Annotated in this window: 46 protein-coding genes and 1 tRNA gene (2 of these 47 running past the window's edge); 18 read left to right on the top strand and 29 right to left on the bottom strand. The window is 58.4% G+C overall.

Features of this window, described 5'->3' with window-relative positions; translation table 11 throughout:
• The 7 genes from K3G63_RS01255 to K3G63_RS01225 form a co-directional block, all read right to left on the bottom strand.
• Nucleotides 1-549, bottom strand: the 5' portion of a protein-coding gene (locus tag K3G63_RS01255; protein WP_220612283.1) for a ferritin-like domain-containing protein. The gene continues 402 nt to the left of window position 1, outside the view; only the first 549 of its 951 coding nucleotides appear in the window; the start codon lies at nucleotides 547-549; the stop codon falls past the left edge of the window.
• Nucleotides 550-606: 57 nt separating this feature from the next.
• Nucleotides 607-1,359, bottom strand: a complete 753-nt coding sequence (locus K3G63_RS01250; protein WP_259404226.1) for a ferritin-like domain-containing protein — start codon at nucleotides 1,357-1,359, stop codon at nucleotides 607-609.
• 209 nt (nucleotides 1,360-1,568) lie between these two features.
• Complete coding sequence (locus K3G63_RS01245) at nucleotides 1,569-2,453, bottom strand: RES domain-containing protein (protein ID WP_220612282.1); 885 nt, start codon at nucleotides 2,451-2,453, stop codon at nucleotides 1,569-1,571.
• A gap of 139 nt (nucleotides 2,454-2,592) precedes the next feature.
• Nucleotides 2,593-3,567, bottom strand: coding sequence for an MBL fold metallo-hydrolase (locus tag K3G63_RS01240; protein ID WP_220612281.1), 975 nt, complete (start codon nucleotides 3,565-3,567; stop codon nucleotides 2,593-2,595).
• Nucleotides 3,568-3,606: 39 nt separating this feature from the next.
• Complete coding sequence (locus K3G63_RS01235) at nucleotides 3,607-5,166, bottom strand: HTTM domain-containing protein (protein ID WP_220612280.1); 1,560 nt, start codon at nucleotides 5,164-5,166, stop codon at nucleotides 3,607-3,609.
• Between the two features lie 187 nt (nucleotides 5,167-5,353).
• The gene (locus K3G63_RS01230) at nucleotides 5,354-5,848 is read right to left on the bottom strand and encodes a hypothetical protein (protein ID WP_220612279.1); all 495 of its coding nucleotides are present in this window, start codon (nucleotides 5,846-5,848) and stop codon (nucleotides 5,354-5,356) included.
• A 73-nt stretch (nucleotides 5,849-5,921) separates the two neighbouring features.
• The gene (locus K3G63_RS01225; protein ID WP_220612278.1) at nucleotides 5,922-6,290 is read right to left on the bottom strand and encodes a hypothetical protein; all 369 of its coding nucleotides are present in this window, start codon (nucleotides 6,288-6,290) and stop codon (nucleotides 5,922-5,924) included.
• Nucleotides 6,291-6,659: 369 nt separating this feature from the next.
• On the opposite strand from K3G63_RS01225, the gene K3G63_RS01220 reads away from it, so the two are divergent.
• The gene (locus K3G63_RS01220) at nucleotides 6,660-7,316 is read left to right on the top strand and encodes a response regulator transcription factor (protein WP_220612277.1); all 657 of its coding nucleotides are present in this window, start codon (nucleotides 6,660-6,662) and stop codon (nucleotides 7,314-7,316) included.
• 70 nt (nucleotides 7,317-7,386) lie between these two features.
• Here K3G63_RS01220 and K3G63_RS01215 read toward each other — a convergent pair whose 3' ends face one another.
• The 3 genes from K3G63_RS01215 to K3G63_RS01205 all read right to left on the bottom strand — a co-directional run bounded on the left by K3G63_RS01215 (nucleotide 7,387) and on the right by K3G63_RS01205 (nucleotide 9,288).
• Nucleotides 7,387-8,268 (bottom strand): cyanophycinase, encoded by an 882-nt coding sequence (locus tag K3G63_RS01215; protein WP_220612276.1) that lies wholly within the window; start codon nucleotides 8,266-8,268, stop codon nucleotides 7,387-7,389.
• 98 nt (nucleotides 8,269-8,366) lie between these two features.
• Nucleotides 8,367-8,861: a ferritin-like domain-containing protein gene (locus K3G63_RS01210; RefSeq protein ID WP_220612275.1), complete on the bottom strand. Its 495-nt coding sequence runs from the start codon at nucleotides 8,859-8,861 to the stop codon at nucleotides 8,367-8,369.
• 354 nt (nucleotides 8,862-9,215) lie between these two features.
• Nucleotides 9,216-9,288: transfer RNA gene (locus tag K3G63_RS01205), tRNA-Lys, on the bottom strand.
• A gap of 181 nt (nucleotides 9,289-9,469) precedes the next feature.
• Here K3G63_RS01205 and K3G63_RS01200 point away from each other — a divergent pair.
• Nucleotides 9,470-10,087 carry a hypothetical protein gene (locus K3G63_RS01200; RefSeq protein ID WP_220612274.1) on the top strand — a complete coding sequence of 206 codons (618 nt, stop codon included), beginning with the start codon at nucleotides 9,470-9,472 and terminating at the stop codon, nucleotides 10,085-10,087.
• A gap of 67 nt (nucleotides 10,088-10,154) precedes the next feature.
• On the opposite strand, the gene K3G63_RS01195 is transcribed toward K3G63_RS01200, so the two are convergent.
• The gene (locus tag K3G63_RS01195; protein WP_220612273.1) at nucleotides 10,155-10,961 is read right to left on the bottom strand and encodes an SDR family oxidoreductase; all 807 of its coding nucleotides are present in this window, start codon (nucleotides 10,959-10,961) and stop codon (nucleotides 10,155-10,157) included.
• A gap of 578 nt (nucleotides 10,962-11,539) precedes the next feature.
• Here K3G63_RS01195 and K3G63_RS01190 point away from each other — a divergent pair.
• The 5 genes from K3G63_RS01190 to K3G63_RS01170 all read left to right on the top strand — a co-directional run bounded on the left by K3G63_RS01190 (nucleotide 11,540) and on the right by K3G63_RS01170 (nucleotide 21,354).
• A complete protein-coding gene (locus tag K3G63_RS01190) occupies nucleotides 11,540-16,651 on the top strand; it encodes a gliding motility-associated C-terminal domain-containing protein (protein ID WP_220612272.1) in 5,112 nt (1,703 codons plus the stop codon).
• 133 nt (nucleotides 16,652-16,784) lie between these two features.
• Nucleotides 16,785-18,842, top strand: coding sequence for a WG repeat-containing protein (locus tag K3G63_RS01185; protein WP_220612271.1), 2,058 nt, complete (start codon nucleotides 16,785-16,787; stop codon nucleotides 18,840-18,842).
• A gap of 73 nt (nucleotides 18,843-18,915) precedes the next feature.
• Nucleotides 18,916-20,331 carry a 23S rRNA (uracil(1939)-C(5))-methyltransferase RlmD gene (gene rlmD / locus K3G63_RS01180; protein WP_409070857.1) on the top strand — a complete coding sequence of 472 codons (1,416 nt, stop codon included), beginning with the start codon at nucleotides 18,916-18,918 and terminating at the stop codon, nucleotides 20,329-20,331.
• Between the two features lie 405 nt (nucleotides 20,332-20,736).
• The gene (locus K3G63_RS01175; RefSeq protein WP_110978023.1) at nucleotides 20,737-21,111 is read left to right on the top strand and encodes a hypothetical protein; all 375 of its coding nucleotides are present in this window, start codon (nucleotides 20,737-20,739) and stop codon (nucleotides 21,109-21,111) included.
• A 6-nt stretch (nucleotides 21,112-21,117) separates the two neighbouring features.
• Nucleotides 21,118-21,354, top strand: a complete 237-nt coding sequence (locus K3G63_RS01170; protein ID WP_220612270.1) for a hypothetical protein — start codon at nucleotides 21,118-21,120, stop codon at nucleotides 21,352-21,354.
• A 49-nt stretch (nucleotides 21,355-21,403) separates the two neighbouring features.
• Here K3G63_RS01170 and thiL read toward each other — a convergent pair whose 3' ends face one another.
• On the bottom strand, nucleotides 21,404-22,426 hold the full coding sequence (thiL, locus tag K3G63_RS01165; protein WP_220612269.1) for a thiamine-phosphate kinase: 1,023 nt from the start codon (nucleotides 22,424-22,426) through the stop codon (nucleotides 21,404-21,406).
• A 329-nt stretch (nucleotides 22,427-22,755) separates the two neighbouring features.
• Between thiL and K3G63_RS01160 the strand changes: the two genes are divergently transcribed.
• On the top strand, nucleotides 22,756-23,343 hold the full coding sequence (locus tag K3G63_RS01160) for a hypothetical protein (protein ID WP_220612268.1): 588 nt from the start codon (nucleotides 22,756-22,758) through the stop codon (nucleotides 23,341-23,343).
• Nucleotides 23,344-23,424: 81 nt separating this feature from the next.
• Here the strand turns inward: K3G63_RS01160 and K3G63_RS01155 are convergent, their stop codons facing one another.
• Together K3G63_RS01155 and K3G63_RS01150 are read right to left on the bottom strand one after the other, a co-directional pair.
• Nucleotides 23,425-25,164: a M3 family oligoendopeptidase gene (locus tag K3G63_RS01155; RefSeq protein WP_220612267.1), complete on the bottom strand. Its 1,740-nt coding sequence runs from the start codon at nucleotides 25,162-25,164 to the stop codon at nucleotides 23,425-23,427.
• A gap of 271 nt (nucleotides 25,165-25,435) precedes the next feature.
• Nucleotides 25,436-26,542 carry a ferredoxin--NADP reductase gene (locus K3G63_RS01150; RefSeq protein ID WP_220612266.1) on the bottom strand — a complete coding sequence of 369 codons (1,107 nt, stop codon included), beginning with the start codon at nucleotides 26,540-26,542 and terminating at the stop codon, nucleotides 25,436-25,438.
• A gap of 238 nt (nucleotides 26,543-26,780) precedes the next feature.
• On the opposite strand from K3G63_RS01150, the gene K3G63_RS01145 reads away from it, so the two are divergent.
• A complete protein-coding gene (locus tag K3G63_RS01145; RefSeq protein WP_220612265.1) occupies nucleotides 26,781-27,473 on the top strand; it encodes a peptidoglycan DD-metalloendopeptidase family protein in 693 nt (230 codons plus the stop codon).
• A gap of 335 nt (nucleotides 27,474-27,808) precedes the next feature.
• Here the strand turns inward: K3G63_RS01145 and K3G63_RS01140 are convergent, their stop codons facing one another.
• Entirely contained in the window at nucleotides 27,809-29,023 is a 1,215-nt protein-coding gene (locus tag K3G63_RS01140; protein ID WP_310794546.1) for an FtsX-like permease family protein, read from the bottom strand.
• Between the two features lie 51 nt (nucleotides 29,024-29,074).
• Between K3G63_RS01140 and K3G63_RS01135 the strand changes: the two genes are divergently transcribed.
• From K3G63_RS01135 to K3G63_RS01125, 3 genes are all read left to right on the top strand, one after another.
• Nucleotides 29,075-30,355 (top strand): exo-beta-N-acetylmuramidase NamZ domain-containing protein, encoded by a 1,281-nt coding sequence (locus tag K3G63_RS01135; protein WP_220612263.1) that lies wholly within the window; start codon nucleotides 29,075-29,077, stop codon nucleotides 30,353-30,355.
• Between the two features lie 81 nt (nucleotides 30,356-30,436).
• The gene (gene fmt, locus K3G63_RS01130; protein WP_220612262.1) at nucleotides 30,437-31,381 is read left to right on the top strand and encodes a methionyl-tRNA formyltransferase; all 945 of its coding nucleotides are present in this window, start codon (nucleotides 30,437-30,439) and stop codon (nucleotides 31,379-31,381) included.
• 181 nt (nucleotides 31,382-31,562) lie between these two features.
• Nucleotides 31,563-32,051: a dihydrofolate reductase gene (locus K3G63_RS01125; protein WP_220612261.1), complete on the top strand. Its 489-nt coding sequence runs from the start codon at nucleotides 31,563-31,565 to the stop codon at nucleotides 32,049-32,051.
• Nucleotides 32,052-32,243: 192 nt separating this feature from the next.
• Here the strand turns inward: K3G63_RS01125 and K3G63_RS01120 are convergent, their stop codons facing one another.
• Together K3G63_RS01120 and K3G63_RS01115 are read right to left on the bottom strand one after the other, a co-directional pair.
• Nucleotides 32,244-36,797, bottom strand: a complete 4,554-nt coding sequence (locus K3G63_RS01120; protein WP_220612260.1) for a C25 family cysteine peptidase — start codon at nucleotides 36,795-36,797, stop codon at nucleotides 32,244-32,246.
• Between the two features lie 52 nt (nucleotides 36,798-36,849).
• Nucleotides 36,850-37,947 carry a PorV/PorQ family protein gene (locus K3G63_RS01115; RefSeq protein ID WP_220612259.1) on the bottom strand — a complete coding sequence of 366 codons (1,098 nt, stop codon included), beginning with the start codon at nucleotides 37,945-37,947 and terminating at the stop codon, nucleotides 36,850-36,852.
• Between the two features lie 448 nt (nucleotides 37,948-38,395).
• Between K3G63_RS01115 and K3G63_RS01110 the strand changes: the two genes are divergently transcribed.
• The gene (locus K3G63_RS01110) at nucleotides 38,396-38,761 is read left to right on the top strand and encodes a PadR family transcriptional regulator (protein ID WP_220612258.1); all 366 of its coding nucleotides are present in this window, start codon (nucleotides 38,396-38,398) and stop codon (nucleotides 38,759-38,761) included.
• A gap of 48 nt (nucleotides 38,762-38,809) precedes the next feature.
• Entirely contained in the window at nucleotides 38,810-41,440 is a 2,631-nt protein-coding gene (locus K3G63_RS01105; protein ID WP_220612257.1) for a PspC domain-containing protein, read from the top strand.
• A 524-nt stretch (nucleotides 41,441-41,964) separates the two neighbouring features.
• Here the strand turns inward: K3G63_RS01105 and K3G63_RS01100 are convergent.
• The 3 genes from K3G63_RS01100 to mce are packed head-to-tail and all read right to left on the bottom strand — an operon-like array spanning nucleotide 41,965 to nucleotide 44,419.
• On the bottom strand, nucleotides 41,965-43,380 hold the full coding sequence (locus K3G63_RS01100) for a CCA tRNA nucleotidyltransferase (protein WP_220612256.1): 1,416 nt from the start codon (nucleotides 43,378-43,380) through the stop codon (nucleotides 41,965-41,967).
• 40 nt (nucleotides 43,381-43,420) lie between these two features.
• Nucleotides 43,421-44,002 carry an L-threonylcarbamoyladenylate synthase gene (locus K3G63_RS01095; protein WP_220612255.1) on the bottom strand — a complete coding sequence of 194 codons (582 nt, stop codon included), beginning with the start codon at nucleotides 44,000-44,002 and terminating at the stop codon, nucleotides 43,421-43,423.
• A 15-nt stretch (nucleotides 44,003-44,017) separates the two neighbouring features.
• Complete coding sequence (gene mce, locus K3G63_RS01090; RefSeq protein ID WP_220612254.1) at nucleotides 44,018-44,419, bottom strand: methylmalonyl-CoA epimerase; 402 nt, start codon at nucleotides 44,417-44,419, stop codon at nucleotides 44,018-44,020.
• Nucleotides 44,420-44,571: 152 nt separating this feature from the next.
• Here mce and K3G63_RS01085 point away from each other — a divergent pair, with 152 nt between their 5' ends.
• From K3G63_RS01085 to K3G63_RS01070, 4 genes are all read left to right on the top strand, one after another.
• Nucleotides 44,572-45,786: an IscS subfamily cysteine desulfurase gene (locus K3G63_RS01085; protein WP_220612253.1), complete on the top strand. Its 1,215-nt coding sequence runs from the start codon at nucleotides 44,572-44,574 to the stop codon at nucleotides 45,784-45,786.
• Between the two features lie 96 nt (nucleotides 45,787-45,882).
• Nucleotides 45,883-46,299 (top strand): Fe-S cluster assembly scaffold IscU, encoded by a 417-nt coding sequence (iscU, locus tag K3G63_RS01080; protein WP_188558280.1) that lies wholly within the window; start codon nucleotides 45,883-45,885, stop codon nucleotides 46,297-46,299.
• A gap of 93 nt (nucleotides 46,300-46,392) precedes the next feature.
• Nucleotides 46,393-46,803: a hypothetical protein gene (locus K3G63_RS01075; protein WP_220612252.1), complete on the top strand. Its 411-nt coding sequence runs from the start codon at nucleotides 46,393-46,395 to the stop codon at nucleotides 46,801-46,803.
• Nucleotides 46,804-46,895: 92 nt separating this feature from the next.
• Entirely contained in the window at nucleotides 46,896-47,222 is a 327-nt protein-coding gene (locus K3G63_RS01070) for an iron-sulfur cluster assembly accessory protein (RefSeq protein ID WP_110978003.1), read from the top strand.
• A gap of 91 nt (nucleotides 47,223-47,313) precedes the next feature.
• On the opposite strand, the gene K3G63_RS01065 is transcribed toward K3G63_RS01070, so the two are convergent.
• The 9 genes from K3G63_RS01065 to K3G63_RS01025 form a co-directional block, all read right to left on the bottom strand.
• Nucleotides 47,314-47,583 (bottom strand): hypothetical protein, encoded by a 270-nt coding sequence (locus tag K3G63_RS01065; protein ID WP_220612251.1) that lies wholly within the window; start codon nucleotides 47,581-47,583, stop codon nucleotides 47,314-47,316.
• A gap of 233 nt (nucleotides 47,584-47,816) precedes the next feature.
• The gene (locus K3G63_RS01060; RefSeq protein WP_220612250.1) at nucleotides 47,817-50,429 is read right to left on the bottom strand and encodes a T9SS type A sorting domain-containing protein; all 2,613 of its coding nucleotides are present in this window, start codon (nucleotides 50,427-50,429) and stop codon (nucleotides 47,817-47,819) included.
• A 1,129-nt stretch (nucleotides 50,430-51,558) separates the two neighbouring features.
• Nucleotides 51,559-53,088, bottom strand: a complete 1,530-nt coding sequence (locus tag K3G63_RS01055) for a carboxypeptidase regulatory-like domain-containing protein (RefSeq protein WP_220612249.1) — start codon at nucleotides 53,086-53,088, stop codon at nucleotides 51,559-51,561.
• 73 nt (nucleotides 53,089-53,161) lie between these two features.
• Nucleotides 53,162-53,494, bottom strand: a complete 333-nt coding sequence (gene csgH / locus K3G63_RS01050) for a curli-like amyloid fiber formation chaperone CsgH (protein WP_220612248.1) — start codon at nucleotides 53,492-53,494, stop codon at nucleotides 53,162-53,164.
• Between the two features lie 122 nt (nucleotides 53,495-53,616).
• Nucleotides 53,617-54,210 carry a hypothetical protein gene (locus K3G63_RS01045; protein ID WP_220612247.1) on the bottom strand — a complete coding sequence of 198 codons (594 nt, stop codon included), beginning with the start codon at nucleotides 54,208-54,210 and terminating at the stop codon, nucleotides 53,617-53,619.
• 327 nt (nucleotides 54,211-54,537) lie between these two features.
• A complete protein-coding gene (locus K3G63_RS01040) occupies nucleotides 54,538-55,482 on the bottom strand; it encodes a hypothetical protein (protein WP_220612246.1) in 945 nt (314 codons plus the stop codon).
• A 193-nt stretch (nucleotides 55,483-55,675) separates the two neighbouring features.
• Nucleotides 55,676-57,100, bottom strand: coding sequence for a CsgG/HfaB family protein (locus tag K3G63_RS01035; RefSeq protein WP_220612245.1), 1,425 nt, complete (start codon nucleotides 57,098-57,100; stop codon nucleotides 55,676-55,678).
• A gap of 23 nt (nucleotides 57,101-57,123) precedes the next feature.
• On the bottom strand, nucleotides 57,124-57,570 hold the full coding sequence (locus tag K3G63_RS01030; protein ID WP_220612244.1) for a curli production assembly/transport component CsgF: 447 nt from the start codon (nucleotides 57,568-57,570) through the stop codon (nucleotides 57,124-57,126).
• Between the two features lie 30 nt (nucleotides 57,571-57,600).
• Nucleotides 57,601-57,671: the end of a curli production assembly/transport protein CsgE gene (locus K3G63_RS01025; protein ID WP_220612243.1), read on the bottom strand. Its footprint extends 538 nt past the window's final position; the window shows 71 of its 609 coding nt (coding positions 539-609); its start codon lies off the right edge, out of view; it ends in the stop codon at nucleotides 57,601-57,603.

The following is a 57,671-nucleotide window of genomic DNA, read 5'->3' as shown; positions in this document are numbered from 1 at the left end:
GATGTCTTTGTTTGGCATCAGCACGGGAGCACCGCCTTTATAAGCGCGTACCCCAGTATCCACGAAGGATTGTGCTACCCCCAAGAAAATTTTGTAGTCAGTGAATACCGTGGCGAAAGGCCCGGGAAGCAAACCTTTACCACCTGTGTAGTCGAAGGCGTCACGGGTGGGGTCAGCAATGGCAGCAGTGCCAAGCACCTCACGCAGTACTTTGATGTGGCCGGACTCATCGTTGCGGATAGTTTCGAAAGCCGGGCGGTCCGTTGCTGGAATCAGGTTGCTGGCTTTCAAGCCGCTGTCGTAGAAGTAGAACTCCAGATACTCCAGGCTAAGAGCCAAGTTCAGCACCTGGGTAATTTCGGGGGTCAGGGAAGTAGTCTGACCATAGGCGCGCTGGAAAATGCCGCTTACCAAACCAGGCAGCATGGCGGCAGTTACAGCCTTGCCAGCTAGGCCAAAGTGCTTGAACACCCGACGGCGAGGATCCAAACGCTCGTAAACCTCTGGGTCAACTTTCTCGATGTCGGAAATCAGTTTAAATAAATCCATGATGGAAGGAATGTCAATTGTAGGGGGATAAACAGGGGTAGCCGGAGGCGAAAAAGGTTAGCTGAAGCTGGTAGCACTCAGCTTAGAGCCGCTTTTTAGGAACTGGTTAGCCGTAGCCAGCACTTCCTGCGGGCGCTTCGACTTTTCTTTGCCCGTGCCTGATCCTGCACCGGGAGCCGATGTAGCCGAAGTGGGGGTGAAAACGTCTACCACATCAGAAGCTACAAAGCTGTTGTACTGGCGCAGATCACGGATTAGAGCGGCGTGACGGGCTTCTACGGACACGATTTTACCTGCCAGGGCCAGGTTAGTGGGCGAAGCGATAAAGCGGCCGGCACCATTATAGGCGGCTACCCCCAGATCTTCAAAAGCCTGGGCATTGGTCAGCACGCTACCCTTGTCGTTGAAGTTGATTTGGCTAAAATCGGGCTCCAGCTCTTTAATGGCTTTGTTGCCGAGCGCAGCCTTGAAGAAGTTAACGTGGGCCTGCTCGTGCAGGGCCAAATCATCAAGGATTTGCTTCTCGGCGCTGTTGGCTGGTAAGCCTTTGTAGTAGGTGCCATTCTTGATCTGTGCGTAAAAGGCCGCCTCTAATTGCTCCAGGGCGTACGCGTAATTCAGAATGCCCTCATCCCCCGTGCCAACGTCCAACAGGTTGGCATCAACATCATCACTATCGTCGTCGCAGCCAGCCAGAAGCAGACCAGTTAATGCCACGCTGGCTCCGGTGTAGCGAAGAAAAGCACGACGGGGTACGCCGGCTGGGGTACCGGCTGCCGCAGGGTTTTGGGAAGCGGAATTTGTCATCATAGAGGGAAGATGGTAACTAGTGGAACACTGCCCGTTGTACGCTAGTGGGCATAAAAACACCTTTCTATTAGATAAAAAACCGTATTTATCCCCGTTAAACACGTACTTATACGTATACGAAGCTTAGGAAAATATTAGTATTGGACTATGCTTCTAACCGCTTGGCAATCTGACTGCTCGCTATTTACTGGCTCATTGCGTGGTCCCATTCACGAATTCCACTTGCCAGTGGGCTGACGATAGTAGATGGTGCTATGACCAGCCTCCCGCAGCACCCAGTTACCGGGCTGGTTCAGCCATTGCAAGCGCCCCTGCTTATCAAACCGGTTTGCAAAGTTTAAGGAGCATACGTCTAATTCGTCAATCCCTACGCGATTTACCCGCAGTTGCTCTACGTATTGTAACTCTAGCTTTCCGGTATCGAGGCAGCTGGGATGCAAGGCTAAATTGTGGGCGGGGGAGGTCATGGCAGCGGATGGGTAGAGTATTCCATCGAAGGCACTGCCCAACTCACAGGCTTCGGCTACAGCAATAGACAAGCGGTAGTGATGAGCGTTCTGCTGCGACACGGGCCGGATAAATACCCGCGTGAGGAAAGCAGATACCAGGCGGGCGGGCTCGGGTAGCGCCGCCCAGGCCTGCCCAAACAACTGGTTACGGTCGGAGTGCGGATCGTCGGCACACTGATCCGGTTCGTGGAAGCTTACCAGCCGCAATGGGGCCCGACTTATCCAGCGGCTAATCAAGATCTGGTCATCGGGCTGCACGCCGGCTTCGAAAAAGGGGGGGTGCCAAGTGGCACTGGCGTAGAACATGGGCTGCCCAGCCCGGTTCATCCGCTGATCGTAATGTACCCGCTCGGGGGGCGGATAGGATACCTCTGACCAGTAGGTAGGAGGTTGTTCACGGGCTACTCCGCGGTACACGAGCACCCCAGCCGGTAACTCAATGCAGCGAACGGGGTGCCCGGTAAGCAGGCGGCGAACCCGGGCGGCCAGCTCCGAAATGGAGTGGCGCCGCAAACTCAAGTGGCGCAAGGCCCTGAGCTGGCGCTGAACCCGTACTACGTCCGGGGGAAAAGAAGAGGGTCTCATATGGGCACACCTAAGAGTATAGTCTGCCGGCCCACCAACTAATGGCAGGATAAACAGGACCTTGCTTGGTTGACTAACACATAGCCCTTGCCCGGGCCAGCAGCGCGAAGCAGATGCTGGCCCGGGCAAAGGGACCGTCCTATCGTCGGGACCGGCTTTGTAGCCAGTAGAGACCGGCTACCAGGACTACCCCCGCTCCCACTGTCCAGAGCGGAACGCGCCGGCCGGGAGCTGGGGGCACATAAGTAACGCCGGTTTCATCGGCAGAGGCGGAGCGCCCGACATAGCGGCCGTGGGCAGGCACGGCTATTTCCTCGAACTCGCGGGCCAGTTGGCGCAACTCCTGCTGCAGCGCCTCACCCCGCATCGGGATGCCGTGCCCAGTGGCTGCAACGGCCGGTTGCAACTCAGCTAGCAGCAGCACAGAATCGTGCGCCGTAGGCCAATCGGGGGTGAAGTAGGCTGGAGGGCCGTGCACCTCCTGCCGCTGCTGAAGCACCGCCAGAGCCGACTCCTGCTTTGTCGTAACAAAGGCGTCGCCGGCCAGCAGGGTGCGGTCATGCTCCCGGAAAAGAGATACGTGGCCGGGCGTATGACCTGGGGTAGCCACCCAGCGCCAGCCTGGCATGTGGGGCACAGAGCCATCGGCCGGCAGAGGCTGTACCCGCGCGCCTAAGTCTAGCGGGGCTTTGGGGTACAGAAACGACAGTGCCGCCATGGCGCCCCCCCCCACCGTAGGATCGGGTGGTGGGTAAGAGGAGAGCCCCGTGAGGTAGGGCAACTCAAGCGGGTGGGCATACACCGTCACATTCGGCCACACTTTCAGCAAGTGGGGCAAGGCGCCTACGTGGTCAAAATGGCCGTGCGTCAGGATGATAGCGGCGGGGGGAATACCTGCCCCAAACAGATACTCGGCGGTGTGCTGCACCTTGGAGCCCGCACCCGGCAGTCCGGCATCAACCAGTACCCAGCTGGCCGTAGGCTGTTCCTGGGCCCGGACATAGTACAAGTTAACGAACACGTTGCGCTGCCCTCGAATATCCGGTACTACCGGAAACAGAGCAGGCGTGGTTGCGCGCGAGGCGGTGGGTTCAGCGGGAGTTGTTTTAGACATCGGAGCGGAAAGATTGATGTGAGAGAGTTATTCCCCAGGCTAGGGCTGCGCGGGTGGTGCGGGTGGTGCGGGTGGTGCGGGTGGAGCACAGCTACATAGCACCTCCCGAGTAGGCCTTGCTACTTGGTAATTCGGCAGCGACACCTCTTTCATATAGATTACGTCGAGTTGGCGCAGAGGCGGGTGCGCCGGGTCTTCGTGCCAGATGCGCAATAGATAATTACAGTAGTAAGGCCGCATGTAGGCGTTATCGACGAACAGGTAGTTCTCGGAATACTTGCGCCACCGGTCATTAGGAAACAGCGCCACTACCGAGGCCGGCTTAGCATACGTGGTTGGCCGGCCCCGGCGGTTTAAATCGAGGTGGCGCCCATCAGTAGTGGTACCATCCAGAATATACCAGCCATCATCTTTAAATACGGAAGGCGCGAACATTCCCCAGTGCTGATCGGTGCGGAAGAGGTAGCCTACCCAGCGTAACGGCTCGCGCATGGTCCACTCGGGCCGCACAATGCTGTCGAGGTTCCACCAGCACACGTAGAGCAGCAGCCCCAGCACCAGCCCTTCCCGCACGGCACGCAGTAAGCGGCGGGTTCCGCTGGGTAATACTACGGCAGTTTCTACCCGTACCTGTACGCGCGTCTCCCATCCGGCTAGCCGATTGGCCCAGGGACGGACCAGCCGTTCCTGAACCTGAGGCCCCAGACGCTGGTAGACTGGCACCAAGCGACGCTCCAGCCAATCCATGACTGCGCCGGGCAGCAGCCCTAGCACGGAGGCCATATTGATCAGAAAAAACAGACCAACGAACAGAGTCAGGCTAATACCCAAGTGAAAGGCATACATCAGGCCCACAAATAGCAGCCGCCACCACGGCACTCGCCACGGAATAAAAAGCACGAAGGGCAGCAGCAGCTCCGTGTAGAAAGTAACCCACGTGAGTACCTGGAGCAGCTTAGGAAACGGGTAAAGCAGCCGCCCACCCGGCATAAGTACTTGGTCTAGACTAAGGGCATAGTAGAGGGCAGTGCCTTCCTGACGCCACTCCGGGCTGTTCTTTAGCAGAGCCGTACACCAATACACGAGGGCGAGCTGCACGATATAGGCCAGAGTGGTTGCACTGGCGTACACCATACTTTCGGGGCGGGCTTGATGGCGCGCATCAAAGGAATACATCCGGCCCCAGGGCAGGAAAAACCCCCAAAACAACAGCATCCGCAGCAGGTCGTCGCCGCCTTGCAGAATCAGCGGGTTGCGGTTCTGCACCGATACGAGCAGCACCCAGCAGATTGCCGTCATCAGGCGGGTGCGGTAGCCCAACAGCAGAGCCAGGGCGGCGGCCGCTGCCAGCACAAACAAAAGCATCTGGACCTGCCAGAGGCCACTGCTGGCGTGCAGCGAAAACTGGTACGGGTTCCAGTTGTGCTCCAACAGCACGGATAACGGCAGTACTCCCAGATTAGAGTAGAAAACTTCCGCGTCGGAGCTGCGAATGCCAATATCGAAGAGCAGGACTACTGCCACGGCGGCCCGTAAAAGTGCCAAGGCACGCAAGTCTACTTCGAAAGGGCGGCGCAACACCGTGTATAAAGCTGGCATTCCGTATCCGGACAGAGGGGGTAAAGCGGGCGAGAAGTACCGGCATGGCAGTGCCGGGCGAGAAGTGGGGCTAGCCTATATCATACCGAGCCTAACAAGAAATCTGAGGGCAGCCACTGGCACGTGGCCAGTAGCTTCAGATTCCCTGTCAGGCTCGGCCTGAAGGACGGGCAAACAGCCTCAGTGGCTAGTAAGTGGTGCTACCGCTGGTAGAACCCGAGGTGGAGCTACCGCTGGTAGAGCGACCCGACGTAGTGCGGGTAGAGGATGATTTCTTCTTGTTGGTCGTACGACCTGAGGTAGAGCGCCCTGAGGTAGTAGAGCCCGAAGTCATGGAACCCGAGGTTGACGAACCGGAGGTGCTACCGCTAGTAGAGCCACTTGTAGTCGAGCCTGAGGTCATCGAGCCCGAAGTCGTTGTGCCCGAAGTGCTGCCGGTAGTTGAACCTGCGGTAGTCCCCGACGTCATGGAGCCGCTAGTGGAGCCTGAGGTAGTACCGGAAGTGGTACCTGAGGTAGAGCCCGCGGTGGTAGTACCACTGGTGCTGCCGCCGCCGGTGCCGCCCGTGGTGGTGCCCTGGTCCAGAGTGGAGTTAGCAGAAGCAGAAGACACTGCTACGCCAGCCGTAGCGAAGAATGCAGCAATAAGAGCAGTACCGAGGAAAACTGATGCTTTTTTCATAGCGCAGAAAGAGTAGTTTGGAAAAGAAGGGTGAAGTTGTGAAAGGAAAGCTGCTGGTTGGCTGGGAGCCTACTTATTGCCCTCCCGTGGTAGAACCCGTGGTGCCGCCCGTAGTAGAACCACTACTGCCCGAAGCGCCGCTGGTACTACCCCCGGTAGCCGGCGCAGTAGCATCTACTGTGCCGCCGCCCATGGTAGCATCTGATCTGGACTGAGAACTGGTAGTGGAGCCCCCCAGCGACTCTTGCCCGCCACCAATAGAATCGGAGGTTGCATCCGGGTAGCCGTTGATGTCGGCACTGCCGTTGCTGTCCATGTCGCCGCTCTCGGCAGTGCTGGTGTCAGTATTAGCGTCCCGGCCTTTGTCGCCGTTGCAAGACCCTAAGCTTAGGGCACCTCCTAACAACACAATAGACAACCAGGGCAAACGAACTCTGTACATACAAGCTGAAAACAAGGGTGAGAACTAAGCCGCCCACGAAGGCGCGGCCCCAGCAATTCTTATGAAGGACTATACGAGCATTCTTTTCTCAACGCTGAATATTTGGCAAAAGAATTAATACGGTTTTTACTAGTAATAAAAACGGATACCCTGTGTACGGGCGCGTTTAATTTTGCTGTCCCCCGTATAATGCAGTACTTTACCAGGGAACTCTCCGGCTAGTTTTCGCTTTCTATCAGCGCTTGCTCTCAAGAGCCATAGCCCTGCCTGTTCTGCCGAGCGCATGTTGCGCCTCAGACCACGCTGCTTCAGTGCCCCTGCTACCTCCTGCGGCACTATCCTTCAGCCCTTCTCTCTTTCTACTTTAGTATGATCCGCATTTTTCTGGTTGACGACCACACTATTGTACGTGAGGGCCTGCGGGCGGCACTGGTTTCGGAACCGACCCTGGAAGTGGTGGGTGAGGCAGGCAATGGACAAGAGTTGCTAGATCAGCTGCCCTCCACTCCCACCGATGTAGTGATGCTGGACCTGAATATGCCCGTGCTTGATGGCTTGGCCACTACCAGACGGCTACAGGAGGAATATCCTACCCTGCGGATACTGGTGCTTTCGATGATTCACCACGAGCGCAATATTGGACAACTCCTGGATGCCGGCGCCCACGGCTACGTGCTGAAAAACGTAGCCAAAGATGAAATTGTGGCCGCTATCCACGCAGTAGCGTCGGGCCGGCAGTTTCTGTGTAGCGAAATAGGCTTGCATATGCTGCGCAAGGTGCTCAACCAGTCGAGCGCCGCCCCGGATGGCTCCATCAAGAAGCCAAACGACTTATCAAATCGGGAGCGGGAAGTACTACAGCTCATTGCGGAGGGACTCACGACCAATGAAATAGCTGAGAAGCTATTCACCAGTAAGCGGACCATTGAAACCCACCGTCAGAACATCATCGAGAAAACCCAAGTAAAAAACACAGCGGCTCTGATCAAGCACGCTATGGAGCAGGGCCTGATTAACAAAGCCTGAGCTGTTGCAAGGGGGTTTCTGGCTACTCCTGCCGTTCTAGGTCCCGCAAGCAGGAGGGGCTAAAAAGAGCTTAGGCGTACAAGCGCGGCTGAATTGGCAACGTGTACTGTTCGCCGGCGGCCAGCAGGTGCAAATCAATACCGCGCATGGTAAACGGCGTGTTGGGGGCTATTTCGTGAATATTGGTGGAGCTACAGGAGCGGGCATCCAGAATAACTACCAGGCCGCTACCCAGCACTTCCAATTCCCGCCCTTCCGTGACCAGTACCGCCGTATCTTCCTCCAGCCCTAACCCTAAGCAGGCAGGATTGGTAGCCAGAATCTGCGCCATCCGGATAATGCGGCCCCGCGCCACAAAGTGCGTATCGACGGCTACGTCGTGAAGCAGCTCCAGTCCGGTGGTGATATGAATTTCTCCTTTAAGCATTCCCGCATCATTACGCCCCTGATAGATCATGGGGGTACTCATGGCGGTAGCGCCGGCGCTGGTACCAGCTACGATAAAGTCGTCATTGGAATACCGGCGGTGCAGGCAGCGCTGTAGATCCGTTCCTCCAAGCAGAGCCGTCAGGCGCAGTTGGTCGCCACCGGTGAAGAGTACTCCGCCCGCTTCCTCCAACACCCGCAAGCGCGCAGAATCGTTGGCTTCCGTTCGGGATTTAATATTCAATACTTCTACGGGAGGCCCGTTCAATCGGTGGAACGCGCGCACGTAGTCTTGCCCCGCTTCTTCTGCCTCTTCCGAAGCCGTAGGAATTACTACCAGTGGCCCCCGATTACCAATTTCCTCGGCTAGGCGCCGCAAAATAGCTTCCGGAGCAAAGTTAACGTTACGAGCAGCCTGCTCGTCTTCCTCCAGGGTGTCGCCCTTGTGCTCGTGGCCGCCAATCAGTAGGAGTTTGCCCTTAGGAACAGGGCACGCAGAAGGAGAGGGTTGTTTTTTGGTGGGCATATAACAGGGTAGCAAGTGAGCAATTCGCCCCAAAAAACACTTGCCGAAACAAGCATTTTTTGGGGCAAGAGGTTACGGAGCAGGAAGGAGGCGAAAAACTACTCAGCTTTGGCGTTGATGTAGTTCTTGGCCAGCTCGTTGAGCTTCGTGTCGGTGTGTTGCTCTTCGTTCAGGGTTTGCTGAAGCAGAGTAGCAATTTCCTGGTGCCCCAGGCGCTCAGCAAAGTGAGCAGCCGTACCGTAACCCGAAATTTCGTAGTGCTCAATGCGCTGGGCAGCGGCAATCAGAGCGGCATCCATTACTTCATCAGTAGCCCGCTCCGACATAGTTTCCTGTCCTTCCGCAATCAGGCCTTCCATAGCCTTACAGGTGTGTCCGCTCAGGCTGATGCCCAACGTTTCCCCGATTTGCTCCAGACGGTCTACTTGTTTTTCAGTTTCACGCAGGTGGGTTTCAAACCCCTGGCGCAGGCGGCCATCTTTTGCCTTGCTGGCCATTTGGGGCAATGCCTTCACCAGTTGGTTTTCGGCGCTGTACAGGTCTTTGAGCTGCATTTCCAGCAGGTCATCGAGGGTTTCTAGTTTGTCGAACATAGTAGTGGGATAAAAAGAACAGATGTTTTCAGCCGAATGGCCTGCCCTTCATACGATGCTACTGAATTCGTGTTAAGGTCGAGGTAAGATATTGATGCTCCTCATCCAAAAAATAAGCTGCTGTTTCTCAGATTTTTACCAGCTCTACCTCGCCTTCCGCTTATTTTGCAGCTCCACTATTTACGGCTTATACGGAAGTAAAAAACCGTATTTATACCTACCCCCGCCCGCGAGTGCTCAGCGCTACCTAGTGGCAGCGGAGAGCTACATTGGTTAGCTGTACTATTATTTGCTGTCCTTACTGGCCTCGGGGCACAAAAAAACCCCAACTGCAAAATGCAATTGGGGTTTTCGTGATTCCGCTGGGATTCGAACCCAGGACCCATACATTAAAAGTGTATTGCTCTACCAGCTGAGCTACAGAATCATTTGTTTTCTTTGTAACCGGCGAGCTTTTCTCGCTGATTGTGGCACAAAAGTAGAGGCCCAAACTTAATCGTGCAACTGTTTTGCTAAAAAAAGCCCTTCTTTTTTTCCTTTTCTGCGCCCTGTTTTTTCAAGCGACTCAGGCCCAAAAAGTTACTCCGCAGCTTCTACGCGCAGATTCTTTGTTTGCTACGGGTCAGGTGGAGCAGGCTTATCCCCTCTACCGCCGGGTGCGGGAGCAGGAAGGGTTGCAGTCGGGCCGGCAGCTACTGCGCATGGCTTACGTGCAAGAGGGGCAGGGGCACTACCCCGCCGCGCTATATTACCTGAGCCTGGCCCACGCGTGGCAGCCACGGTACACTACCTGGGAGAAAATGGTAACCCTGGCGCAGGAGCATCGCCTAACAGGCTACCCCAACTCGTGGCGGCAAAACCTAGCTATTACTGTGCAGCGCTACTACTACCGCTTGGTGCAGATGCTACTGGCGGGAGCTGTAATAGGGGGCACGCTGCTGCTGGTGCGCCGCCGCACAGCCGACCGGGCCTGGTGGGCCACCTACACAGTATACCTGCTGCTGGTAGGCTTGTTCTTGAATCTGCTGGGACCAGGGCGCGTCGGGCTAGTGGCCCGGCCCCGCGCTCCGCTGATGACCGGGCCTAGCGCCGGATCGGCTTGGCTGACCACCGCCGCGGCCGGCGACCGGTTTGAGGTGCGGGGTCAACAGGATATCTGGTACCGGGTGCAGTGGCAGGGGCGTGACGCCTACATCCGGCGGCCCGACTTACTGCTAGTAGAGTAGGCTGGTTCTGACAGCACAACGGCCTGATCCACCAAGTGAACCAGGCCGTTGTGCTGTCAGAACCAGCTTACAGGACAAAGTCAGGCTCCTCCTTGCGGAAGTGATTTAACACCAGCTTATCAGCCAAGCCAGGCAGCCATTTATTAAGGAATACTGTAAGCTTGCCCTGCCCGGTTAGTACCAAGTCGCGGCGGCGCTGCTGGACGGCTTGTAGCAGGTGCTGGGCCACCTCCTCACTGCTCATCATCTGCTGCTCATTGCGGGGCGACTCGCCCTGGGCCGAGCCATCGGCGGCCAGAGCCACGTTGCGGATGTTGGACGCCGTAAAGCCTGGGCAGGCGAGCAGCACGTGTACACCCTGGGGAAGCAGCTCGGTCCGCAGCGCCTCCAGAAACCCGTGCATGGCGAACTTGGAGGCCGAGTAGCCTGTACGCCCCGGCAGACCACGGTAACCGGCAATGCTGCTAATGCCCACAATAGAGCCTTTAGCCTGGGTAACGTGGGGAAGAGCAAACTTGGTGGTGTACACGGTGCCAAAGAAGTTGGTTTGCATCAGCCTCCGAATAACGTCTAGGTCGGCGTCGCGGAACAGGGCGCGCATGCTAATACCAGCGTTGTTGATGAGCACATCCAAACGGCCGAAGGCAGCCACTGTTTCCTGCACTGCCCGCTCCGAGTCCGCCTCTACCCCCACATCGGCCCGGATAGCCAAGTGCGGCACTCCTAGCCGCTCCAGCTCACGGGCAGTATCCTGCAGGCGGGCCTCATCGCGCCCGGTAATAGCGACGCGGGCACCGGCCCGGCCAAAAGCCAGGGCGGTAGCCCGGCCAATCCCGGAAGTGCCCCCGGTAATAAGCACTACGTTGTTTTTCATGGGGAAAGAAATAGCCTATGCTTCCCAGGCAGGAAGCCCGCAAAACTACGCCTATTTCTTCCGCTTCCGGCAGGCTGCTCCCCTACCCTATCAAGCACGGAAAGTAAGCCGGCTTGCCAGCAGCCTTATAAATTGTATTTTATCACGGTCTTATAAGTATATTCGAGCGTAAGTATTCTCGTTTGTACTTTGCTTTGCTTCCTGCAATCTGCCCGATACTTTTGCGGCGAATACGCGCTGCGCTATACTGCTTGTTAAGGGGCCGTTACGCCCGTGTTGCTACTTCTCTGTATCCACTATGCCTTCCGCGTTTTAGTTCATCATCAAGCCGGCAAGGCCAGCCAGTTCTGAGGGGCAGGCCTGCCCCTGCTCCTGCCCTACCTTTTCCGCACCACACGCCTGATCCGCCGCGCGGATGCGGAAGCTACTGCCGTCGCGTACCCCACCTACGGGGCTCCTACTGAGCCTGACTTGGTGCGGGAAATCAAGCGGCCGGTTACGTGGCCCTGACTTCTTCCTTTTGTTTCTCCCGGAGCTTTTCTGGCTCCTTATTCCGTGTCGCCCTCTTTACGTATTATATGCCAACACGTCTACTGCGCAGTTGTTTCCTGCTTTTTATCTGGCTTGTGATGGGCGCCTTGCCTGCCGCCGCTACCCACTTGCTGGGAGGCGAGATGAACTACAAGTACCTGGACGCCAACGGTCCGGCCAATGCCCCGTTTCGCTACCAGATAACAGTGTTGGTGTACCTGAACAAGGAGCCCGGCTCCGTAGCGCCTGACGGCCGCCCCAGCGTCGACATTACTTTCTATAATAAGTCGCAGGGTGGAGCGCGCATTTCAACGGTAACGGTACCGCGCACCAGCTTTGTGGAGATTACGCCGCCCTCGCCCGGCACCTGTACGCTGCCCAATAGCCGCCCGCCCCGGGTCACGCTCGCTAAGTACGTGACAGTGGTAAGCCTACCCAACTCGTTTGAGGGCTACTACGCCGTGTACACTGACAGCGCCCGTAACATCGACGTGACCAACCTGCTGGATCCGGGCAATACGAACATGACGTTGTACGCGGATATTGCCCCGCCGCTGCTGCCTAACACTTCTCCGGTTTTCTCGGATACTGCCGTAGCCGTTATCTGCCAAGGCGATACTAGCCTTATCCTCAACAACGCCTACGATGCCGACGGCGACCGGCTGACCTACACCTTCGGAACGCCCTACCAAGGTTCGGCTCCGTTTAATACTTTCTCGCCCCCGCCGCCGGTATATTACGCTGCTGGCTACAGCCAGACTCAGCCGTTCGGGCCGGGGCGGGGCAGCTTTGCCAGCCTGAACGCCAGCACCGGCCTAAGCCGCTACGCCTCCCCCATCCAGGGAAAATTTGTAGTAGCCGTGGACGTGCGCGAGTACCGGACCGTAAACGGGCGGGAAATGCTGGTGGGCACCACCCGCCGCGACATTCAGCTGGTATCGAGGGTGTGCCAGCCTAACCAGGCGCCCTTGTTCAGCCCTCCCTCCGTGGCCGTGCGAGATTATACCATTGAGGAAGGCCAGACGGTCAGCTTCAACATCGTCGCCTCCGACCCCGAAAATCAGTCCCTGGTGATGCGGGTGAACAGCGTGCTACTGGACGGTAGCGGCCCCTTTGACGCCAGCCTGAACAACAACCAAGGCACGCTGCCCAGCGGGACACCCATTGGGGGCGCCTCCATCAGCGGGACCAGCCCCGTGACGGGCAGCTTCCGCTTCGCCTCCCGCTGCGGCAATGCCCGCGCTACTCCCTACGATGTAATTGTAACCGTAACGGACAATGCGTGCAGCAGCAAGAGCATTGCCGAGATTTTCCGCATTACTGTTACCCGCGCCAGCGGCCCCAACCGCATTACCGGCGACTCAGTGGTATGCGACCGGGGGCAGGCCCGCACCTACACGGCCCAGGGCCCGGCAACGGGTGCATACCGCTGGACCGTGCGCGGCGGTACCATTCAGGGGGCGGCTACGGGCCGCTCCGTGCAAGTGCTCTGGAACTCAACGGCGGCAGCCGGCTCACTGAAGGTAGAGGGACTATCGGTGCTCAACTGCCCCACGGATTCGGTATCGAAGCCGGTAACGCTGCGCGGTACCAGCAGCCTGACGACCAGCCCAAACACCAGCATCTGCCTAGGAGGCTCGGCCACGCTTACGGCCAGCGGGGCCCAGAGCTACACCTGGACCGGCGGGGGCCAGACCTATACCGGAGCCAGCATTACGGTATCACCCACCCAAACCACTACCTACACCGTGCAAGCCACGGATGGCACCTGCACCTTCTCGCGGCAGGTAACTGTAACCGTCACGCCCACGGCCGTAGCCAATGCTGGCGCCACCCAGACCGTCTGCTCGGGCACGAGCGTGACGCTGGGCACCCCGGCCGTAGCGGGCTACACCTACCAATGGAGCCCGGCCACGGGTTTGAGTAGCGCCACTGCTGCCCAACCAACCGTTACGCTGACCAACACCACCGGCGCAGCCCAGACTAGTACCTATACGCTCACGGCCACCACTACCGGCGGCTGCTTTGCCACCAGTACGGTTCGGGTAGTAGTAAACCCAGCGGCCGTGGCCGATGCCGGCCCCAGCCGCACGGTCTGCTCCGGCCTGCCCGTACCCCTGGGCACGCCCGCCCTACCCGGTGCCACCTACCAGTGGAGCCCGGCTACCGGCCTCAATAGCGCCACGACCGCTCAGCCTACTCTGACCCTGACGAACACCACAGCTACCGCGCAGACCCTGTCGTACTCAGTTACGGTGACCACGGCCCAGGGCTGCACGGCCACCAGCACGGTACAGGTAACTATCAACCCAGCCGCCGTAGCCGATGCGGGCGCTGACCGGGCCGTTTGTTCCGGGGAAACCACTACGCTGGGTACGGCCGCCACCGCCGGCACTACCTACCAGTGGAGCCCAGCTACCGGCCTGAGCAGCAGCACGGCCGCTCAGCCCACGTTTAGCCTCCCGAATCTGGGCACTTCGCCACAGGTGTACACCTACACGCTCACGGCCACTACCGCCGACGGGTGCGTAGAGACCAATACGGTCCGGGTGACGGTTCATCAGGCGGCCGTGGCCAATGCCGGAACTGACCGGGCGGTGTGCTCGGGCGAGGCCACCACGCTGGGTACGGCAGCGGTAGCGGGCACCACTTACCGGTGGAGCCCCGCGGCGGGCCTGAGCAGCCCTACCGCTTCCCAACCCACGCTTACCCTCTCTAACATGGGTGCCAGCGCCCAGGCGTACACCTACACGCTGACGGCCACTACCGCCCAGGGCTGCGTCGCTACAAGTACCGTCCAGGTAACCATTAACCCGGCCGCGGTGGCTACGGCCGGCCCCGACCGCAGCGTGTGCTCTGGCGAAACCACTACGCTGGGCACCGTGGCCCTCCCTGGCACTACCTACCAATGGAGCCCGGCTGCCGGTTTGAGCAGCACCACCACCGCTCAGCCTACCTTTAGCCTAACCAATACGGGTGCTACCCCCCTGGCCTACACGTATACGCTGACGGCTACCACGGCTAACAGCTGCGTAGCAACCAGCACAGTGCGCCTTACGGTGAATCCGGCCGCGGTAGCCAACGCCGGCCCGGCCGTGGCCCTGTGCGACGGACAGCGGATAACACTGGGCACCCCCGCTGTGGCGGGCACCACCTACCAGTGGAGCCCGGCCGCAGGTCTGAGCAGCCCCACCGCCGCCCGCCCCGTGCTGACAGCCATAAACCAGACAGCTAGTCCTCTGATTCAGACGTACACCTTAACGGCTACTACGGCCAACGGCTGTGTGGCGACCAGCGCGGTACAGGTCACTATCAATCCGCGGCCGGCCGCTGACACTATTCAAGGCAGCCGCTCGGTGTGCCCTACCGTGCAGGGCGTGGCCTATAGTATTCGGAACCCGCGGGGCACGGTGTACCAATGGATTGTAAGAGGCGGTACCATCGCCAGCGGCCAGGGCACCAGCGCCATCACCGTCAACTGGGGTGCAGCATCTGCTACGGCCAGTGTGCAGGCCTTCCGGCTGAACTCTTTCGGCTGCTCCTCCGATACAATGGTGCTGCCCGTACGCGTGAATCAGCAGCTGGCCACTGAAAAACCAGCTGGACCGTTGCAGGTGTGTCAGTCGGCGGGCCCATTCACGTACCAGACCCCGTACACCAACGGCTCGGTCTATGCCTGGCAGATTGTAGGCGGCACGCAGGTAAGCACCTCTCAGGGCGCGGTAGAAGTGCGCTTTACCCGCCCGGGCATTGCCAAGCTGGTCGTAACGGAGTCCAGCAATCCGGCCGGGGGCATCTGCCGCGGGGTTAGCGACACGCTTTACGTGAACGTGCTGCCAGCCCCGGCGGCAAACCTAGCCATCAGTGGGCCGAGCCGGGTGTGTGCCAGCACCACTTCCCTCAGCTTCGCACTGCCGGGCGCACCTTCGTCCTCCTACGCTTTCAGCCTGAACGGAGCAGCCCTTCCCGGCAGTGGTAGCACCGTCACGCTACCCACTCCCGCCGCCAGTACTACCCCTTACACCCTCACCGCTCGGGAAACCAACGCCAACGGCTGCGCCGGACCGGTGTACACCACCACCTTCAGCGTGGTAGCGCCGCTGGCTATTACGGGGCCGGCCAGCTACTGCCCCGAAGCGCGCACCGGCTTGGCCTACGCGGTAGCCAGCCTGCCCGGCGGCCAGTATCAGTGGACGGTTACCGGCGCTACCATCGTCAGCGGCCAGGGCACCAACGCCATTGGTCTGGATGTGCCGGCGGGCGGGGCCACCGTAAGCCTGGCCGTTACGGAGACGACCAGCGCCAGTTGCGCGGCCAGCTTCACCATCCGGCCCGACAATGCCAGCGTGGCTCTGACGACGGCCTCGGTAGATGCGGCGGCCAACGACCAAAGCATTACGCTGGCCCTGGCCGTGCCCAACAACGCGGGCAACGCCAGCCAAGTGCGCATTATGCGCCGTGAGGCGGGCAGTACCGACGCCTTCACGGCGGTGGGCACGGTGGCCAACACGGCCGTTACCTTCACTGATAAAACCGCCGACGCCGACGCCCACGCTTATGAGTACCGCCTCGACCTGACCAATGCCTGCGGTACGGTTCTCATCAGCCAGCAGCACACTACCATCCTGACCCGGGCCACGGCCGCCGAGCCCACCGACACCCGCCAGACCGGCACGGTGCAGGTAGCCTGGACCGCCTACCAGGGCTTTGACGTGAAAGAGTACCGCATTCTGCGCGTGACGGATAACAGCGTGCCGGAACTGGTGCAGACGGTAGGCGCCTCGACCTGGAGCCTGACCCTGCAGAGCGGCAAAGACGGCTTCAACCAGTGCTACCGGGTGCAGGCCATCAGCACCGACGCTACGGCCCGCACCTCCTTCTCCAACGATGCCTGCGTGACCTTCGAGAACAAGCTGGGCTTCTACAACATCATCACCCCCAACGGCGACGCGAAGAACGACGTGCTCATCATCGACAACGTGCAGCTTTACCCCCGCAACACGCTCACCATCTTCAACCGCTACGGCAAGCAGGTGTACGAAACCCGCAACTACCGCAATACCTTCGGGGGCGAGGGCTGCGGGGCCGGCATGTACTACTACCTCTTCAAACTCGACAATGGCACCAGCTACAAAGGCTGGTTTGAAATTGCCAAGTAGCCCATACTAACCTTTGCTGAAAAGCCGTCCGGGAAGCCCGGACGGCTTTTTTGGTTATTTCTTCTGGCGGCCCGTGTGCAATACAGCTACTATCGGCATCTTCACCACGCGACCCTTTACTTCTATCTAAAGTATGACGTTCCCCCTACTACTTACCAGTTGCTGGGCCGTGCTGCACGGCCTGTTCACCGCTGCACCCGATCCAACCCCAACGGCAGCACTACCCCCGCTGTATCCGTATACCGCCGCCGACGCCCGCTGGGGCTACCTGGACGCTGCTGGCTGCCCGGTGGTGCCGGCTCGCTTTCAGACTGCACAGCTCTTCTCCGAAGGTGTAGCGGCCGTGCGCGAGAATGGGTACTACGGCTACATAGCACCGGATGGCAAGTTCGTTGTTCCCGCCCGCTACGACTATGCTACCCCATTCCGGGGCAGTTACGCCCTGGTGTGGCAGGCCGGCAAGCCGCTGGTGCTGAACCGGGCCGGGCAGCTCATGTTTACCCATTCGTACGCCGCGGTTGAGCTCTGCTACGGCGGGGGCCGGCAGCCTTACTGCCGCGTGACCACCCGCAGCCAGCGCCAGGGTATTACGGATGTGCGCGGCCGCCTGCTGGTGGACACGGTTTTTCGCTCCATCAGGCCGTATTACCACGGGGTAGCGGTAGTCCGGGGCCTGCGCGACGGCACCCAGCAGCCCGACCCCGCGCACCCCGGCGACAGTATACAGGTACGGGAGGTAGGCGTTATTGACGTTACGGGCCGCATGGTGGTACCCCTGGGCAAGTACCGGCAAATCGAGGATTTCACGGCGGGCTATTCGTCGGCGACCCTCCCCTACGAGCAAGCAGCAGGTTTATGGGCCAATGACGAAGTAGTGCTGGACTCCACCGGCCGGGCTTGCTTTACCGTACCTGCTACCAGCTGGAAGTTTGCGCAAAGCTCCTTGCGCTACGACGAAAAGGTAGCTCCTGTGGAAGTATACCGCCACCGGCCCGAAAGGGGCAGCCAACGCTCGGCGCGGCGGCGCCAGACCTTCGCCAGTTTGGTGGATGAGCAGGGGCGCCTGCTGTTTCGCAACGAAAAAATAGAGGAGATTCTGCCGCTTGCCAGTGGGCGCACGTTCGGCCGCACCCAGGACCAGCAATGGCATCTGCTGAACCGCCAGGGCCGGTTTGTAACCGCAGAGTCCTACCCGGAAGTTGTCGGCAACAGTCCGTATCAATCCGAAGGACCGGCTTTTCAGCAGGGCGTGGCCTTCGTGAGAGATGCGCAGAACCGGCTGCTGGGCCTTGACACTGCCGGGCGGGTAGTAATGCCGGCCCGTAGCTTTGGGTTCGGGTACACCAAGGTATTCCGACAAGGCGAGCTTCTTGTTTTTCAGCAGGATAGTATGCGGGAAGATGGCACTGAGCTGCCTACTCGCTACGGGTTCTGGCATCCGAAACGCAACGTGCTGGTGCCGCCGCGCTACCAGGCATTGTTTCCCGTTGCGGATGCCCTGCCCGATGACCTGCTGGTAGCCCGGCAGGACAGCCGCTGGAGCTACCTGACCCAGGCCGGGGAGTTGATTTGGCAGCAACCTGCTACTAACCAGAGCTTAGCAAGCCTCGATATTGATTACATGCGTCGGGCCACGTACACGGTAGCCTCTCCCCCAACGGCACGCTCGGCGGAAGAGCCGGGCGGCTGGGGCGGCTCCGATAATATGTTGCGGTCCGCTCAGCACGGGCAATTCCCTGCTAATCAGTTGCAGCTAACGGTGGATACTCAGCCGACTGCCGGGCTTTTCCAGCAGCAGGCGGCCGGCCACCGGCTTTACCTGGTCAATACCACTTCCGACACCATCACCTTCCGGGCCCAGGACAGCATGCTCTACCTCAGCCTCGAGGCCCAGGATGAGCAAGGGCAGTGGCAGGCCATTGAATACGTGCCCAGCAGCTGGTGCGGCAACAGCTACCATACCGTATTTCTGGCCCCCAACCAGTACTGGCAGCTGGTAGTACCGTCGTATCAGGGGGCCCGCCCCACCCGGCTGCGGGCCCGGCTGCAGGTGCAAGGCGCTAATGCAGAAACCAACCAACCGGCTCACATCCTGTACAGCAACGAGTTCGACGGCAGCGTAAACCCCGCCCAGTTCTGGCGCCAACTAGAATACCAATCTGCCAGCATCATGGACCCGTACCGCAACTAGCCCTGCCTCGCCTACCCCAGGAAATCCGCGCGAACCGCGAAATCCGGCGGGCTGCGTGCGTATCTTTGCCGCCGTGAGTAAAGCAGCTAAAAAAATCCCGGCGGACGCGCTCCGCAACATTGAGATTCAGGACATGGTGGCCGAGGGCAAGTGCATTGTCCGCCACGATAACCTCGTCATTTTCGTGACCCAGGTAGCCCCCGGCGACGTGGTAGACCTGCGCATCACCCGCAGCAAAAAGAACTTTCTGGAGGCCGTGCCCACACACTTCCACAAATACTCTGAGCTGCGCGTGACGCCTTTCTGCGAGCATTTTGGGGTGTGCGGAGGCTGCAAGTGGCAGCACATTGGCTACGAAACCCAGCTTCAGTACAAGCAGCAGCAGGTAGAAGACACCTTGCAGCGCATTGGGAAGGTAGCAATTCCGGCCGTGCAGCCCATTATGGGTTCTCCGGCCCAAACCTACTACCGCAACAAGCTGGAGTACACCTTCAGCTTTATGGGCTGGCTGACGGAAGAGCAGATCCAGGACGAAACCACGCAGTACGACCGGCGCGTGCTGGGCTTCCACACGCCCGCCCGCTTCGATAAGATTATCGACGTAAACCACTGCTGGCTGCAGCCCGACCCCAGCAACCAGATTCGCCTGGCCATCCGCGACTACGCGCGGGAAAACATGCTGCGCTTCGGCAACATCATCAAGCAAACGGGCCTGCTGCGCAACCTCATCATCCGCACGGCCAGCACCACCGGCGAGCTAATGGTGATTCTGCAGTGCTACCGCCAGCACCAGGCCATTGAGCCCCTGCTCGACTACATCTACGAGCGGTTCCCGCAGATTACCTCCCTCAACTACGTACTCAATGACAAGGGCAACGAAACTTTCCACGACCTGGAGGTGGTGTGCTACAAGGGCAAGCCCTACATCGAGGAGGAAATGGAAGGGCTACGTTTCCGGGTGGGGCCGAAGTCGTTCTACCAGACCAACTCCGAAGGAGCCTACAACCTCTACAAAGTAGCACGCGACTTCGCCCAGCTTACCGGCACTGAGCTGGTATACGACCTCTACACTGGGGCCGGCACCATCGCCAACTTCGTGGCCCGCCAGGCCAAGCACGTAATCGGCGTGGAGTACGTGGAGCAAGCCGTGGCCGATGCCCACGTCAACTCCGAAATCAACGGCACTACGAACACCGAGTTCTACGCCGGCGACATGAAAGACGTGCTTAACGCCGAGTTCATCGAGAAGCACGGCCGCCCCGACGTGGTCATCACCGACCCGCCCCGCGCCGGCATGCACGAGGACGTGGTAGCCCGCCTGCTGGAAATGCGTGCCCCCCGCATCGTGTACGTGAGCTGCAACCCCGCCACCCAAGCCCGCGACTTGGAGCTGCTGGACGCCGCCTATAAAGTGGTGAAAGTGCAGCCCGTGGATATGTTTCCGCACACCCACCACGTGGAGAATGTGGTGCTGCTGGAATTAAAGTAAGACAATGAAGAGCTATACTTTGGCCTCTACACTCGCGTTGTTAGCAGGCTGGAGTATAGCTATATTCTTTCATGGCTTATTTTCACTAGTAACAGGTGGCAGTTTGCGAAGTGCTGACACTACCGTTGTAGCATTCTGGTCGTTCTTTTTCGTAATGCTGGCAAATGGGCCCTTTATCCAATGGCCGGAGAAATATATCAGCCAGTATTGTCGCTCACATTCCCAGATTACCTTCTTGATTACCGCAGTGGCCTACGCGCTAATAACGTTCACTGCGCTGATCGGCTGGCTTTTCCTGAGCTCTGATTTCTGGATAGTATATATAGATGCAGCTCTCATCGGTTTAGGATACGGCTTTTGCTTTCCACGTATCTGGAAGCATTCCTTCCTCAACAAACCCACACTATGGACTACACCAACGACCCTGAACTGAACGGTAAGTACCTCGGCACCATTACCAAGGATTTCGCTACCGTTTCGGATACGCTCAAGGAAGCTTCCTACCAAATCCGCAAGCGCGAGATTTCCAAGTATCCCATCTTCATCTTTGCCCGCCAAGAGGTACCGCTAGGTGGCCTGCTGGTGAATGCCGATGAGCTAAACCTGGAGTGGCACGTGTTTGCCAGCTACGCCGAAATGCTGGTGCAGCAGCGGGTTATTGGCATCGATAAAATCGAGGATTTCCAGCAGACCTACAAAGACGCCGATGAGTACTGCTGCCTGTTCGTGCTGGATGAGGAGTTTACCAACTTCGTGTACATTCCCTACCCCGAGGACTAGACAAGGATGGCGTTGCAAAAACTACTCGATTTCCTTACTGAACTGGATGCTCGCAAGATTCACTACACGCTAGCTCACCATCGGGAAGAAAGTATAATGGTGCTTGTGGCAGTTCCGGGGCAGCGGTGGGAAATAGAGTTCTTTGCTGATAGCCATATAGAGGTAGAGGTTTTTGCATCTGCCTCAGAAGGACTGGAAGGCGAGGAAGCGCTAGACCGGCTGTTCAAAAACTTCAGCAACTAAAAAAGGCGACTCAAGTGTTTGAGTCGCCTTTTTTAGTTTTTGTGCTGTTTTACCCGAAATGCTGGAAGCCCTGGGCGCGCAACGGTACGGGCTGGCCGGCTTTGGTAATCAGGTTAGCTCCCTCGCTCTTATCCACCATATGGCCGATGATGGTGATATCGGGGTGGTTTTTAAGTTTATCGTGGGCCGAGAGTGGGACGGTGAAAAGTAGCTCGTAGTCCTCGCCACCATTGAGCATGCACATGATGGGGTCGAGGTTGAACTCTTCGGCTACCTCCAGGGTGGGGTTGGCAATGGGCAGGTTCTCGGAAAAAATGCGGGCCCCGGTGCCGCTGGCCTGGCAGAGGTGCAGCACCTCGGAAGCCAATCCGTCCGACACGTCAATCATGCTGGTGGGCACTACGCCCAGGTCGCGCAGCTCGTGCACCACGTCCATGCGGGCCTCGGGGCGGAGTTGGCGCTGGAGCACGTAGGGATATTTGCTAAGCTCGGGCTGGGTGTCGGGGTCGGCTTGCCAGGCTTGTTTTTCGCGCTCCAAGACCTGCAAACCCAGGAAAGCTCCGCCCAGGTCGCCGGTTACGCAGATCAGGTCGTTGGGACCCGCCCCGCTCCGGCGCACCGCCTCACCGGCTGCTACTTGGCCCAAGGCAGTAATACCAATGGTCAGGCCCGAGCGGCTGGCAGTGGTGTCGCCGCCTACCAGGTCCACATGGTAGGCCTCACAGGCCAGGCGCATACCTTCGTACAGCTCCTCAATGGCTTCTACGGTAAAGCGGCTGGGTACGCTCAGGGCCACTACCAGTTGGGTGGGTAGCGCGTTCATGGCGGCTACGTCCGATACGTTTACGGCTACGGCTTTATAGCCCAGATGCTTCAGGGGGCAGAAGGTGAGGTCGAAATGCACACCCTCCACCAGCAAATCGGTGCTCACGACTACCTCCTGCCCGGCCGGCGGGGCCAGAATAGCGGCGTCATCACCGATACCGAGAATGGTGCTAGGTTGATGCAATTGAATAGTTTCCTGAATCCGGCGGATCAGGCCGAACTCGCCTACTTTATCGAGGGGCGTCATAAATTCACACGTTTTGCTGATGGGATTGGTTTCGCACCTTGGACTCCGAAAGGCGGGCGAAAGCAAGGCGCAAAGGTACACGGCTCGCGGCTAGTACGAATACAGCTCCGTGGATGTTGATGCGTAACCCCAAGACCCCAAACCGGCACCAGCTGCCTATCCGCTACCCCTCTTATTCTTACCAACCCGCCGGCGCGCTGCAGAACAGAACGCCGGCCGGATACGGCAGAGGCTGTTTGGCACGACGGCTTTTTTTACTAGCTACCGTTGCTTAATGAGCGTTTTTTAGTAAATATTCGTTGGCTTACTGCTACCCTTTTTGCTGATTTATGAAGCGCTTAACCTCTTTGTTTCTGGCGTTGGCCACCCTTACTACGTTTAGCTGCAACCGTACCCCCAAAGCTATTGACCCAGCCTCAGCCCAAGCCGTGAAAGTGCAGCTGGACATTCTGAAGGACACTGTAGAAGCCCGCTGGACTGCCATGCAGTCCTCTGATGATAACAAACTGCGCAACACCCGTCAGTTGCTACGCGAGCTGACCACCCAACCCGGCACCGACCGAACCCAATTGGCCCAACTTCAATATGCCAACGACCGCCTCGCTCGCCGGCGCTACGATCAGCAGACTATGGCCGAATCGGCGCGTATTGATGCGTATGATGCTGCCCAGGATTCGCTGTTGCGAGTAGTATATGCATTGGCCCTACCCACTGACCGCGAGCCAACTACCCCGGTCAAGAGCCTCACCGAGCAGATTCAGACGGCCGATGCGGAACTGGTGAATTACCGGGTGCGGTATGACCAGGCCGCCAGCCGCTTCAACAACTACCTGCAGGTACACACCGCTGAGCTGGAGCAGCTAGGTGGCAAGTACAGCAAACTCAAACCCCTACCTCTCTTCACTTTGCAGAATTAGGCCCGGTAGAAGCAAAAAAGAAAGCCGCGAGGAAGCCAACTGATTCGGCTTCCTCGCGGCTTTTTCGGGCCTGGTATGGCATTACAGCTTCGCCATTTCGTCGCGCACGAAATCGGCGAGGGTGCGCAGGTATTCCGTGCTGAAATCGAAGCGGATGCCAGCAGCGGCATAGATTTCACCTATCGGGGCCGTGTACCCCAATGCCAAGGCGCGCTGATAGCCTTGCAGCGCTGCTTGCGGATCTTGCCGGAAGTTGCGCCACACCGCAATAGCCCCGAGTTGGGCCATAGCGTATTCAATGTAATAGAAGGGCACTTCGTAGAGGTGGAGCTGCTTCTGCCAGAGGTAGGGCTTGATGTGCTCCAGCCCCTGCCAGCTCACGGTGCGCTGGTTAAACTCGTCGAAAATCCGGGTCCAGCGCTGGTGGCGCTCGGCCTCCGTATGCTCGGGGTTTTCGTACACCCAGTGCTGAAACTTATCGATGGTGGCTACCCAGGGAAAGGTTTCGAGCACGCTTTCCAGGTGGGTTTTCTTGGCCCGGCGCAACTCGTCCTCATCCGTAAAGAATACATTCCAGTGGTCCATGCTGATCAGCTCCATGCTCATCGAAGCCAGCTCGGCTACCTCGGACGGCGGGTGCTTGTCGGCGCTCAGGGGTAGGCGGCGGGTCAGGAAGGAATGCACGGCGTGGCCGCCCTCGTGCAGCATGGTCACCACGTCGCGCAGGGAGGAGGTGGCATTCATGAAGATAAACGGCACTCCCGTTTCATCAAGGGGGTAGTTATAGCCCCCGGGAGCCTTGCCCTTGCGCGACTCCAGGTCGAGGTTGCCCATGTCGCGCATGGTGCGCAGGCACTGACCCAGAAACGGATCAAGGCGGTCGAATACCGTAACGGTTTTCTCCAGCAACTCCTCGCCGGTTTCAAAGGGCCGCAGCGGGGCCTTCCCCGATACGTCTACGTCCAGGTCCCAGGGCCGCAGTTCGGGCAAAGCCAGATCCTGGCGGCGCTCCAGGTCGAGGTTGTCAATCAGCGGCACTACCGTTTCGCGGATGGCCTGGTGGAAGTTAAACGTATCCTGGGGGCTGTAGTCGAAGCGGCCCAGGGCGGCAAACATGTAGTCGCGGAAGTTGAGAAAACCAGCGTTCCGGGCTACCTGGTGGCGCAGGGAAATCAACTCCGTATACAGGGCGTCGAGGGGTTTGGCGTCTTGGAGGCGGCGCTCCTGAATGGCGCGCCAAGCCTGCTCGCGCACGGTACGGTCAGGGCTTTTGAGGCGGTCGGCGGCGCGGGGCAGGGTGAGTTCCTCCCCGTCCAGTGTTACGGTCATGGCCCCGGCAATGGCCGCATACTGCTGCTGCTTGGTGCTGATTTCGGTTTTCAGCGGAATATTTTCAGCCCGGTAGATTTCCAGGGCTTGCCGCACCGAGCGCACAAATACCCGGTAACGGGCCGGGTCCAGCTCCTCCAGAAACTCGGAGGCTATCATCTTCTCGTTCAGGGCGTGGTCGTAGGGGGCCACGTTGGGCTCAATCTCGCTTACGAAGTACTGAAAGGCCTCGGCCTGAGCTTGGTCCTGGGTGTCGCAGGTCATGCGGATGTAGCGCCAGGCCAGGTCTTCGCTCAACACCGCCTCCAGCTCGGAGCGGTTGAGCAGCCACTGCTCCAGCTCCTCAGCCGAGTGAATGGTCCGGTCGCGCAGCTCCACGAAATACGGCTCAATGGCAGCCCACTCCGTTACGGTAAAAGTTTCAGGAAGATAATGCCGGGGCGGACGCTGGGTTTCAGTTGCCAGGTCGGCCGTAGGGGCGGAGTATGTCATAATCAACGTAAAAAGAGCGCGCCGCGGGGTGCTTCAGTAGGTAGTAATACTACTCTGAATGCTGCCCGCGGGTTTAAACAATGTAGCAACACGTAGGCGCTAGTCCAAGGAATAGTCAAACCGTTTGCAAAAGGCAGTTGTTTGGCCGACTTCCCTTCTGGACCGGGACGGGCAACCCCTCGGTTGCTGGCAGCGCCGGATGCCGGAGCGGCCCCAGGGAGCCCCGGCGTCAGCAGAACACTACTGTGAAAAAGCGGCGGACAGGTTGGCGCTAGTCAATTTCAATAACTACATCAGCTGTCAGGGGGTGCCCCACACAAGTCAGGACGTAGCCCTGCTTGATTTCCGCGTCGGACAGGCCCTCACGCTCATCCAGGTGCACTTTGCCGGAGAGGCACTTGCCGCGGCAGGCGGTGCAGAGGCCAGCCTGGCAGGAATACGGCAAGTCAATATCCTGGTCGAGGGCAGCTTCCAGAATAGTCTGATTAGGCGCCACTGCTACCTGATATTCTGAGCCTTCGTAGTTGATGGTGACGGTATACGCGCCGGGCTTGTCATCGGCGGCCGTGGACACGTCGCCGTGGCCGGTGGGCTGGGCGGCAGCCGTTTCCGTGGCATCGGCGGCGGCCACGAAACTCTCGCGCCGGATGCGGCTGGCCGGGACGCCCAGCAGTTCCAGGGCGGCCTGGGCTTCCGTCATCATGCCCTCGGGCCCGCAGAGGTAGTACTCGGCCTGGGCGGCCGGAAACTGGTGACGCTGCTCCAGAATGCGCAGCAGCATGGTACGGTTGAGGCGGCCCGTGTGCTGGTGCCCGGAGGTAGGCTTCAGGGGCTGGCTATATACGTGCTCCACCTGCAGGCGGCCGGCGTACTGTTGTTCGAGGCGGCGCAGCTGCTCGGCAAATATCACCGACTCCTCGTTGCGGTTCCCGTACACCAGCAGCACGTGGCTCCGGGGCTCCTCGCGCAGCACCGCTTTGAGCATGCTCATGAGCGGGGTGATGCCTGAGCCAGCCCCTACCAGCACAATGGAGCGGGCAGAGCCAGGCTGGGGTGTGAGCGTGAAGTTGCCCAGGGGCGCCATTGCTTCTACCTGCTGGCCTACCCGCACGGTGTCAAGCAAATAGTTGCTGACCAAGCCGCCGGCTACGCGCTTTACCGTCACGGCCAGGCGGGGGGCCTCGCTGGGGGTACTGCTCAGCGAGTAGGCCCGGCGCTCTTTCTTGCCGCCGGGGCCGCAGGGTAAAATCAAGGTCAGAAACTGACCGGGCTGGCTAGCAACCAGCTGGCGGTCGGGACGCTCGAAGTGAATGGTTACGGCGTCGGGCGTTTCCTGGGTTAGCTCAACAACGTGGAGGGTAAGGTAGGGGCTGCTCATATGCGGGGACTAGGACTAGGGAGTCAACTCGGAATAAAAGGCAAAAATACGGGATAATGTGGCGTACGCCGTAGCTTGCGACCCGTTGAGGCTACGTACAAAATCTTGCGGCTTCTTTCCGGGGTAGTGCTGCGCAGGCGTAGCTGCCTCTTGCGCACCACGTAGCCGTTATTCCCTCGTTACACCACTGCTGCTTTCTTCGTACCCGAACTCCATCCTACTTTCCGTTCTCCGCTCTATGCTTGCTGCCCTGCTCGAACGCCACCAACACGAATTTGGCCCCGTGCTGCCCGTTGACCTGAACGCCCCCGACGTAGCCCGCCTCGATTTTACCGCCGCCAACCCGTTGCTCCAAGACGCTGACCTGCGCGATACGGCCGCCTTCGAAGAGCTGGTAGGGCGCCTGCTGGAGGCGCAGCAGGCCCACATTGGGGTAGGCGGCTACCTCGAAAACCGCATCATCTACCGCCGCAGCCCCGGGCTGTTCGGCGACCCGGCCGTGCCCGCCCGCTCCCTGCACCTAGGCGTGGATGTGTGGCTGCGGGCCGGCACGCCCGTACTGGCGCCCCTGGACGCGGTAGTGCACAGCGTGCAGGACAACGACCATTTCGGCGACTACGGCCCCACCGTCATCCTGCAGCACCAACTCGAAGGCACCGTTTTCTATACCCTCTACGGCCACCTCAGCCGCCGCGAAACCCTCTTGCTGCGCCCCGGCATGACCATCGGGAAAGGGGACACCTTCACGGAGGTTGGCCCCGCCCCCGAAAACGGCGACTGGCCGCCCCACCTGCACTTTCAAGTAATTGCCGATCTGGAAGGCCGGGTGGGCGACTTTCCGGGGGTAGGGCTGCTGGAGGAGCGGGAGAAATGGGCAACCCTCTGCCCCGACCCTAATCTTATTTTGCAGAGTCAGTGGCTCTCTACTTAGTCTAGTGCTCCGAGCACAAGTACTATTAACCCTATTCCAAACACGCCTCCCACACTCTCAAGCAGCCCTACCCCTATTATGATAAAGGCAGCTAGCTTGCCTAACAATATGGGCTGGCCGTCTTTCCTACGCCTGAACACGTCAAACAACCCTAGTCCAACTGCCAACAGCCCACATGGCGTGAGGCTCACTAAAAAAAGCACCCAAAACTTCATGTCTGGGTCAGCAACCAGCAACTGTTCAGCGACAAAAGCGACTAAAAAAGCAGCGGGCAGCCCAAGGGCACATAACGCCACCCACACAGATGTGCTCAGTTTCATCGGTTGCCCCGTGGATCAGTCGAACTTGATGGCGACGACAGGCTTGATGCGCGAGATGAGGTAGGTCGGAATCAGTACGGCCAGCAGGGAGGTAAGGAAGGTGGCCGCGTTGAGCACCACAATCATCAGCGGGTCCCAGTGAATGGGCACCCGGTCCATGTAGTAGTTCTCGGGGTCCAGCGGGATGGGATGGAAGAAGTACTGAATGGCGCAGAAGCCCAGCCCGATCAGGTTGCCGTAGAGCATGCCGCGGACCGTCAGGCTCAGCCCCCGAAAGAAGAACATGCTTCGGATCTGGTTGTCGGTGGCCCCGATGGCCTTGAGCACCCCAATCATGTTGGTGCGCTCCAGAATCATGATAAAAATGGTAGCCACCATGTTGAACGTGGCCACGAAGATGATCAGAATCAGGAAGATAACCACGTTGCGGTTCAGCAGCTGCAGCCAGTCGAAGAGCTGGGCGTACTGGTCCGTGATTTTGTCCAGCTTCAAATCGTAGCGCAGATTCTCGTAGAGGTTGTCGGCTACGGGGTCAAGGCGGTTGAAGTCCTTGAGCGTGATTTCCAGCCCGCCTACCAGGGAGTCGGGCCAGTTGGTTAGGTCGCGCACCTGCTGAATGTCGCCGATGACGTAGGCCTCGTCGAACTCGTCGAGGCCGGTCTGGTAGATGCCGCGCACCGTGAACTGGCGCACCCGGGGCGGGTTCTGGATAAAGTAAAACAGGGCCTTGTCGCCGGGCTTGAGGCGAAGCTTGTCGGCCACCTTGCGCGAGAGCAGCACGTCGTTGCTGGCCGCCGTATCCGAAAAGGCCAGGAACTTACCAGCCACTAAATTCTGCCGCATGGGCGAGCGGCCGCTTTTCTCATCGATGCCTTTCAGCACCACACCCAGCACTTCCTCCTTGGTTTTGATGATGGCCGTTTTGCGGGCAAACGGCTGGATAGAGGCTACCTGCGGATTGTGCTGCAGCTCCCGCACCAGGCGAGGCCCACTGATAGGCTCCACCTCCAGGGAATTGTTGGTATCGTACTTGCTGATTTGCAGGTGCGAGCCGAACGAGAAGATCTTGTTCTGGATTTCGTTGCGGAAACCCTCCAGAATCGCAAACGACACCACCATCACGGCCAAACCCATGGCAATGCTGATGATGGCTATCTTTGTCACCGATGAGGTAAATGACCCTGCATCGGCTCCGTCGATCTTATTAGATATGTACTGTGAGACGTTCACTGGCGTAAAGCTAGACGAATCCCGGCAGTTTTCCATTTCCCCGCCCCGCCTATGCCTTCCTCCTTGTCCGCGAGCCTGCTAGGCTTCTCGCTTCTGCTCACCGACTGCACCCGGCCGCCCCAATCGGCCCCGGCCACTGACCCGGCTGCTCGTTCTGCTCCTACCGCTGCTACCCCAACGGCGCCGCTGCGGCAAACCGTGGCCTCACCGCCCCAGGTGATCCTGCCGGCCGCCGAGCCGCTGCGCGTAGGCGCGGAGCAGTTCGGCCGGTACCTGCCCCTGCTCCAGGGCAAGCGGGTAGGCGTGGTGGTCAACCAGTCGGCCAAGGTGGGGCGGGCGTTTCTGGTGGATACGCTGCTGGCCCGGGGCGTGAACGTGCAGGCGATTTTCGGGCCGGAGCACGGCTTCCGCGGCGAGGCCGCCGACGGGGCGACCATCAAAGACGGCAAGGACGCCCGCAGCGGCCTGCCCGCCCTAAGCCTGTACGGGGCTACCAAAAAGCCCACGCCGGAAATGCTGCGCAATGTGGATGTGCTGGTGTTTGACATTCAAGATGTGGGCACGCGCTTCTATACGTTCATTAGCACCATGCACTACGTAATGGAAGCGGCGGCGGAGCAAAACAAGGAGGTAATTATTCTGGACCGCCCCAACCCCAACGGCTGGTACGTGGATGGCCCGGTGCTGGAGCCCCAGTTTAAAACCTTCGTGGGTATGCATCCCATTCCGATAGTGCACGGCCTGACGGTGGGCGAGCTGGCCCGGATGATTAACGGGGAGCAGTGGCTGGAAGGCAAGCGGCAGTGCCGCCTGACGGTGGTGCCTATGCAGGGCTACACCCACGATACCCGCTACGAGCTACCCGTACGCCCCTCGCCCAACCTGCCCACTCCGCATTCGGTAGCCCTCTACCCCAGCCTATGCCTGTTTGAGGGCACCGACGTGAGCGTGGGCCGGGGCACGGCCATGCCCTTCGAGGTGATTGGCGCGCCTACCCAGCCCAACACCCGGCCTTTCCGCTTCACGCCTACCCCCAACCCCGGCTCTACCTCCCCGCCCCAGAACGGTAAGCTCTGCTACGGGGAGGATCTGCGCCAGACGGGCAACGAGGTCGGTTTTACCCTGAAGTACCTGCTGGATTTCTACCGGCAAAGCTCCGACAAGGCTACCTTTTTTAACAAAGGCTTCGAGCGCCTGGCTGGCACGGCCGCTCTGCGCCAACAAATTGTGGCCGGCAAAACCGAACAAGAAATCCGCCAGTCCTGGGAGCCGGCACTGGGCCAGTATAAGGCGCTGCGCAAGAAGTACCTGCTCTACCCCGATTTTAAGTGAATGAGGAATTGAGTGCAGTAGTTTTAGGCCGCTTCCTTGCTTCACTCACCTACTCATTCAATCATTCATTCACTGACTAACATGCTGCGTATTATTTTCATGGGTACCCCCGAGTTTGCGGTGCCTACCCTGGAGACCTTGCTAACCTGGCCGGGCTGCCAGGTGGTAGCAGTGGTTACGGCTCCTGATAAACCCGCCGGCCGCGGCCGCCAGCTGCAGGCTTCGGCCGTAAAGCAGTCCGCCCAGCAGCACCAAGTGCCCGTCCTGCAGCCGACTAACCTCAAAGCCCCGGAGTTTCAGCAGGAGTTGCGCAGCTACGCGGCCGACTTGCAGGTAGTAGTAGCGTTCCGCATGCTGCCCGAGGCCGTCTGGAACATGCCGCGGCTGGGCTCCATCAACATTCACGCCTCCCTGCTACCCCAGTACCGCGGGGCGGCTCCCATCAACTGGGCCCTGATTTACGGGGATACGCGCACGGGCGTAACCAGCTTTTTCCTGCGCCACGAAATCGATACGGGCAACTTAATTTACCAAGACGCCGTGGACATTGCCCCCGAGGACGACTTCGGCTCCCTGTACGAAAAGCTGAAAGCGGCCGGCGCCGGGCTGGCGTTGCGCTCGGTGCAGGCCATTGCGGCCGGCACGGCCCCCAGTACGCCCCAGCCGGAGCTGCCCGAGCTGCGGCCGGCCCCTAAGCTGCACAAGGAAACCGGCCGCCTGGACTTCCAACAGTCGGCGCCGGCGCTGGCCAATCTGGTGCGGGGCCTCTCGCCCGTACCCACGGCGTTTACCCAGCTTCCCGATGGCCGCACGCTCAAGGTTTTTAAAGCCCAGCCGCTCGACGACGAGGAGGCTAGTGGCCCCGACGCCAGCACGCCCGGGCGCTGGTTTACCGACGGCCGCCACTACCTACGCGTGCAAACCGGCAATGGCCTGCTTGATTTGCTGGACGTGCAGCTAGAAGGCAAAAAGCGCCTGCCGGTGGCAGAGTTCCTCCGGGGGTTCAACGCAGCAACCTTAGGGTGAACCCTGTGGGTTGTGCGGTTTTTTCAAGTATTAGAAAAAACCGCACAACCTACGTTGCCGATTTCGTTGCGCGTGGCTTGTGCGGTGTTTTTTACTTTATTAAGAATACCGCACAAACTGTTGCTGGCCCTCGTTGCCCAGGCTGCGCTGTGTTTTCTACTGACCTACCTACCTTTTTTCTATGACCGCACTTGTTGTAGCCGTGGCCGATAACGGCGTAATCGGGGGCGAAAACCAATTGCCCTGGCACCTGCCACTGGATCTGAAACACTTCAAGCAGCTCACCCAGGGCCATCCGGTTGTGATGGGGCGTCGCACCTTCGAGAGCATCGGCCGGCCCCTACCGGGTCGCACCAACATCATCGTAACCCGCCAGCCGGAGTGGCGGGCCGAGGGCTGCGAAACCGCCTACGCCGTACCTCAGGCCCTGGAGCTGGCCCGCACCTTCGACGAGGAAGTATTTGTGATTGGAGGCGGGGAAATCTACCGCCAGGCCCTGCCCGCCGCCGATGTCGTGTACCTGACCGAAGTGCATCACGCCTTCGAGGGCGACGTGACCTTCCCGGAGCTGAACCCGGCCGAGTGGCGCGAGGAAACCCGCGAGCGGCACGAGCCCGACGAAAAGCACGCCTACGCCTTTAGCTTCGTCACGCTCCGGCGCCGGCGTTAGCGGTGAGTTGGTGAACTGATGAGTTTGACGGGCGGGTAAACCTGACTGCCCAGCGCCAGTACGTATCGGAAACAAGAAGCGAAAAGCCCCGGCAGAAATCTGCCGGGGCTTTTCTATAGGGCTTTTCGGTAGGAAGTTGCCACTCTTAACAGAACGGCAACTCTCTGTTTCACCACTTCACCAGCTCCCCATCTAGCGCAGCAGCACCAGCTTGCCCCAGCCTTTCTTGAAGGCTTTGTCGGCGCCGGTTTCGCGGTGTTTGAACTCGCCGCCGGCGTCGTCCAGCACCACCCGGTAGAGGTAGGTGCCGTTGGCCAGCCGGTCGCCGTAGTCATCGGTACCATCCCAGGCGTACTCCGAGATGTTGTTGCCGATGCGCAGGGGCCCCAGGTCGGCCATCATGATTTCCTTGACTACCCGCCCGGTCAGGCTCACAATCTGAATTTTCATGTTGCGCGGCACCGTAGCACCCGTGAGCGTGAACACAAATTTCGTTTTGCTGGTAACTGGGTTAGGATAGGGAAACACATTGGTGATGGACGAGCTGCTGATTACCTCGAAGGTAATGCGGTAGGGCTCGGAGGCGGCCAGGTTGCCCGAGCCGTCGCGGCCCTGCACTTCCAGCGTGTACACGCCATCAGGCAGCGGAGTGGTCTTGCCCGGCTGATACTCCAGACGGGCCGTACCCTGGGCCGAGTCGGCCACGAAGGTGATACCGGCGGCATTCAGGTTTACGGGCACCGAGGCCGTAGCCCCGGGCCGGGTCATGGTCACGATAAAGGCCGAGCGGTCCTTCAGGGGCCGCAGGCGGTCGGCGTCGCGAAGCTGAATGCTGATGATGGGCTGGGTGGACACAATGTCGCCGTTGAGCAGGTGGCGGCCATCGAAGGCCACATCCAGCACCGGGGGCGTGTCGCGGTTTTCCACTTCAAAGGACGGCAACGCCAGCTCATTGTTGAAGTAGTACTGCTCGGGCTGGCGGCGGGGGTTCATCACTACCTGGCCGCTGAGCGTACCACTCAGGCCCACAATATTCAGCTTTACCTCGTAGGTGCGCTGGGAATGGGCCAGCAGCGGGTTGCCCCGGAACACCACGTTTTTCTGCACCGTGCGGTTATTATTGTCGCGCACCAGAATGTAGGCCACCAGCGGATCGGTGAAGTCGAAGTCGGCTACGTTCTGGAAGCTGACCGGAATGGTGAGCGTGCCGGTGCGGGCCTGCTGGGCCAGCGTGGCCGCGTCGTAGGCCGTGGGGGCCGAGGCCAGCACCGCGTCCCGCCGCACTACCCCTTCCGGAATGCCCTGGTAGGTTACCAGCCACTGCTCCAGCTGCGGGGCCGCCCCCGAGCCAGTTTCGCGCAGCACCGCCTGCAGTTGCAAGTAGGGGTATTGCCGGGCCGAAACGCCAGCCAGGGCCTGCGCGCGGTTGGTGACGTTGGGGTTTAGCACCGTTACCACGCCCAGCGTGTCAATGCCCAGCAGGCGTAGCGTATAGTTACCCGTGGGGCTGGTCCGGATGGTGTGGTAGAGGGTTTGCCACTCCCGGGCCGGACCAATGCGGGTAGAGGTAACGGTAGCTTCCTTGGTGCCGGCCGCAAAGCTCCACTGCCCGCCGGGTACGGCCACCTCAATGCCGGTTCGCTCGTCGCGGCGGAACTGGCCGGGGTGGCTCTGCGACCAGCCGCCGCTGCGGCCGCTAATCACGCGGAAGGAGCTGACAGCCCAGTCGGCATTTTCGCCGGGCTGGGGTGCGTGCAGGCGCAGGCGCCAGTACCACACCACACTGTCGCGCCCGGCGAAGGTGGGTAGCGTTTCGCTCCACTCGGGCACCATTACGGCGGCCACGCGCTTGGTTTTCAGCTGGCCGCTGTTGAAGGTCTGCACCGTGTCCAGCTCCATGTCGTACTCGCGGCTCAGGGTGGTAGCCGTGTTGCTCTGCCCTACCAGGCGCACCGCCGTGCTGCCCACAATGCCGAATTCTGGAGGGCTCAGGGTCGTGACACCGCCCGTCAGGAACGTGTAGGTTAAGGTAGCCTGGTTGTTGGTTTCGTCCAGCTCGTCAATCTTATTGGCCGGGTCCACTTCCACCAGGAAGGTGTTCAGACCCGCAATGTTACCTACACTAGGGTTCGTAATGGTAAGCGTGTAGGTAGTATCGTGGCGGGCCTGGCGCAGGTCGTTGAATAGCAGTACCTCGTTGGGCCGGCCGTTGGTGTAGCTGCGCGTTACGCGAATATCAAGGGGGCTACCGGCCTGGCTGCGGCCGGGGTTGTTCACGGTTACTTTCAACTCGAAGCTGGTCGCTGTAATGGGTACCACCGAGGGGGAAAGCTGCACTTGGCTGTTGGCCGTCTGGAAATCGGGCTTGAGGGGCGAGAACAGCTTCAGGGCGGGGTCGCCCTGCCAGATGGTGTTCATCAGGGACGTGATGCTGGAGGGACTCGTGTTGGTTTGCAGGCGCCGCACAGCCTCCTGCTGCACCTCCGCCACGGGCTTGCCGTACCAGGTAGGGTCAGAGAACAGCATTTTCACTATTTCGGTGTGCAGGGCGTCCAGGTCGGGGTCGAAGCCCAGATCTGACTCGCTGAGGAAACCCACTACCCCTTTGTTTTCGGCTAGCATATAGTCTTCGCCAAACGAGCCGTACGAGGTAAACGCATTGCCAGCCGAGCAGCCGCTGATGTACCACACCGGATACTTACCCTGGTTGGCAAAGCCGTTGGCCGCGTCGTTGATTTTGGCAACCTGCCAGGCCAGGGTTTGGGGTCCGCCGTGGCCGAAATACGAAATAAAGGAGAGGCCGGCATTGAAGTCGGCCGCCAGGTTCAGCGGCGGGGTCGCCCCGGGAATATTGCCCGGGTAGTCGGCCCGGCGGTAGGTTTTTACCACCGTGCCGGCAAACGGGGGCCGGCGCACATAGGTGGCGTACTTGTCAACGTACGCTTCGAAAGCCGGGGCTTCGTAGGGTTGCAGGCTACCTACCATGTGCAGCACGTTCCGCCGCCAAGGTGCGTAGCCTAGCGCCTCGTGTTCCTTAAGCTTGTTGAGGTAGTTGAGAACGTGCTGAGGGGTTTGAGCCGCAATACGGCCGGTAATCATGCGCGGCCGGTAATCGTTGTTCTGCCAATCAGCCGTGAAGAAAATGTCGGAGATACCGCGGGTACTGGCGGGTACCAGGTTGCGCACTACTGCCGAGCTACCCGTGTAGCCCAGACAGTCGCGGTAATTTTCGGGGTCTTTACGGAAAGAAACCCCGCAAAACTCACTAACCCCAATGCCTTTGCCCAGCAGCAGCAGTGACTTGGGCCGGGAGCTACCGGCCAGCATCCACTGGGCAAACTGCCGTACGGCCAGCGACGACCGTTCTCCATAGTGAAATTGATCGTACAGTAGCTCCGAGGTGACCACCAGCGTATCCCAGCCGGTGCTGGCCCGGTAGGTGGCGTAGTCGCGCACTGGGTTAGCCGAGTTGCCAGCTTGGTGCATAAGTACCCGGCTGGTCACAATGATGAAGTTGTGCGCTGCTGGCGAAATTGGGCGGAAGTAGACGCGCTGCGGAGCACCGGGCACCAGGGCCCGGTCAGCATCGGCCAGCAGCAGGATGCGCGTGCGGGTAGTGGCATCGGCAAATACAAAGCCCCGCTGGCTGGCGCTGGTGCCAGCCCGGCCCTCCACGCGCTGCACGGCGTAGGGGTCGGTAATGTCGTAGCCGCGCACGGTAGCCGGAATAGAATCCAGTAGGTAGTACGCCGGCCCGGTCAGGGTAGAGTCGCTGGCGAAAAACAACTGGGTTTGGCGCTGAGGCCAGCGGCTGCTCTGGGGGTAGGTCAGGCGGGCATAGGCAACGCGGGCCCGGTCGCCGCGGGGCCCGTTAGAAGTATTACCCAACAACTGAACAATTTTCAGCTCCACTCGGCCGCTGGCCGTGCGGTCAGAAGCCAGCAGTTCGTAGGAGCCGCGGGCATAGTCGAAGTTGGAGTAGTTGAGCACGCCCAGCACCCGGGTGCTGCCCCCGGCCCCTACTACGCTCACCTGCGTACGGTGGGCCCCAGTGGTTTTCCCTACCACCTGCACCGTCACGCGGGGCACGGGCCCGCCGCTGGCCACGGCCCACACCGAGTCAAACGTCACGGTAAAGGGCTGATCGGCAAATTCATTGCTCAAAAAGTTTTCTCCCCGCTCCGACCACGAGTTGTACACGTTGGTTTCGTCGTTGATAACGTTGTAGGCGTCGGTGAACACGCGCAGGGGCTGGCGCAGGCGCCGGGTATGCGGGGCGGCCGTGGGCGCGGGGTTAGTCTGGGCCATGCGCAGTCCCTGGGCGGAGCTGGACCACGTCAGGAAGTAGGCGGCTGTATCGGTAAAGAGGCTGTAGTAGGGCTGGGGATTATCGTCGGCATTCTTAAACATACCCCGGTCGAGGGTGCCGTCGTTACGCTGCCCAAAAAACTCAATAAAGCTCGACTGATCCAGCGTCGACTGGTTGCCGCCCACGTGAATGGCTACCTGCCGGCCGCGGCGCCAGAGTTGCAGGCGCTGCGGGCTGACGCCGGTAATGCCTGCCCGCTGCAGGTACTGGTAGTCGAGGCGGTAGAGCCCGTCACGGGCTACTTTCACTTTATAGTACTGCTGACCGGGCACAATCCACTCGTTGCCGTAGGGGCCAGACTGGGCCCGCCCCGTGGCAATGCTAAGCACTATAAGTAGAAAGGATAGCCACCATTGCTTCTGGTAAGCTTGTGTCATACGAAAAACGTTAACTACGTACTAGGTAGATAGATTCGGGGCCAGGGACCGGCTATTTAAAGCCGTAGCCCAGTGAAACGATAATGGACGTGGGTTGCGACTGTTGCCCCAGCTTCTCGACGGCCATGCGCGAGAGGGCCATATCCAGCCGCAGGCCGCTGAGGGCCAGCCCTACCCCTAGGCTGGGTTGCACCTTCCACTGCTCCTTGCCGGTAAAGGACTGCACCTGCTGGGCATTGCCCACCCCGCCGCGCAGATACACCAGCTGCTTGTAGCCCAGCTCCAGGCCGGCCCGGGGGTCCAGGCTCACGGCTTTCGATGAGAGCAGCGTGTTGCGCTGCCCGTCGGTGCTCAGCTCCAGGTCCAGGGCGCCGAGGGCAGTGAACTCGCCGGGCAGCTGCACGAGGCGGCTGGCGCCCAGCACAAAGAGCGGCAGGGTAATTTCCGTGCTGTTTTTGGGCAGGGGGTCCAGGGCGTTGGCCGAGCCCTCAAACTCCTCCGGATGAATGGTCCAGGCATTATAGGTAGTAGTAATGTCGCGGGCCATCAGAGCCAGGCGCCAGTTGTTGCGCTGGTACTGCACGCCGGCATCTACCCCGAAGCCCCAGGCATTGGCGAAGGAGCCAATATTGCGGTAGATAACTTTGGCGTTGGCCCCTACCTGCAACCCCTCAATACTGCCGAGCTGACGGGCGTAAGAAAGCAGCACGGCGTAGTCGGCGACCGAGAAGTAGCGGATATTATCGTAGTTGATGTAGCCGTACTCGTTGACCAGGGCGCGGGTATCGGCAATGTCATCCACCCCCAGGCGCACAACACTGGCCCCGATGGCGCTTTTGTCGTCGAGCTTCAGGGAGAAGGCCGCGTAGTCGTTTTTCACGATGCCCGAAAACAGCTCGGAGTGCATCAGGGCGGCATCGTACTTGGTTTTCTGGCTGGCCAGCCCCGCTGGGTTCCAGTAGCCGGCCGTGGCGTCATCGGCCAGGCTCACTTGCACCTTGCCCATGCCCAGGGCCCGACCGCCCACGCCAATATTGAGAAACTCGTTGCTGTATTTCGGCGTCTTGGTTTGCGCCAGCGCGGGCACCAGGGCCCCGACGCTCAGGCCCACGCCCAGCAGCAGGGCAGCGCAACGGGAAAAATGCGGCATAGAAAGTAAATCGGATAGGATCAGGAAAAAGGTTGACGCGGCAGCAACGCAAGATACTCATTTATAGTGCGAGGCGGATTGTACTTCTCGGTTAACCCTGATTTTCAGCCGCTAAAAACCTTGCGCTTTGCCAGGGCCGAATACGCGCAGCCTTTCTCCTACCCTGCCCGGGGCTACTCGCCCGCACCGGTCCGGACCGCTATTCCGCACCGCGAAGCAGCAGGTGACGGCCTAACGGAGACTTATTGCTGACAGCATCCCCGGACATTTCAAGCGAATCCTCTGCTTTCTAGGAATGCTAGCGCGGTAGCAGTCAGGCGGGAAAGACCGGAAGCTCATAAAAAGTCAGGCATCCAGCGCAACCAAAATTATTTTTACCAAGTACCTTGTGTTACATAGTACCTTTACTTACATTTGACTCATTCTTCACCGATATCTGCCTCAGCCCATGAAAGTCGAGAACACCCAAGTGCAGATGCGGAAGGGCATCCTGGAGTTCTGCATCCTGGAAATCATTGCCCGCGGAGAGGTGTATGCGTCGGACATGCTCGAAGAGCTTACTTCAGCCCGCATGATTGTGGTGGAAGGAACGCTCTACCCGCTGCTGACGCGCCTCAAGAACGCGGGCCTGCTGGACTACACCTGGAAAGAATCTACCAGTGGCCCTCCCCGCAAGTACTACACGCTCACCGCCGCCGGCCAGGAGTTCCTGCACCAGTTGCGCCTAACCTGGGAAGAAGTCCAGGATTCCATCCGCATCATCCGGCAGCGGCCGCACGCGGCCGGGGCGGCTCCCGCGGAAACGCTGCTGTAGTGGCCGCTTTCCACCTTCCAGTTATACTTGAATTGTTGCAGCACTGAGATGAAAAAGAACATCAGCATCAACCTTCAGGGCATGATCTTCCACATTGAGGAAGATGGCTACGACGTGCTCAGCCGCTACCTGGCGGAAGTGAAAGCCCACTTCAGCGGCTACCGGGGTCACGAGGAAATCGTGGCCGACATTGAAGGCCGCATTGCCGAGCTGTTCGCCGCCCGTCTCTCGGGCCTCAAACAGGTCATCACGCTGGAAGATGTGGAAGCCATGACCGCCAAAATGGGCCGGGTAAGCGACTTCCAGACCGCCGACGAGGCCGAGGACGATGAGGAAATCCTGGCGGAAGCCGTAGCCACGGGCTCGGCCCAGGGCACCTACACCGGCCCCCGCTCCAGCAGCAGCCGCTACTCGGCCGGCGCGGCCGGTGCCAGTGGCGCTACCGGCACGGCCGAGCCCGAAGGCACCCAACGCTTATACCGCGACATGAACAACCGCAAAATTGCGGGTGTGGCCGCCGGTATTGCCCGCTACTTCGCCGTTAATCCGCTCTGGATCCGGCTGGGCTTTCTGGCCCTGCTCATTGTGTTTCCGATTCTGTTCGACAGCACGCCGCTGGATAACTTCAGCGAGAAGCTGCCAGTCATATCCGTTCTGACTTACATCATTCTGTGGGTTGTGTTGCCCGTCCGCTACGATGCCACTCCCTCTGAGGAGGACCCGGTATTCAAAAAGCTGTACCGCGACACGGATACCGGTAAAATCGGGGGCGTATCCTCGGGGCTGGCGGCCTACTTCAAGGTCGATGTCGTCTTGATTCGGATTCTGTTCATCGTGGGGCTATTTGCCGGGGGCTTTGCCTTCCCGCTCTACATCATCCTGTGGATTCTCTTGCCGGAGGCGAAAACCGCCTCCGACAAGCTCCGCATGCGCGGCGACGCAGTGACTCTTTCCGCCCTGGATAACAACCTGCGCAATAATCCATATGCGGCTGGTTCGGAGGATGCTCCGGCCAATAACCGGCCCGTTGGCACCTTCCTAGAGAACTTCTTTCAGAACATCCGGCCGCTGATTAACTTTCTGGGCTCGGCCATCCGGGTAGTAGCCGGGGGTATTCTGGTTCTCACGGGCTTTGGGTGGCTGCTGGCCAGCACCATTATGATGGGCGTGGGCCTGGGCGTGATTTCCGCCTCCGACAACCTCGATTTCGGCCCACTGCAGCCTTTCGTGCTCTTCAATGACATTTCGCCGCTGGCGGTGCTGAGCTTCTACCTGCTCACGGCTATTCCGGCGCTGGCCCTGCTGCTTTCGGGCCTGGGGTTGCTACTGCGCCGCACGATCCTCAACCGCACGGCCTCGCTTAGCCTGCTCGGGCTCTGGCTGTTGGGCGTGGTAGGCAGCTCGGTGGCCGGCACCCGCATGGCGCGGGAGTTCCAGCACGAGGCAGAAATCACCCAAACCACCAACCTGACCACCCTGACGACGCCCGCCCTGGTACTGGAGCGCCGCCAGTTGAACAGCGGCGAGTGGCTAGACCTGGATCTGATTGCCGTAGATAGCACTCAGCCCGTACGCCTGGAGCGAATCATCTCGGCCAAGGGCCCCACCGACTCGCTGGCCCGCCGCACGGCTGCTACCTCCATCCTGCACAACCTGCGCATTCCCAACGACTCCACGCTCAGCATCGACGACCACTACACGTTTCAGCCCGGCGCCAAATTCCGCGACCAGGAAGTGAGCCTGCGCCTGCTCATGCCTCGCAACCGCACCTTCCGCATGACGGAGGAGTTTGCCAACTGGCTCAATGACGAGGACTACGTGAATAGCCGGGCCCCCTACCACCCCGAAAACTTCTCGTACCGCCTGCGGGGTAGCAAGATTGAGTGCATCAGCTGCATGGACAAAGACCTGCGGGGTGGTTCCGAAGACCAGGACGCCGAGGACGGGAGTGAAGACTACGACGCCGGCCGGGCCGATTCGGACGTTACCCTTGACTTCGGTCCGGTAGAGTCGTTCAGCACCGATGAAAACTCCTACGGCTCCGAGCGGCAGCGCTTTGAGGAAGCCGATTTCACCCGCGTCAGCATTGTGGGCCCCTACCGGGTGATTGTGCGCCAGGGCAGCAGCTACAGTGTGCGGGCCGCCGGCAGCGGCCGGGCCCTGCGCGACCTCAAGGTGGAGCGCGACGGCCAGGAACTGACCATCAGCCCCCGCAACCGCAACCTGTTCGACTCACGGCGCGGCTCTTCGGAAGAGGTACTGCTGACTATTGAGCTGCCCGAGCTAAACGAGTTGGGGCTGGTGGGCGGCGCCCGCGGGCAAGTCAGTGGCTTTAACTCCGGCGACCTGCGTGTGCAGCAGGCCGGGGGCAGCCAGCTCCGCCTCGAGGGCCAGTTGCAGGAGTTGCGGCTGGAACTGGCCGGCGGTTGCCAGGTGGCCCTGCAAGGCAGCGCTGAGAACCTGCACGTAGAGGGTGCCGGCGCCTGCGAGGTGGCTGCGGCCGATTTCACCGCTAAGCGCGCCGACATAAATGCCATTGGTGCCAGCAAGGTGCGGGTACGGGTAACCGACGAGCTGGAAGCCGATGCCGTGGGTGCCAGCCTGATTGAGTACAGCGGCCAGCCCGGCACTGTACGGCGCGAGGCCGTGGGGGCCGCCACCATCCGGGCCATCGACTAGCCAAGAAACCAGGCGGGCCGGGCCGCACTGACTCCCAGTGCTATTTCACCCGGCCCGCCAGTCACCGGCAGCCTATTGATCAAGAGGTTATCCAAATTTTACCACAACCCTCCTACTCTTCATCCGTTTTACATTTCAGAAACTGCATCTTCATAGCGCTTTTAGGTTACTCCACAGTGAGCAAGGTTTTCTCATTTGTTGCGTTGCCCATCTAGCGCGCGTACTGGGTCTAACTGAGTGAGTGAAAAGGTGAGACCCGAAGGAAGCTACGGCCTACCCCCTGCTGCAACAGGCTGGCCGAAGCTTCCTTCATTTTTTATGGGGAGCCACTGGCATGATGGCTGCTCCCACCCAGCCATCATGCCAGTGGCGAAACCAGATATAGTAGGTGGAAAGCCCCGGTGGGGCGGCACCGGCCGTTAAGCAATTGGTGCCGCCCCACCGGGGCCGATTGGGTAGTACGTTACTCTGGCTACTGCGGCAGAGGACTACCGGGAGTAGTCATACCGCAACTTTCTATTCCGCTACTTTACTGCTTCCAGCCCCTTCTGGCGGCCTAGCTCCAGCAGCAGCGGAAAGGCCTCCTCGTACTCGTTACGAACGTTGCCCTCAAGGATGGCTTCCAGCACCGCCTCCTTTAGTTCACCTACCGCGCGGGAAGGCTTCAGCCCAAAGGTTTCCATGATGATTTCACCAGTAATGACGGGTTTGAAGTTGCGCAGGTGGTCCTTTTCCTCTACCTCCTTGAGTTTCTGCTCTACCACATCAAAGTTACGCAGGTAGCGGGCCACGCGCTGGTGGTCTTTGCTGGTAATATCGGCCCGGCAAAGCAGCATCAGCCGGTCAATGTCGTCACCGGCCTCGAATAGCAGGCGGCGCACCGCCGAGTCCGTCACGATTTCCTTGACCAGGGCAATAGGGCGCAGGTGCAAGCGTACCAGCTTCTGCACCTGCCGCATTTCCTCGCCCAGCGGCAGCTTCAGGTCGGTAAAGATGCCGGGCACCCAGCGCGCGCCCTTATCCTCGTGGCCGTGGAAAGTCCAGCCCACACGCTTGTCGTAACGCTTGGTGGCGGGCTTGGCGATGTCGTGCAGAATGGCCGCCCAGCGCAGCCACAGGTCGCCGCCGCCGGCTACTACATTGTCCAGTACCTGCAGGGTATGGTAGAAATTGTCTTTGTGGGCGTGCTGGCCTACCTTTTCGACCCCGTGCAGCTGGGCCATCTTCGGGAAGATGAGGTGCAGCAGCCCGCACTGAAACAGCAGCTTGAAGCCGTAACTCGGCCGGGGGGCCATGATAATCTTATTCAGCTCCGTAGTAATGCGCTCCTGCGACACAATCTTGATGCGCTCCTTGTTGCGGGCCAGGGCGTCAAACGTATCGGGCTCAATGTCGAAATCGAGCTGGGTAGCAAACCGGATGGCGCGCAGCATGCGTAGCGGGTCATCGGAAAAGGTGATGTCCGGGTCGAGCGGAGTGCGGATAAGCTTGCGGCGCAGGTCACCCATGCCGTCGTAGCAGTCCACCAGGGTCCCGAAGTCGGCCGGGTTCAGGCTCAGCCCCAGGGCATTGATAGTGAAGTCGCGGCGGGCCAGGTCTTCCTCCAGAGTGCCAGCCTCCACCTCTGGCTTGCGGCTTTCGGCCCGGTAGCTTTCCTTGCGGGCGCCCACAAACTCCACCTCAATTTCCGGGGTAGGCAGCATGGCCGTGCCGAAGTTTTTAAACACCGTCACGCGCGGCCGGCCGGGCAGCTTGCGCCCTACCGCTTGGGCCAGCCGGATACCGTCGCCTACGCACACCACATCCACATCTTTGCTTTCCCGACCCAGAACCAAGTCACGTACGTAACCGCCAATGATGTAGGCGGGGTAGCCCAGTTCGCCCGCCGCTTCGGCAATGGTGGTAAATAAGGGTAAAGCAGGTAGCTGGGGCTGATTCATGCGAAAAGGTAGTTGTGGGAGCAAAGGTACGGGCCGGCGGTTAGTCGCGCAGCACTTCCAAGGTCCCATCAGCCCGCACCCGCACTACCCGGGACGGGCTGGCCCGGGTTTCATCCTGCTGGCGCCAGTGCGCCACGTAGTCGGCGTTGCGAACCAGCACCGGGTTTATTTCGGAGAACAGACCGGGCGTTGGGTCTCCGCTTAGGTTAGCCGAGGTGGATACCAGCCCGTGGCCGAGACGGCGTACTACCTTCTGGCAGAACTCATCGGTTTGCACTACCCGCAGGCCAATGGTGCCATCGGGAGCCAGCAGGTTCGGGGCCAGGTGGCGGCTGCCGGGCACTACGTAGGTAGTAGGTCGCGTCTGAGCAGCCAGCAACTCGGTTAGGTTAGGCGGCACTACCTCGGCGTAGCGGGCAAACATCCCCTCATCGGCCACCAGCACAATGCAGGCTTTTTCCGCGGGGCGCTGCTTGAGCCGGTACACCTGCTCCACGGCCCGGGGCACCTCCGCGTCGCAGCCCAGCCCCCACACGGTATCGGTGGGGTACAAAATAACCTGCTGCATCAGCAACGCATCGACGGCCGCATCCACCTCTTCCCGGAAAAATTTGCTACTCATACTATCGGCTTTTAGTTAGATGGACTGGCACAATTCCACCAATACCCCGTTGGCTGATTTCGGATGCACGAAGCACACGAGCTTGTTATCAGCGCCTACTTTCGGCTCTTCATTTAATAAGGTGAAGCCCTCGGCCCGCAGCCGCGCCATTTCCGCCCGGATGTCATCTACCTCAAACGCTACGTGGTGAATGCCTTCGGGCTTCTTATCGAGGTAGCGGGTGATGGCACTTTCGGGGGAAGTGCCGGCCAGCAGCTCAATCTTAGAGCCTCCTACCTGGAAAAACACCGTATCCACGGCTTCGGAGGCTACGTGCTCCTGCTTATACGGCTCCTGCCCCAGCAGGGCGGTGTACAAGGCCGTGGCACTTTTCAGGTCTTTAACGGCAAGGCCGAGATGTTCGAGATTGGTGAGCATAGGTTAGTCGAAAAGCGCAATAGCCACATAGCGCGGCTTCTTTGTATTTGTTCTACTTTTGCACTGCAAATGTGGGAAGAAAGTAAAACCTGTTCCGCAGTTTTTGTGTTCTACCTGCGAATGATTCTCCGCTGAAACCAGACCCCCGAGCCATGCTCAAGCTACCTATTTACCTCGACAACAACGCGACTACGCCCCTGGACCCGCGCGTTCTGGAGGCCATGATGCCGTACCTGACCGAGGTATTCGGCAATGCTGCCTCGCGCAACCACCCCTTCGGCTGGGCCGCCGAAGAGGCCGTGGACTACGCCCGCGAGCAGATTGCCGGCCTGATTAACTGCGACCCTAAAGAAATTATTTTCACTTCGGGCGCCACTGAATCCGACAACCTCGGCATTAAGGGCGTGTTCGAGATGTACTCGCAGAAAGGCAACCACATCATTACGGCTACCACCGAGCACAAAGCCGTGCTTGACACCTGCAAGCACATTGAAAAGCTGGGTGGCCGCGTAACCTACCTGCCCGTTAACGCCGAAGGCCTCATCAGCCTGGAAGAGCTGGAAGCTGCCATGACCCCGGAAACCATCTTGGTGACCATCATGTACGGCAACAACGAAACCGGTACCATTCAGCCCATCCGCGAAATTGCCAGAATTGCCCATAAGCACGGCGCTCTGTTTATGACGGACGGCACCCAGGCAGTAGGCAAAATCCCAGTGGACGTTATTGCTGATGGCATCGACCTGATGGCTTTCTCGGCCCACAAGATGTACGGCCCCAAAGGGGTAGGCGCTCTGTACGTGCGTCGCAAAAACCCACGGGTAAAAGTAACCGCCCAGATGGACGGTGGCGGCCACGAGCGGGGCATGCGCTCCGGCACCCTGAACGTGCCCGGCATTGTCGGCCTCGGCAAAGCCTGTGAGCTGTGCAAGCAGGAAATGGAAGCGGACACTCAGCGCCTTTCCACCATGCGCGACCGTTTGGAGCGTGAGCTACTGACCTTGGAAGAAAGCTATGTGAACGGCTCGCGCGAGCACCGTCTGCCCCACGTGGCCAACATTTCCTTTAAATATGTGGAGGGCGAAGGCCTGATGATGGGCGTGAAAGACTTGGCCGTATCATCCGGCTCGGCTTGCACTTCGGCTTCGCTGGAGCCCTCCTACGTACTGAAGGCCCTGGGCCTCAGCGACGACCTGGCTCATAGCTCCCTTCGCTTCGGCCTGAGCCGCTTCACTACCGACGAGCAAATCGATTACGCCATCAACCACGTAAAAGAGGCCGTCACAAAGCTCCGCGAAATGTCACCCCTGTGGGAGATGTTCAAAGAGGGTATCGACCTGAACTCAATTGAGTGGGCAGAACATTAATTTTTTAGAGCTTAGAGCTGAGCACCAAGAACACAGACTTGGTGCTTAGTCTAGGTTCTAAGTTCTAAAATCTGACATCTAATTTTCTCAAAAGCCATGGCTTACTCCGATAAAGTAATCGACCATTACAGCAATCCTCGCAACGTAGGAACGCTGGACAAAAGCAAGAAGAACGTAGGCACCGGCCTGGTAGGCGCCCCCGAGTGCGGCGACGTAATGCGTCTGCAAATTGAGGTAGACGAAACTACTAATACCATTACCGACGCCAAATTCAAAACTTTCGGCTGCGGCTCGGCTATTGCCTCGTCGTCGCTGGCTACGGAGTGGCTGAAAGGCAAAACCGTAGACGAGGCTTTGGCTATTGATAACATGGAGATTGTAGAAGAGCTGGCCCTGCCGCCCGTGAAAATCCACTGCTCTGTGCTGGCCGAAGACGCCATTAAGTCGGCCATTAACGACTACCGCGTGAAAAACGGTTTGCCGGAGCTGGAAATGCCGAAGTCGCACCACTAAGCTCCTCGTAAAGACCATAGATAAGAGGTGAGAAGCACGGCCGTAACCGGTCTGCTTCTCACCTTTCCTTTTTCGCTCTCGTTTCTCTACGCCATGGATTTCTCTCCCGCCGATGTACACGTAGAAAGTGCCCGGATTCAGCGCCAGATAGAAGACTATTTGGGACTAGGTGCCGGCAACTTGCTATTCGAGTTTCGGCAGCTAGACGGGCAGATGCGCCTGGATCTGATTACAGTTAATCCACGCCACCACCAGAGCTTTCTTTTTCGCTATGAAACGGGCTCTGACAAGTTGGAGGCCCTGCGCAAGATGTTGGCTTACGTGCAGCGCTACCGTGACGAAGAAAGCTCCTACACTATCCAATGGCGCGCGCGTGGTGATAAAGAGCTACAAACCTCCTACTTCCGGGCGCACAACGTCTACGAAGCCTTGGACAAGCTCTACTACGGCCGCGACCTGACTACCATTACGGTGTTTAGTGTAGTTCTGAACCCTAGTTCTTAGAATGTTTCTGAACAAGCGCCGTATCTTTGGTGTTCTGTATCTGACACTCATCCGGGCGTCGTTGTCTGTCGGCCGAATTAGCTTTTAAACTCATGATTACTGTTTCTGACAAAGCCAAGGAAAAGGTTGAAAAGCTCATGCAAGATGCTGAGTTAGATGCCACCTATCGTTTGCGGGCCTCCGTAGCCGGGGGCGGCTGCTCGGGCCTAAGCTACAAGTTGGACTTCGACAATGAAGTAAAACCTATGGACCAGGAGTTTGAGGACAAGGGGGTTCGGGTAGTAGTTGACATGAAGAGCTTCCTGTATCTGGCAGGCACTCAACTCGACTTTTCCGATGGTCTGAATGGTAAGGGATTCTTCTTCGATAATCCGAACGCCTCCCGTACCTGCGGCTGCGGTGAGAGCTTCTCTGTATAGCGTAAACACCTACATATCATACCAAGCAAAAAGGCTCCCGCAATGTACTGCGGGAGCCTTTTTGCTTGGTATGATATGTAGGTGACAGAGCCTAGTTTCGCTCGGGTACTTCTTCTACCAGTTTATCGGCTTCTTTATTCTGCACCACGGCCGTATCACCAGGCTCAGGGGCCATGTCAGCCTGCACATTATCGGCGGCGTTGCTGGTAGCATCGTCTGCTTTATCAGCAGCAGTATTTACATCGTTGGCAGCGCTATCGGCCGTAGCCTCTGCGTTTTGCTTAGTTTGCTCTGAACAAGAAGTGGTGGCGAACAGAGCGAAAGCGCCGAGGGCAAGAAAGGTTTTCGAGAACGTTTTCATAGGAGAGTTGCTGAAGGTGACTACTGTAGGGGAGTGTAGTTATCTACCACTAGGAAGGAAGGGAAACACCACAGAGCAGTTGTACTGTACGGTAGCCGATAAGGTTTCTTAGCAGCACAACTAGCCGTACCACGAGTTGTATAGGTTAACCACCCTCTATGTTATAAGACTACCGCATAAAAAAGAGCCATCCTGTAAAGGATGGCTCTTTTCAGAGGGGAAGCAGGCTAGCCTTACTTCTTCACAATGTGACGGGTCACTTTAGCGCTACCCTCACCTACCGTTACCAGGTAAGTACCAGTTTTCAGGTCGCTCATGTTCAGCTTGCCAGTAGCATCAAGCTTCTGGCTACGGATCACGCGGCCGCTAGCGTCAGTGATAGTAACCTGAGCACCTTCTACGGCACCACCCAGTTCGATGGTCAGTACATCCTCTACCGGGTTCGGATACATGTTCACGTCGGCTGAGCGCAGGAAGTTCACCACTACCGGAGAGCTGAAGCTCACGGTGCCGTTGAAGTCAATTTGCTTCAGACGGTAGATGGAAGTACCGCTTAATGGCTGCTCGTCGGTAGCGCTGTAGGTCGTGCTTACCGTAGTGGTGCCTTTACCGGCCCGCGACAGGACGGTCTCGAACGACTTGCCGTCGCGGCTACGCTCAACTTCAAAACCTTTGTTATTCAGTTCCGAAGCCGTAACCCAAGTCAGAGCTACCTGGCTACCGCGTACTTTGGCGTTAAACGACAGCAGGGTCACCGGGAGAGGCGAAGGAGCAATGATACCGGGGATAGTGTTCGGAACTGGCGGCGAGAGGTAGTTTTCGGCACCGCTGATCTGCACGGCCGGGTTCGGGTTGATGTTATTAAACTCGAAAGTGTAGAAGTAGTAGGTAGTTCCAATATCCAGGCCTTCTACAACTACAGACTGGTTAGCACCAGCGTATACTACGTAGTAACCCGGAGCAATTTGGTCACCCGCACCATATACTTGGTTGCCGGTCTGATAAGCCGTGCCATCGGCCGGTTGGCTACCAGCTGGCAGCGTAGAGTTCGTGCTAGCCACGATAATGCGGCCTTCGCCATAGCCTTGCGCCGTGTAGTCAGAAGGCAGGTTAAAGGTCACCGTTGCCGTAGTGTTGCCACGTACTACCGAAGGAGTATTACGCTGAGTAGGCTCTACGTCAATTGAACGGCCTGACAACAGGGCGTTGCGGTCGAAATTCTGCACCGACTTGTTTTCAAAGTCGTTGCTCTGGAACTGAAGCGTCGATTGGCCACTACCCAGGTACGTAGGCTTGTAGCGCACGTAGATTGGCTGGTTGATGCTGTAGGTAGAGGAGTTAGGAGTCAGCGTAATCGAGTTGGTGAAGGTTACGTTGTCCAGCGACAGCTCATACTGGGGCACATTATTCGGGTTCAACGGATTTTCGCTGAGCGTCTTTGTAATAACTACGGACTGTAGTACACGCTGAGCGTTAATCGTGAGGGCCTGAGAACCGGAAGTAGTGTTGATAACTACGTTACGAATCTCCTGGAAAGCGTTGTTGATAGCTACCGACGGCTGGCTGGTTCCTTCTACCGAGATACCCTGAGAAATAGCTGGCTCACTGGAATTCAGAATTACTGAAGAGTTAACCAGAGCGGAAGGAGGTAGGAAACGCACGTAGACAGTGGTTTCGGGTACGTCATTTCCTACCCGGGACAGTACAATAGAGTTACCAGTGCTAGTAACACCCGTGAAAGCTGAGTTCAAAGACACCTGGAAATAGGTCGGGGCTTTGATAGTAATGCCTTGCAGAAGGTTGGTACCTGATACAGTATACGACTGCACTGCCGAGGCGACACCCGGTACAGTCGAGAACTGCTGGAGCGTACCAGAAACGTTAATGCTAGACGTATTACCAGTCACGTTATTAGCCGTGATGGCAACTACCTGGGAGGTAGCACCCGTGCTAGAAGCAGTGATATTACCCGTGAAGGTACCACTGCCAATCGTCTGCACCAGTCGAACTTCAATAGTGCGGGTAGCAACTGTGCCGTTAGAAGGAGCAATAGCCAGAGTGCCTTTAGCAAAGTCACCACCAGCAGTAGCATCCCGGAACTCAATATTGCTGTTGGAAGCCGTCAGCAGCAGAGGAGCACTCAAATTACCAGCATTAACCGTGAAAGAGAGCGTTTGCGACGAGCCGCTGCTCGTAACGGTACCGAAATCCAGAGCAGACGGGTTAACTACGATAAACGGTCCCGTAGGAGCAGCTGTGGCAGTGCCAGTAACCCGTACCGAAGTAGAGGGATTGCCGTTGCCGTTGGAGGCAACAGTAATAACGTCGTTGTAGTTGCCGGCAACAGTCGGAGCAAATTGCGCTTGCAGCGTAGCATTCACCGTATTGTTGGCAGGGTTCAGGGTTACCGTCTGGCTGAAAGAGCCCGATGTGCCTTGACGGATCAGGAAGCCCGTGGGAGCAGTGACAGTAACTGCAGCAGTCAGGTTGTTGCCCGTGACGTTGAAAGATTGAGGGGCAGAGGTCTGACCGGCCTGAGTGGACGTAAAGTCCAGCTGCGCGGGCGTAGCCGACAGCGTGGCGGGAGGCAATGCACCCGTACCGGAAACACTTACATTGCGAGTAACAGCGCCCGTGCTAGCCAAGGTTACTACATCAACGTAGTTTTGGGCAGCGGTAGGAGCGAATACAATGAATACAGCCTGGTTAACGGCGCCGCTGGGGCTCGGATTGATAGTCAGCGTTTGGCTGTAGGTGCCAGTGGCAGACGTGCTTACTTGGAAGCCAGCAGGAGCTGTTACAGTAATAGGAGCCGTCAGCGACGTAGCCGTTACGTTAACACTCATGGGAGCCGAGGTGGTATTGATAACTTGGCTACCAAAGCCCCGGGCATCCGGATCTACTGTAATCGAGGGAGTACCCGCTACCCCTGTACCGGTTAGACTAAAAGAGAAGGAGTCTGAAACATTGGTCTGATCGGTAGCAAAGCTTAAGGTACGGTTAACCGCACCTGCAGCGTTTGGCCGGAACCGAACATACACGGTAGTAGACACATTCCCGCTAGCATCGGGCTCGAGTTCAATGGCTGCACCGCTGTACGTAACATTATCACGGCTAATTTCATAGCGCGTACCGCTGAGCGACACAGCGATGGGCGCCGTTAGGCCAGAACCTACTACCGCGTATGATTTGGGGGCCGAGGCGGCACCAACGGCAACTGAACCAAAGTCCTGCGGAGTATTTGGATCAGATGATTTAACAGTAAATGTCTGGGCTTGTGCCAATAATGGCAAAGCCAACAGCATGACTAGAAAAATCCATAAGCGGCTAAAGATGCCTTGCTTATGGTCACTCAAGTATTTGTTTTTCATGAGTTATGGAAAGAATTTGTTTACAGAAGAAGTACTTCGCTGCTGACTCCATATCTTATGTGGTCCTCAGCGGAGCTAAGCGAAATAGTCAGGCTCACATACGGGGAAGCCAACCCAATAGATTAGCATTTTTCATCGATTATATGATACATTTCATATTTAAGGGTTTAACCCGAGTACTGCCCCTTTTTCTCATAATTCATGCCAATGTCGTCTTTATCCAATCCTATTTTTAGGATATGCTTTTTTACCTTCTGATTTTTCTAAGGTCTAGACATAGACACGACTGATTGAACCCGAGTGGTTAGCGCTTCTTTCTTTTCGCCGTAAAGGTGCACGTTTCCAAGCGTACTTTTTATATCCTCTCAAGGATTTAGTGACAAAGATACCTTAAGTAGGATTAATAAGGCATGATTGGTAATTATCTATAACATAGATAATTATATTACTATATAGCCCAGTACCACACTAGTACCTTATTGCCCCCGTAATCAGAGCCTTATTCGTAGCTCTTGCTGTGTACTCAGCAGATAGCTCACTTATATAAAAAGCGGCGCCAGATCTGCTGATCTGGCGCCGCTTTGCTGGGCAGAAGTATGGCCCCCTACTTCCAATCGGGTAAGGTGGCGTTTTGAAACAGACGTGTCCGGTTGCGCCCGTCTAAATCCATGGTATACACATCGGGGGTTGAGCGGTTGACGTTGTTTACCTGCACAAAAATAATCTTAGAGCCATCGGGTGCATAGCGGGGAACCACGTCATTATAGCCGGTGGGTTTACCTGCACCCGTGGTACCGCCCGAGCCTGCCGACACATCGAGGCTACCAGTACCATCCAGATTTTGCGTGAAGATGTGGGCATTGAGTTGACGACCGGTTGTGTCATCGAACCCGTCTACGTCGCGGGTATAAAGTACTCGCCGCCCATCTACGCTGAAAGAAGGCGAGTCTAGGCGCCCCGGCAAATTGCCCACCACCTGTGTACGGTTAGACCCGTCGGCATTCAGCAGGTAGATTTCGGAATCATACACACTAATGCCTACTGTTTGCACCAGAATGCGGTTACCTTGGGCTGTCCAGTCGCACTCCCGGAAGTGCCGGTCGGCCGGGGCAGTAGCGAGCAGCGTAAGCCCGGTGCCGTCGCGGTTGATGCGATACAGCTTGTTATAGCTGCTGTAGATAAGCTGCGCACCATCCGGCGACCAGCGGTAGCCGATGCCTTGGTTAAAGTAGCCATCTACGGGTAGCAGGGTTACCTGCCGTGCATCGGAACCGTCGCGGTTCATGGTGTAAATCTGGAACTGTCCGGTAGCATTGGAAGTGTAGGCTACCCGGTCGCGGTTAGGGCTTAGCTGTGGGGCTGTCTCGATAAAGGGGGAAGTGGTCAGGCGTAGCAGGTTAGCGCCCGTTTCATCGGCGGAGTAGACATCGGTGTTTCCGTTTTCCTCGCGGACAAACAGAAAGCGGGTATCAGGCTGGGCTCTGGTTTGAAATGCCCAGACGTCGCCCCGAACAACTTCGCCGGCTTTATCCCGCACCGTGACCTGCCAGAAATAGGTAGTATTATACTTCAGGCTGGTGGCTACTACGCTGGTGTCGCGGGAATTACTCAGGAGTTGGCGGCGGTCAGTAGACCCACTCTCGTAGAGGATAACATCGTTGCGAAGTGTATCACTTTTTCCATCCGGGTCCGTGACGCGCCAGCGCAGCGTAAGGCTGGTGGGCTGGTTGGTAGCGCGGTCAGTAGGAGCAGAAATGGTGGGTAGGTTGGGGCGTTTGTTGGAGCCTGTGGCCCGCTCCAGAATCACTTTTACCTCGGTGGTATTACTCAGGCTTACCTGCACATTCACCGTTTCCTGCTTATAGTCAGTTTTGCGAATGCTTAGGGCATATTTGCCAATGCTCAGGCCCGGGATGGTAAAACGGCCTTGTGCATCGGTGGTGTAGGAAGAAGAGGCTGGGTTGGTGGTAATAGCGGCGTTAGCTACCGGCTGATTGTTGGTTCCGTCAAGCACTACGCCTTCTACTACCCCATTCTGCTCGGGCTCCACGGTAGTATCTTCGCAAGCAACTAAACTATGCACAAACAGAATTACCAGCACCAGACGAACTGCCAAACGTAGAAACGGGAACATACAAGAGAAATGGGTGGGGAGCGGAAAACGGCTACTGCCTTAACGTTGGGGCTACCTAAGCACCGGCCAGTGGCTATTGCAGCAAGGAGTCGTGCGCGAGGACGTGGTTGTTGCTATCCAGCAAGCGTAAATGAACTTGATAATGATCCGCCGGGCTAACGTTAAAAGAAGTCTGGGAGAGTGTGGTTTTGTGGTTGGGCACGAGCGTGACGCTACCCGACTGGGCGTTGCGGGAAGTACCTGCCTGCCCTTGCCGACTGGTTATCAGCTCATAGCGCAAGTGCAAGGGCTGCGCGGTGTTGTTCTGGCCTTGCCCACGCAAGGTGAGTATGTTTCCTTCCAGTCGCGTTTCGAGGTAGGCCTGGCACGCAGCCGGGGCAGAGGGTGCTTGTCCTCCTTGTAGCATGGGAATGGAAAAGGGAATGAGTAGAGTACACAGATGGCGTCTCATGGAACGGGACTAAACAACGAGAAGAAAGCCGGGGGCCCCGGTCGGCCGGCGGCTACCCGGGCCCCCGACTGGTCTTGTCAGGGCAGGCGCGATACCCGACCCTGCTCAATCATAATCTGGATGCCATTGCCACGCATCGTTACGTTGTAGCCAGGCGCAGCACCACTGGTTTCGCGCTGTACCAGATTGTTGTTGTTGCCTAACTGCTCCACCGAGTACCGTTGGTTGTCCCGGATGAGTTGCTGATCTATCTGGTTGCGGTTACCGTTTTGCAGAATGGCGGACTCCGTATTGTAGCCGGTAATGTCGCTCACGGCTACGTTGTTATTGCCAATCTGCATGATGGTAGTACGGTTGTTCACACCATTCTGCAAGGCGGCGGCGGCATTGCTGTTGCCATTCTGCAGCACGGCAGCCACGTTGCCCTGGCCAGCGCTCAGCATGGTTTGCGTAATAGTACCAACGTTGGCATTGCCCTGCTGATGCAGAAGGGCTTGGTTAAGCCCGGCGGGCGTAGCGGTGGCTTCGCTACCACTCACCTGGCTAGTGCCGAAGGTTTGAATGAGCTGCTGACCAGTACTGATGCCATCCGGTTCCCGGCTGCCCTGGCCCCGCGCCGCCCCTGTGCTCAGCAGTAGAGCAGCGGCTACGCATTGTGCAAAAGTTCTCATAGGCGAAATGATGAGACTAGGTGGAGAAGAATATAAATAGGATGCTTTCGCAGAATACTCTGCGTATGTCGGACTACTGATTGCTATAAAAATAGCTTTATTTTTTAATAAAAAAATACAAAGACAGATTTTCTTTTAAAAAGCCAAAAGCACCCCACCACCGTAGTGGTGGCGGGGTGCTATGAGAGGCAGCACTGCTACCGAAAGCAGGGCGTCTTGCAACTGACCTATGATGACGATGCAGAAGCGTTACGCTGCAAGAGGCCGCTTCGCGGCAAAGCATCTCCCCCAACTTCAGCAGAAAATGCCTGCCTGGCTCGTTCGCTACTAGGGGTGGTTCTGCTTTACCACGCTTACGTTCCCGTTGCCGGTTTGCATCACGTCGCTGCTGTTGCCGCTCAGGCCCTGGTAGGTAGAAGCCTGGTTGCCGATGCCCATCTGAGTTTGACGGGCGTAGTGCCCACCAGCATCATCCTGGTCGATGTAAGCGCTGTTACCAGGCTGCACCAGATCAGCGCCAGCACTCTGGTTCTGAATGGCCGTGCTACCGTTACCCGACTGCTCGATTACTGCGTTCTGGTAGTCGTACTGCTGGGTTTGCGTGGCAATATTGCTATTGCCAATCTGCTGGATCGAAGCGCTGGAATACCAGCTAGACGACGGGTTGGTACCTTGCGACTGGGAAGCCGAGTTACCCAAGCCTACTTGCTCAATGGTAGCTCTATCCTGCAAGCCGCGCTGGTACTGCGTGGCCGTGTTGCCCGAGCCGTACTGGGCAATGGTTCCTGTCTGGCTGGTACCAATTTGCGTCTGGGTAGCCGTGTTGCCTTCGCTGGAAGTTTGCAGCACGTCGGCGGTGTTGTTGTTACCCGTCTGCGTTTGCGTAGATATGTTCAGGCCGCTTAGCTGCCGGGCCCGAGCATTGTTGCTATTCCCCGACTGCGACTGGGTAGCCGCGTTGCCGTTATCCAACGGAGCCCCGTCGCCCTGCTGAATGAAGGCCGTATTAGAAGAACCAACCTGGGTCTGGAGGGAGGTTTGGCTATCCCCGCGCTGGTTGGAAGTTGCCGCGTTGCCCGAGCCGGAGGACTGCGACTGGGTCAGGGCGTTGCCATTGCCTAGCTGCGTGCCAACGGCCGAACTGGAGCTACCGCTCTGGGTTACTGTAACACTGTTTGCATTGCCAGTTGATGTAGAAGATTGAGTGTTGCCTTGAGCGAAAGCACCTCCGGCTACCAGAAGAGATGCGGCGAGGAACGAAATCTTTTTCATGGTGGGGAAAGTTTGGAGAATGAGAGGGCGAAATTATTGAACTAAAGAATGATTTTTTATTCCCTCCGGAGGAATAGGACAAATCTATATTATAAAAGTTAAAAGTCAAGAGAAGGATAATAAAAATTGTTAAAAATATTATTACAATAATTATATCACAAATCGTCTAATATAGTCCAACTCACATACTAGCTTATGGCACCCTTTGGGCCGGCTTAGCAGCAGGACTTGATTTAAAGGAAGGACGGCCGAAGTAGAAGGTAATGCCCGCCCTGACAGCCCAATAAGAGTCATTGTACTTACCCAGCGTCAATTGATCTAGCCGGTCGGTGAGGTAGTAATGATGGTCGGCGCTCAGACTGAGACCGAGCCGATCGGTAGGGAGCACCTCCACTCCTACCCCCCCCATGATGTGCCCCAGTAGCGAACCAACTGCTGCCTGCGAGGAACGGGAGGCTACACCACCGCCCAGCGCCAGGTAGGGCGTAAAACGGTCGCGGGGAAAGAGCCGGTACTGCCCGCTCAGTTCCAGGTAGTTGAAGGTTTCCCGGTAGAAATCACCGGCACCCAGCTCAAACCGACCCAGGCCGATACCTCCCGCAAATTTGGGGTTTCGGGCCTGATAGCGCACGGTTAGTTCGCCACCACCACGCACCTGCGGCCGGCTGTAGTCGCCGTTGTAGCGCACGGTAGCGCCGCTCAGGCCGATACTGAGGCGGCCGCGTCGGTCGCGCTGTACCCGGCCCAGCACGTCGATATCGAGGTTTTCGCGTTTTTCCTGTAGGTAGCCGGCCACGGCCGCGCCGTTGCGGTCGGCGTCATTGCGCGGGGCCCAGAGCTGCTCCTGAATTCCTTCGTACACAAGGGCCTCCACCGATTTTTCAATGGCTTCCTTCACGGCCATTTCCGTGGGCTCGTTGTAGGTAAAGCCCGTTTCAGTTTCTAGCAGCCGCTTAAAGTTCACGAAGCGGAACAGGCTGGCGTCTACCTGCTGGGAAAGAATAGTTTTGGACGTGTAAACCGTTTTGAGGATTTCGCCGGTGCTAGTGCTGATGGCCCGCAGATACACCGTTACCCGATCTTGGCGGTACTGGCCCGAGGCCCCCGCTCCGAAATAGCGCAGCCCGGCTCCCCCCGTGATGATGTTGGCATCATAGGAGATAATCCCTCCTTCGAGAATAATGCCGGCAAACAGCAACGAGGGCAGTGCGGGCTGGCGTTGCCCGGTCATTTCCTGGTATTCGGCCCGGCTGGAGCGAATAATTTTTCGCTCATTGAGCAGGTTGCCCAGGTTTTCCCGCTCAATGGGATTAAACCAGTGCGACTCTTCCAGGGCCCGCAGCAGAATGCTGGTGCCACCCTGGGTAATGGCGGTAGAGAAGCTAGCGCCGTTCTGGCTGGGCTTGTACTGGCCGGTCTGGTCCCGGAATTTGTACACGGCTGCCACAATTCGTTCTTTAGGCTCGGGCAAGCGCCGCAGGAGCACGTTGCCCTGCACATCGGCTCCCAACCGGGCTTTTTCCACGGTAAAAGGCTGGTGAAAATACGGAGCGCAGCCTGTAACGGCTCCGGCTAGCAACAACACAACCAACACACGGCGGTATAGTACAAACAGCATGGGGTAGCCTTCCGGCAACGGAATTAAAAATAGGGAACGGTTACTGTGGTTTGGTTACCGGTGCTGGTGTCGGTAATCTGGATGGAGAATCCTCCGTTGGAAGGCACCACGTTGATTTGGTAGGAGCCTACCGTGTAATTGCCCGCCTGTAGCCCCCCTTGCCCGTTACTACTACTGCCAAACTGGTTGCCGACCAGGCGCTGGGCCAACTGCCCCAAAATCTGCTGGTTCAGGTTTTGCTCGAATTGCCTAAGTGGGTCCTGCTGAAACGGATTGGTGGCCGTAGCCGCGGCGGGGTCGTCGATGGTGTTCTGCGCCTGAGCGGAGCTGAGCAGCCACGCGTAGTTGAAGGTGTTGCCTCCCCCAAACGAAGGATTCTTGGGTTCGTACACGAAGTCTTGCGCCAAGGCGGCGTGTGAGCCCAGGCCCAGAATTACCAGCAACACAACGCGCAGTATATACTTGGTCATACAAAAAAGATTAAAGGGTGAGGTAGCAGATTAGAACACTTCCAAGGGCACGCGGCCCCCGCGCTCCAGCTGTTTGCTTTCGTTGCGGGCTTGCAGTAGAA

Origin of the sequence: Hymenobacter sp. HSC-4F20 (genome assembly GCF_019599275.1) — a bacterium.
GTDB lineage: Bacteria > Bacteroidota > Bacteroidia > Cytophagales > Hymenobacteraceae > Hymenobacter.
This window is presented reverse-complemented; position numbering and strand designations above follow the sequence as displayed.

Bases quoted from the DNA above. Each gene is read 5' to 3' on its own strand.
- K3G63_RS01125 (WP_220612261.1), top strand. From the start codon at position 31,563: ATGACCGCACTTGTTGTAGCCGTGGCCGATAACGGCGTAATCGGGGGC.
- K3G63_RS01220 (WP_220612277.1), top strand. From the start codon at position 6,660: ATGATCCGCATTTTTCTGGTTGACGACCACACTATTGTACGTGAGGGC.
- K3G63_RS01075 (WP_220612252.1), top strand. From the start codon at position 46,393: ATGGATTTCTCTCCCGCCGATGTACACGTAGAAAGTGCCCGGATTCAG.
- K3G63_RS01240 (WP_220612281.1), bottom strand. From the start codon at position 3,567: ATGTCTAAAACAACTCCCGCTGAACCCACCGCCTCGCGCGCAACCACG.
- mce (WP_220612254.1), bottom strand. From the start codon at position 44,419: ATGCTCACCAATCTCGAACATCTCGGCCTTGCCGTTAAAGACCTGAAA.
- K3G63_RS01235 (WP_220612280.1), bottom strand. From the start codon at position 5,166: ATGCCAGCTTTATACACGGTGTTGCGCCGCCCTTTCGAAGTAGACTTG.
- K3G63_RS01160 (WP_220612268.1), top strand. From the start codon at position 22,756: ATGAAGCGCTTAACCTCTTTGTTTCTGGCGTTGGCCACCCTTACTACG.
- K3G63_RS01085 (WP_220612253.1), top strand. From the start codon at position 44,572: ATGCTCAAGCTACCTATTTACCTCGACAACAACGCGACTACGCCCCTG.
- csgH (WP_220612248.1), bottom strand. From the start codon at position 53,494: ATGCTACAAGGAGGACAAGCACCCTCTGCCCCGGCTGCGTGCCAGGCC.
- K3G63_RS01055 (WP_220612249.1), bottom strand. From the start codon at position 53,088: ATGTTCCCGTTTCTACGTTTGGCAGTTCGTCTGGTGCTGGTAATTCTG.
- K3G63_RS01155 (WP_220612267.1), bottom strand. From the start codon at position 25,164: ATGACATACTCCGCCCCTACGGCCGACCTGGCAACTGAAACCCAGCGT.
- iscU (WP_188558280.1), top strand. From the start codon at position 45,883: ATGGCTTACTCCGATAAAGTAATCGACCATTACAGCAATCCTCGCAAC.
- K3G63_RS01040 (WP_220612246.1), bottom strand. From the start codon at position 55,482: ATGAAAAAGATTTCGTTCCTCGCCGCATCTCTTCTGGTAGCCGGAGGT.
- K3G63_RS01215 (WP_220612276.1), bottom strand. From the start codon at position 8,268: ATGCCCACCAAAAAACAACCCTCTCCTTCTGCGTGCCCTGTTCCTAAG.
- K3G63_RS01245 (WP_220612282.1), bottom strand. From the start codon at position 2,453: ATGAGACCCTCTTCTTTTCCCCCGGACGTAGTACGGGTTCAGCGCCAG.
- K3G63_RS01110 (WP_220612258.1), top strand. From the start codon at position 38,396: ATGAAAGTCGAGAACACCCAAGTGCAGATGCGGAAGGGCATCCTGGAG.
- K3G63_RS01070 (WP_110978003.1), top strand. From the start codon at position 46,896: ATGATTACTGTTTCTGACAAAGCCAAGGAAAAGGTTGAAAAGCTCATG.
- K3G63_RS01150 (WP_220612266.1), bottom strand. From the start codon at position 26,542: ATGAGCAGCCCCTACCTTACCCTCCACGTTGTTGAGCTAACCCAGGAA.
- thiL (WP_220612269.1), bottom strand. From the start codon at position 22,426: ATGACGCCCCTCGATAAAGTAGGCGAGTTCGGCCTGATCCGCCGGATT.
- K3G63_RS01120 (WP_220612260.1), bottom strand. From the start codon at position 36,797: ATGACACAAGCTTACCAGAAGCAATGGTGGCTATCCTTTCTACTTATA.
- K3G63_RS01225 (WP_220612278.1), bottom strand. From the start codon at position 6,290: ATGTACAGAGTTCGTTTGCCCTGGTTGTCTATTGTGTTGTTAGGAGGT.
- K3G63_RS01100 (WP_220612256.1), bottom strand. From the start codon at position 43,380: ATGAATCAGCCCCAGCTACCTGCTTTACCCTTATTTACCACCATTGCC.
- K3G63_RS01170 (WP_220612270.1), top strand. From the start codon at position 21,118: ATGGCGTTGCAAAAACTACTCGATTTCCTTACTGAACTGGATGCTCGC.
- K3G63_RS01185 (WP_220612271.1), top strand. From the start codon at position 16,785: ATGACGTTCCCCCTACTACTTACCAGTTGCTGGGCCGTGCTGCACGGC.
- K3G63_RS01115 (WP_220612259.1), bottom strand. From the start codon at position 37,947: ATGCCGCATTTTTCCCGTTGCGCTGCCCTGCTGCTGGGCGTGGGCCTG.
- K3G63_RS01105 (WP_220612257.1), top strand. From the start codon at position 38,810: ATGAAAAAGAACATCAGCATCAACCTTCAGGGCATGATCTTCCACATT.
- fmt (WP_220612262.1), top strand. From the start codon at position 30,437: ATGCTGCGTATTATTTTCATGGGTACCCCCGAGTTTGCGGTGCCTACC.
- K3G63_RS01035 (WP_220612245.1), bottom strand. From the start codon at position 57,100: ATGCTGTTTGTACTATACCGCCGTGTGTTGGTTGTGTTGTTGCTAGCC.
- K3G63_RS01135 (WP_220612263.1), top strand. From the start codon at position 29,075: ATGCCTTCCTCCTTGTCCGCGAGCCTGCTAGGCTTCTCGCTTCTGCTC.
- K3G63_RS01195 (WP_220612273.1), bottom strand. From the start codon at position 10,961: ATGAAAAACAACGTAGTGCTTATTACCGGGGGCACTTCCGGGATTGGC.
- K3G63_RS01060 (WP_220612250.1), bottom strand. From the start codon at position 50,429: ATGAGTGTTAACGTAACGGCTACGTCGCTGACGGCTCCTATTACTGTA.
- K3G63_RS01065 (WP_220612251.1), bottom strand. From the start codon at position 47,583: ATGAAAACGTTCTCGAAAACCTTTCTTGCCCTCGGCGCTTTCGCTCTG.
- K3G63_RS01175 (WP_110978023.1), top strand. From the start codon at position 20,737: ATGGACTACACCAACGACCCTGAACTGAACGGTAAGTACCTCGGCACC.
- K3G63_RS01190 (WP_220612272.1), top strand. From the start codon at position 11,540: ATGCCAACACGTCTACTGCGCAGTTGTTTCCTGCTTTTTATCTGGCTT.
- K3G63_RS01250 (WP_259404226.1), bottom strand. From the start codon at position 1,359: ATGATGACAAATTCCGCTTCCCAAAACCCTGCGGCAGCCGGTACCCCA.
- K3G63_RS01230 (WP_220612279.1), bottom strand. From the start codon at position 5,848: ATGAAAAAAGCATCAGTTTTCCTCGGTACTGCTCTTATTGCTGCATTC.
- K3G63_RS01095 (WP_220612255.1), bottom strand. From the start codon at position 44,002: ATGAGTAGCAAATTTTTCCGGGAAGAGGTGGATGCGGCCGTCGATGCG.
- K3G63_RS01145 (WP_220612265.1), top strand. From the start codon at position 26,781: ATGCTTGCTGCCCTGCTCGAACGCCACCAACACGAATTTGGCCCCGTG.
- K3G63_RS01030 (WP_220612244.1), bottom strand. From the start codon at position 57,570: ATGACCAAGTATATACTGCGCGTTGTGTTGCTGGTAATTCTGGGCCTG.
- K3G63_RS01045 (WP_220612247.1), bottom strand. From the start codon at position 54,210: ATGAGAACTTTTGCACAATGCGTAGCCGCTGCTCTACTGCTGAGCACA.
- K3G63_RS01210 (WP_220612275.1), bottom strand. From the start codon at position 8,861: ATGTTCGACAAACTAGAAACCCTCGATGACCTGCTGGAAATGCAGCTC.